Annotated in this window: 41 protein-coding genes and 1 pseudogene (2 of these 42 running past the window's edge); 29 read left to right on the forward strand and 13 right to left on the reverse strand. The window is 64.7% G+C overall.

Going from position 1 to position 57671, the window contains the following annotated elements; all coding sequences use genetic code 11:
- The 3 genes in view from ACZ1JV_RS05815 to ACZ1JV_RS05825 are tightly spaced (at most 8 nt apart) and all read right to left on the reverse strand, a layout consistent with a single transcriptional unit that may run on beyond the window.
- A protein-coding gene (locus tag ACZ1JV_RS05815; protein WP_465148740.1) for a GumC family protein crosses the window boundary here: on the reverse strand, positions 1-1027 show its 5' portion. Its footprint begins 542 nt before the window's first position; only the first 1027 of its 1569 coding nucleotides appear in the window; it begins with the start codon at positions 1025-1027; its stop codon lies off the left edge, out of view.
- An 8-nt stretch (positions 1028-1035) separates the two neighbouring features.
- The gene (locus ACZ1JV_RS05820; protein WP_465148741.1) at positions 1036-2283 is read right to left on the reverse strand and encodes a hypothetical protein; all 1248 of its coding nucleotides are present in this window, start codon (positions 2281-2283) and stop codon (positions 1036-1038) included.
- The gene (locus ACZ1JV_RS05825; RefSeq protein WP_465148742.1) at positions 2264-2854 is read right to left on the reverse strand and encodes a polysaccharide biosynthesis/export family protein; all 591 of its coding nucleotides are present in this window, start codon (positions 2852-2854) and stop codon (positions 2264-2266) included. Before ACZ1JV_RS05825 ends, ACZ1JV_RS05820 begins: the two co-directional genes overlap by 20 nt.
- A 474-nt stretch (positions 2855-3328) precedes the next feature.
- Here ACZ1JV_RS05825 and ACZ1JV_RS05830 point away from each other — a divergent pair, with 474 nt between their 5' ends.
- From ACZ1JV_RS05830 to ACZ1JV_RS05840, 3 genes are all read left to right on the forward strand, one after another.
- A complete protein-coding gene (locus ACZ1JV_RS05830; RefSeq protein ID WP_465148743.1) occupies positions 3329-4252 on the forward strand; it encodes a WecB/TagA/CpsF family glycosyltransferase in 924 nt (307 codons plus the stop codon).
- A 149-nt stretch (positions 4253-4401) separates the two neighbouring features.
- Positions 4402-5805, forward strand: coding sequence for a hypothetical protein (locus ACZ1JV_RS05835; protein ID WP_465148744.1), 1404 nt, complete (start codon positions 4402-4404; stop codon positions 5803-5805).
- 2 nt (positions 5806-5807) lie between these two features.
- A complete protein-coding gene (locus tag ACZ1JV_RS05840; protein ID WP_465148745.1) occupies positions 5808-7427 on the forward strand; it encodes an O-antigen ligase family protein in 1620 nt (539 codons plus the stop codon).
- Positions 7428-7455: 28 nt separating this feature from the next.
- Here the strand turns inward: ACZ1JV_RS05840 and ACZ1JV_RS05845 are convergent, their stop codons facing one another.
- Complete coding sequence (locus ACZ1JV_RS05845) at positions 7456-8832, reverse strand: oligosaccharide flippase family protein (protein WP_465148746.1); 1377 nt, start codon at positions 8830-8832, stop codon at positions 7456-7458.
- Positions 8833-9114: 282 nt separating this feature from the next.
- Here ACZ1JV_RS05845 and ACZ1JV_RS05850 point away from each other — a divergent pair, with 282 nt between their 5' ends.
- The 6 genes from ACZ1JV_RS05850 (at position 9115) to ACZ1JV_RS05875 (ending at position 24477) form a co-directional block, all read left to right on the forward strand.
- On the forward strand, positions 9115-10290 hold the full coding sequence (locus tag ACZ1JV_RS05850; RefSeq protein WP_465148747.1) for a glycosyltransferase family 2 protein: 1176 nt from the start codon (positions 9115-9117) through the stop codon (positions 10288-10290).
- Positions 10287-11219 (forward strand): glycosyltransferase family 2 protein, encoded by a 933-nt coding sequence (locus ACZ1JV_RS05855; RefSeq protein WP_465148748.1) that lies wholly within the window; start codon positions 10287-10289, stop codon positions 11217-11219. Before ACZ1JV_RS05850 ends, ACZ1JV_RS05855 begins: the two co-directional genes overlap by 4 nt.
- 192 nt (positions 11220-11411) lie before the next feature.
- Positions 11412-16163 carry a MupA/Atu3671 family FMN-dependent luciferase-like monooxygenase gene (locus ACZ1JV_RS05860; protein ID WP_465148749.1) on the forward strand — a complete coding sequence of 1584 codons (4752 nt, stop codon included), beginning with the start codon at positions 11412-11414 and terminating at the stop codon, positions 16161-16163.
- A gap of 4 nt (positions 16164-16167) precedes the next feature.
- Entirely contained in the window at positions 16168-22671 is a 6504-nt protein-coding gene (locus ACZ1JV_RS05865; protein WP_465148750.1) for an SDR family NAD(P)-dependent oxidoreductase, read from the forward strand.
- 92 nt (positions 22672-22763) lie between these two features.
- Positions 22764-23741, forward strand: coding sequence for a glycosyltransferase family 2 protein (locus tag ACZ1JV_RS05870; protein ID WP_465148751.1), 978 nt, complete (start codon positions 22764-22766; stop codon positions 23739-23741).
- A gap of 118 nt (positions 23742-23859) precedes the next feature.
- A complete protein-coding gene (locus ACZ1JV_RS05875; protein WP_465139776.1) occupies positions 23860-24477 on the forward strand; it encodes a 4'-phosphopantetheinyl transferase family protein in 618 nt (205 codons plus the stop codon).
- Between the two features lie 31 nt (positions 24478-24508).
- Here the strand turns inward: ACZ1JV_RS05875 and ACZ1JV_RS05880 are convergent, their stop codons facing one another.
- Together ACZ1JV_RS05880 and ACZ1JV_RS05885 are read right to left on the reverse strand one after the other, a co-directional pair.
- Positions 24509-24769: a response regulator transcription factor gene (locus ACZ1JV_RS05880; RefSeq protein ID WP_465139775.1), complete on the reverse strand. Its 261-nt coding sequence runs from the start codon at positions 24767-24769 to the stop codon at positions 24509-24511.
- Positions 24770-25031: 262 nt separating this feature from the next.
- Positions 25032-25898: a LuxR C-terminal-related transcriptional regulator gene (locus ACZ1JV_RS05885; protein ID WP_465148752.1), complete on the reverse strand. Its 867-nt coding sequence runs from the start codon at positions 25896-25898 to the stop codon at positions 25032-25034.
- Between the two features lie 442 nt (positions 25899-26340).
- Here ACZ1JV_RS05885 and rfbA point away from each other — a divergent pair.
- Positions 26341-27293 (forward strand): annotated as a pseudogene (gene rfbA / locus ACZ1JV_RS05890) (glucose-1-phosphate thymidylyltransferase RfbA).
- Positions 27294-27305: 12 nt separating this feature from the next.
- Here rfbA and ACZ1JV_RS05895 read toward each other — a convergent pair.
- Positions 27306-27860, reverse strand: a complete 555-nt coding sequence (locus tag ACZ1JV_RS05895; protein ID WP_465148753.1) for a CHAP domain-containing protein — start codon at positions 27858-27860, stop codon at positions 27306-27308.
- Positions 27861-28375: 515 nt separating this feature from the next.
- On the opposite strand from ACZ1JV_RS05895, the gene ACZ1JV_RS05900 reads away from it, so the two are divergent.
- From ACZ1JV_RS05900 to ACZ1JV_RS05910, 3 genes are all read left to right on the forward strand, one after another.
- Positions 28376-28552 (forward strand): hypothetical protein, encoded by a 177-nt coding sequence (locus tag ACZ1JV_RS05900; protein WP_465139771.1) that lies wholly within the window; start codon positions 28376-28378, stop codon positions 28550-28552.
- Positions 28553-28637: 85 nt separating this feature from the next.
- Positions 28638-30041: an aldehyde dehydrogenase family protein gene (locus tag ACZ1JV_RS05905; RefSeq protein ID WP_465148754.1), complete on the forward strand. Its 1404-nt coding sequence runs from the start codon at positions 28638-28640 to the stop codon at positions 30039-30041.
- Complete coding sequence (locus tag ACZ1JV_RS05910; RefSeq protein WP_465148755.1) at positions 30038-30394, forward strand: gamma-glutamylcyclotransferase family protein; 357 nt, start codon at positions 30038-30040, stop codon at positions 30392-30394. The genes ACZ1JV_RS05905 and ACZ1JV_RS05910 overlap by 4 nt, the downstream gene beginning before the upstream one ends.
- A gap of 242 nt (positions 30395-30636) precedes the next feature.
- Here ACZ1JV_RS05910 and ACZ1JV_RS05915 read toward each other — a convergent pair whose 3' ends face one another.
- Both ACZ1JV_RS05915 and ACZ1JV_RS05920 read right to left on the reverse strand, forming a co-directional pair.
- Positions 30637-35118: an autotransporter outer membrane beta-barrel domain-containing protein gene (locus ACZ1JV_RS05915; protein ID WP_465148756.1), complete on the reverse strand. Its 4482-nt coding sequence runs from the start codon at positions 35116-35118 to the stop codon at positions 30637-30639.
- Between the two features lie 96 nt (positions 35119-35214).
- A complete protein-coding gene (locus tag ACZ1JV_RS05920; RefSeq protein WP_465148757.1) occupies positions 35215-36015 on the reverse strand; it encodes an SDR family NAD(P)-dependent oxidoreductase in 801 nt (266 codons plus the stop codon).
- Positions 36016-36098: 83 nt separating this feature from the next.
- Here ACZ1JV_RS05920 and ACZ1JV_RS05925 point away from each other — a divergent pair, with 83 nt between their 5' ends.
- The 4 genes from ACZ1JV_RS05925 (at position 36099) to ACZ1JV_RS05940 (ending at position 42994) form a co-directional block, all read left to right on the forward strand.
- Positions 36099-37049, forward strand: a complete 951-nt coding sequence (locus tag ACZ1JV_RS05925; protein WP_465148758.1) for a LysR family transcriptional regulator — start codon at positions 36099-36101, stop codon at positions 37047-37049.
- A gap of 246 nt (positions 37050-37295) precedes the next feature.
- Entirely contained in the window at positions 37296-39038 is a 1743-nt protein-coding gene (locus tag ACZ1JV_RS05930; protein WP_465148759.1) for a CocE/NonD family hydrolase, read from the forward strand.
- Between the two features lie 39 nt (positions 39039-39077).
- Positions 39078-39977 carry an alpha/beta hydrolase gene (locus ACZ1JV_RS05935; protein WP_465148760.1) on the forward strand — a complete coding sequence of 300 codons (900 nt, stop codon included), beginning with the start codon at positions 39078-39080 and terminating at the stop codon, positions 39975-39977.
- 302 nt (positions 39978-40279) lie between these two features.
- Positions 40280-42994, forward strand: coding sequence for a DUF5695 domain-containing protein (locus tag ACZ1JV_RS05940; RefSeq protein ID WP_465148761.1), 2715 nt, complete (start codon positions 40280-40282; stop codon positions 42992-42994).
- Between the two features lie 606 nt (positions 42995-43600).
- Here the strand turns inward: ACZ1JV_RS05940 and ACZ1JV_RS05945 are convergent.
- Complete coding sequence (locus ACZ1JV_RS05945; protein ID WP_465148762.1) at positions 43601-43945, reverse strand: SDR family oxidoreductase; 345 nt, start codon at positions 43943-43945, stop codon at positions 43601-43603.
- A 241-nt stretch (positions 43946-44186) separates the two neighbouring features.
- Here ACZ1JV_RS05945 and ACZ1JV_RS05950 point away from each other — a divergent pair, with 241 nt between their 5' ends.
- Entirely contained in the window at positions 44187-44681 is a 495-nt protein-coding gene (locus ACZ1JV_RS05950) for a response regulator transcription factor (RefSeq protein WP_465148763.1), read from the forward strand.
- Positions 44682-44727: 46 nt separating this feature from the next.
- On the opposite strand, the gene ACZ1JV_RS05955 is transcribed toward ACZ1JV_RS05950, so the two are convergent.
- Both ACZ1JV_RS05955 and ACZ1JV_RS05960 read right to left on the reverse strand, forming a co-directional pair.
- A complete protein-coding gene (locus ACZ1JV_RS05955) occupies positions 44728-45789 on the reverse strand; it encodes an alpha/beta fold hydrolase (RefSeq protein ID WP_465148764.1) in 1062 nt (353 codons plus the stop codon).
- Positions 45750-46346 (reverse strand): AfsR/SARP family transcriptional regulator, encoded by a 597-nt coding sequence (locus ACZ1JV_RS05960; RefSeq protein ID WP_465148765.1) that lies wholly within the window; start codon positions 46344-46346, stop codon positions 45750-45752. The genes ACZ1JV_RS05955 and ACZ1JV_RS05960 overlap by 40 nt, the downstream gene beginning before the upstream one ends.
- 169 nt (positions 46347-46515) lie before the next feature.
- Between ACZ1JV_RS05960 and ACZ1JV_RS05965 the strand changes: the two genes are divergently transcribed.
- The 5 genes from ACZ1JV_RS05965 (at position 46516) to ACZ1JV_RS05985 (ending at position 49841) form a co-directional block, all read left to right on the forward strand.
- Entirely contained in the window at positions 46516-46638 is a 123-nt protein-coding gene (locus ACZ1JV_RS05965) for a hypothetical protein (RefSeq protein ID WP_465139642.1), read from the forward strand.
- Between the two features lie 32 nt (positions 46639-46670).
- Positions 46671-47576, forward strand: coding sequence for a hypothetical protein (locus ACZ1JV_RS05970; protein ID WP_465148766.1), 906 nt, complete (start codon positions 46671-46673; stop codon positions 47574-47576).
- Between the two features lie 29 nt (positions 47577-47605).
- Positions 47606-48193, forward strand: a complete 588-nt coding sequence (locus ACZ1JV_RS05975; protein WP_465148767.1) for an OsmC family protein — start codon at positions 47606-47608, stop codon at positions 48191-48193.
- A 328-nt stretch (positions 48194-48521) separates the two neighbouring features.
- A complete protein-coding gene (locus tag ACZ1JV_RS05980) occupies positions 48522-48812 on the forward strand; it encodes a hypothetical protein (RefSeq protein WP_465148768.1) in 291 nt (96 codons plus the stop codon).
- A gap of 150 nt (positions 48813-48962) precedes the next feature.
- Complete coding sequence (locus ACZ1JV_RS05985) at positions 48963-49841, forward strand: M1 family aminopeptidase (protein ID WP_465148769.1); 879 nt, start codon at positions 48963-48965, stop codon at positions 49839-49841.
- Positions 49842-50097: 256 nt separating this feature from the next.
- Here the strand turns inward: ACZ1JV_RS05985 and ACZ1JV_RS05990 are convergent, their stop codons facing one another.
- Positions 50098-51630, reverse strand: coding sequence for an alpha/beta hydrolase (locus ACZ1JV_RS05990; RefSeq protein WP_465148770.1), 1533 nt, complete (start codon positions 51628-51630; stop codon positions 50098-50100).
- A gap of 265 nt (positions 51631-51895) precedes the next feature.
- Here ACZ1JV_RS05990 and ACZ1JV_RS05995 point away from each other — a divergent pair, with 265 nt between their 5' ends.
- From ACZ1JV_RS05995 to ACZ1JV_RS06020, 6 genes are all read left to right on the forward strand, one after another.
- A complete protein-coding gene (locus tag ACZ1JV_RS05995) occupies positions 51896-52402 on the forward strand; it encodes a sigma-70 family RNA polymerase sigma factor (RefSeq protein ID WP_465148771.1) in 507 nt (168 codons plus the stop codon).
- 138 nt (positions 52403-52540) lie between these two features.
- Positions 52541-53563 (forward strand): FecR family protein, encoded by a 1023-nt coding sequence (locus ACZ1JV_RS06000; RefSeq protein WP_465148772.1) that lies wholly within the window; start codon positions 52541-52543, stop codon positions 53561-53563.
- Between the two features lie 235 nt (positions 53564-53798).
- A complete protein-coding gene (locus ACZ1JV_RS06005) occupies positions 53799-56216 on the forward strand; it encodes a TonB-dependent siderophore receptor (protein ID WP_465148773.1) in 2418 nt (805 codons plus the stop codon).
- Between the two features lie 7 nt (positions 56217-56223).
- Positions 56224-57276, forward strand: a complete 1053-nt coding sequence (locus ACZ1JV_RS06010; RefSeq protein WP_465148774.1) for a PepSY-associated TM helix domain-containing protein — start codon at positions 56224-56226, stop codon at positions 57274-57276.
- Entirely contained in the window at positions 57273-57506 is a 234-nt protein-coding gene (locus ACZ1JV_RS06015) for a hypothetical protein (protein ID WP_465148775.1), read from the forward strand. The genes ACZ1JV_RS06010 and ACZ1JV_RS06015 overlap by 4 nt, the downstream gene beginning before the upstream one ends.
- Positions 57496-57671, forward strand: the 5' portion of a protein-coding gene (locus ACZ1JV_RS06020) for an energy transducer TonB family protein (protein ID WP_465148776.1). It continues 535 nt past the right edge of the window; only the first 176 of its 711 coding nucleotides appear in the window; its start codon is at positions 57496-57498; its stop codon lies beyond the right edge, outside the window. The genes ACZ1JV_RS06015 and ACZ1JV_RS06020 overlap by 11 nt, the downstream gene beginning before the upstream one ends.

Raw genomic sequence — 57671 nt, forward strand, 5'->3', positions numbered from 1 at the left:
CGGCCATCGTGCGCACCAGTTCGGATCGGCGGCTGGCCAAGACGTCGATACGGTTGCGACCGGAGGCAATCTCGGTCTGCACCAAGGTGGATTGCGGGATCGGATTGGCGTTGACCAGCGCTCTTTGGCGTTCGACTTCGGCCTTGGCGGCGATCACGTCCGGAAAGGTGTCCGAATGGGTGGACTGAAGCTGCGCCAGCCGGATTTCGGCGGTGCGCAGGCCTTCGGTGCCCGGGGGCGGGCCTTGCGCCAGATCCTGCTGCCGCGACGCCAGCATCCCGTTCTGCTGAATGATGCCCTGCGTTTCTGAATCGGTGCGCGAGATTTCCGCCCGCAGCGCCGAACTGGATTGCGAACTGAGCGCCACGTCGCTGGGCAGCGCCCCGGCATAGCGCGCCTCCACATCGCGGCGCTTGTCTTCCAGCGCGCTCAACTGGCGGCGCAGCTCTTCCGAGCGATGCTCAAGGAAAGAGGCGGTGCCGGTCGCCTGCTCGGTGCGGAAACGCTTGTCTTCCACCAGGAACATCCGCGTCAATTGCTCGGTCACGGCCTGCGCCTTGTGCGGATCGGGGTACTTGTAGGACAGGGTGAAGGCGATCGTGCTGCCGCCGTTGTGCCCCTGGTTGGCGGCGACAAGGTCCACACCGATATTGGCGCGCATGATCTCCATCAGCGTCGGTGCATCCACTTTCGCGCGTTCGGCGGGATAGAGGTCGTTGGCGCGGATCAGCCCGGCCAGGCTGTCGCGGCTGACGATCTGCTGCCGGATCTTGGCAATCCGCTCGTCCGCGATGTCGGTCAGTGGGGACGCGACCAGCGACGTGGGAATCTGCGGGGAATCGATCAGCAGCGTGGCTGCCGACTGATAGACCGGCTTGCGCATCGCGATGGCCACGCATGCCGCCAGCAGTCCCAGTATCAGTGGCGCGATCAGCCAGCGCCATCGGCGCTGCAGCATGGCCAGAATCTCGCGGGGGTAGATGCCGAGCCCGTCGGGATCGGTCTTGGGCAGGACTGGAGGCTTCATCGACAGCGTCATTGGCGCGGCACCCCGATTGCAATGCCGATCTGGAACTGGGCGGAATCCACCGCCCGACCGGTCAGGTCCGTTCGGCGGTAATATTCGGGCCCGGCGAACAGCGAGACTTGCCCGTTGAGCCGGTAATCGTAGCGCAAGGCCAGCCGCATCGTGTCGATGTCGTTGCTGGGCGCGGGCTGGGGCGATCGCCGGTAGTCGGCGCTGCCGGTCAGCGTGCCGCGTTCGCTCGTCCGCCAGTTCAGCGTGGCGCCCACGGCCGTTTCTCTTTGGATGCCGCCATAGGAACTGATCACCGGCTGGATCGAGGCCGTAACGCATACCGAGACACGCCCCGGGTCATGGCAGAGCAGGGCATCGCCCGCGAACTGCACGCCGCCGCTCCGCCGCTCGCCAAGATCGTTGAGTTGCGAGGTGCGGGTGATGCCCAGTCCGACCCGCGCGCGCCAGCCATGGCCCATCCGCCGTTCCGCGGTAAGCTGGGCGGTCCAGGCATGAGGGTCGCCGCCCGCGCTTGAGCCGGAACCGGAACCGGAACCGGAACGCGACCATGTCATCGTGGCAACCGCGCCCAGCGTGGTAACCGGATCGATCTGCCGCTGTGCATTCAGCGTCAGAGCAAGGGCAGAAGTCGATTGAAGCAAGGTAGAGCCGCGCGGGTCCAGCCGGGTCCAGCCCAGCGTGCCGCTGACTGTCGAAAGCGCGTCGCTGTGCCAGGTGACTGTCTGCGCCAACTGGTAATTGTCCTGGAGGCTGAGCGGATCCACGGCGGAATCGATGCTGCTTTCCTGCGCGGTGGTCGGCAGCACGCGCTCGTAGGATGCCTCGCTCAGGAACGTCAGATATTCGTTATGCCGGTGATTCAGGGCCATGGCGGCGCGCCCGGTCAGGAAGTTGCCGTATCTGCTACTGTACTGCCGAAATGCCACCCCGCCATCTGCGTCGAGGTCGGTGCCGGGCGCCAGTTGCCAGTCCGCATGTCCCTTCGCGGCAAGGGCGATGGCCGCGGTAACGGCATCGTCATCGTCATCGTCCACCAGGAACGGATTTCGGGCGGCCAGCGCGGTCACATCCACCTCGAAAGGCGCTTGATAGGATGGGAGCGGCGCCGGCTGGGACTGGGCGGCGGCGGAACCGGGGAGGAGCACCGCGACGGCCAGCGCGAGGGCGGGAATGGCGATGGCGGCATCTGCGGCAGAGCCCTGGATCGGTTCATGCTTGCGCCCCTCACGGAATGACGAGGACATCGCCGCTCGAGAGTGTCGGCAGGGGCTTGTCGAGACCACCGGCCTCCAGCGCGCGCTTCCCCTTGAGAAGCTTGTTGAGCGCAACCGGCTCGACCACTTCGCCATGCGGGGTCTGACGCAGGATCACCGCGTTCTTCACGTCGGCAAAGTCCGACGTGCCGCCAGCCATGCTGAGGGCCTGCAAGATGTTCGGAGAGGTGCCGCTGGTGAAGCTGCCGGGGGAGCGGACTTTGCCGACCACATAGAAACGCATCCCCGTCGCCTCCCTCACCGAAACGGTGACGTCGGGCACGGTGCCGCGATAATTGAGGGAAATGCGCTCGCGAATTTCGCTGGAGATGTCGGATACGTTGCGGCCGCTGGCACGGATGGTTCCGGCCAGCGGGAAAGCGAATGTGCCGTCCGGCTGGACCAGCACCGCGCGTTGCATGCGATCCTCGCCCCAGACGAAAACGTCCAGTTCGTCGCCCGCGTTCACGGTGTAGCGCGGACCGGCCAGTCCGGTGAGCGGCGGGGGGACGGCGGCGCCCATCGCGGCCGCATCGGCCACTGTGCCTGCCTGCTGGGCCATGATGGGGGGGGCAATGCACGAGGCTGCAAGGAACGGTACGATCAACGCGATCCGGGCCGTTCTTCCCGATCTCTGGCCCAGCCGGTGCCGAACAGGCTGCCGGTACGGAAACGGGTCGCTTGCATCGCGCACTTGAGCCTCCCTGATGCAGAACCGGTTCAAGAGCCGCGAAAGCCTGTCCCCGATCCTGCCGGAAAGCATAACGATTTGGGAAAAACGGTGAAATCGTTCGAAGAAGGTGCCGTCTTCCCCCCTCGGAGAAATCGCAAGGAGCCTGCGATATACCTGCCGTCCGGATGGAAAAGCGGCGTGTGGATGGGAGCGGCGGCGGTCCCCGATCCACGGATTTGGTCCCGATTTTTGTGGAGGACTTCTCCGAAGCAATTTCCTGTAGGCGCTATGCGGTGCGCAGTTGGGCGAGCAGATCGTGCGGCGCGCGCGCGGCATAGTGCGCGTGGGAGGTCGAGCGCGACCATGTACAGCATGCAGCAGGACTTCGAGGCACCCGTCATTCCAGCGTTGGGGCCAGCGTTGGGGCCGGTATTGGGCCCGAAGTTGGGCCCGAAGCTCAGCATTACCCCGCTACCGGCACCGACTGCACGCGATGCGGTGGAATTCCTCGAACTGGCCTTCACTCCGATCGACATGGAAACCGCGCTGGATGCGATTGTGCGGCGGGCGCCCTCGGCACCCTTCACGTATGTGGTGACGCCCAATGTCGATCATGTCGTGCGCCTGCAATATCGGCGTTCCGACTTGTGGCCCGCCTATCGCGGCGCGTGGATGACGCTGTGCGACAGCCGCATCCTGGCGCGGCTGGCGCGTACGGTGGGCCGGGACCTTCCGGTCGTGCCGGGCAGCGACCTGACCGCCGCCCTGTTCGAACGCGGGATCGCGGCGGATGGGTCGGTGGCGATCCTGGGCGGCAGCAGCGCCAAAGTGGAGGAAATCACGCGGCGCTTCGGCCTGACGGACGTGCGCCATTACAATCCGCCGATGGGTTTCGTGCGCGATCCGCGCGAACTGGCGCGGGCGGTCCGCTTCCTGGTGGAAGCCAAGGCCCGGTACAGCTTTTTGGCCGTGGGATCGCCCCAGCAGGAGATCGTCGCGCGGCGCGTCGCCAAGGCCCGGGGCGCAAGCGGCATCGGATTCTGCGTGGGGGCCAGCCTTGAATTCCTGACCGGCGAACAACAACGCGCGCCCGTGGTGATCCAGCACATGGCGCTCGAATGGCTCTATCGGCTCTGTTCCGATCCCCACCGGCTGTGGCGGCGCTATCTGGTGGAAGGGCCGCAGATCTTCAGCATCCATCGGGCATGGCGCCGCAACGCCTCCCCGATGGCGGCCAGCGTCATGCAGATGCCGGTCAAGGGCATCGCCGGAGGAAACCCGTCCTGAAACGTCGGATCCTGTTTTCATCGGCGCTTGTGGTTGCCGTCGCCGGGGCCGCGCTGTCGATGCACCTCTGCGCGGCAGAGCGCGAAACTGTCCGGGCTAGCGCACCCGCTGCGGCGCCGGAGCCGGCGCCGCAGCGGGGAAGGCGGCCGATGGTGCTGGGCGTCAATCTCTATGGCCTGCAGACGTTCATTCGCCAGCCGGTCTTCGCCAATCTGCTGGCACAGGCCGAATGGATGTCCTCGCGCGGGTCAAGCTGGACCCTGTTGCCCGCAGAACAGATCGACGCATCGGGATGGGTGCGTTTCCTCCGGCCCGACGAGACGGCGCCGCATATGTTGATGCTGCCGGCCGCTCCTTTCCGCCCGATCACGGTGCGCTGCAGCTTTGCGGGCAAGGGCGAACTGGGTGCGGGCGGGGCGGCCAGAATTACCGCGCGCGACGCGCAGGGCATGACCATGGCGCTTGCCCCCACGGGCAATGAGGAAGAGGTGGCGTGGATCGAATTGCTCCGCACCGATCCGGACGATCCCATCCGCAACATTGACTGTCGCAAGGAGGGTGTGTCCCCGAAGGCCAGGTTCGATCCGGAATTCCTCTCGTTCCTTTCCGGTTTCAAGGTCATCCGTTTTCTGGACTGGCAGCCTGTCAACGGCAACCCGGAAGTCGACTGGGCGACACGGCCCAAACCGTCGTCCGCATCGCAGGCGGGACCGGCAGGCGCTTCCATCGAGGATATGGTGGACCTGGCCAATCGGGTCGGGGCCGACCCATGGTTCGTGATGCCTTACAATGCCGATGCTGAATACTTGCGCAATTTCGCGCGGCTGGTGCATGGCCGGCTCGATCCCGGCCGCACCGTCTACGTGGAATTCGGTAATGAGGTGTGGAACGGCATGTTCGAGGCCACCCACCAGGCGGAGCGGGAGGGGATGGCGCTGGGCCTTGGCCAGGGCAATCCGTTCGCCGCGCGGGCCGAGCGTTATTCCGAACGCATGGTGGAAACGATGAAGATCTGGTCGGCCGTCTATGCCGACCGGCCGCAGGCGTTGGTACGCGTCTGTTCGGCCCAGAACGGCAATCCGGACATGGTGCGCATCGAGCTGAGCCATCGCGACGCCGCCCGATGGGTCGATGCGGTGGCCGCGGCGCCCTACATCGGTTTCGATCTTGCCGGGTTCGCCGCTACCCCGCAGGATGTAGACCGGATCTTCGCGGGCCTGCCCAATGCGATCGACCATGCTTACGCACTGGCTGACGCCAATCGGGCAGTCGCCGCGCAATTCGGCAAGCGCTTCGTGACATACGAAGGCGGTCAGCACCTCGTGACCGACGATCTGGCGCTGGCCCGCGCCGTCCAGCGCGATCCGCGCATGCGCGCGATCTATGCCCGCTACATCGAAGGCTGGCAGCAGCGCTTCGGGGACACCTTGATGCTCTATGCCGCCACCGCGCCGATTGCCGGCTTCGGTTCGTGGGGGCTGCGCGAATATGCCGGGCAGCCGGTGGCCGATGCGCCGAAACTGGCGGCCGTGCGCCGCTTTTTGCGAGAATAGAGATGATCGAAGCGCGATCCGGCCCCGCCAGGCCGGGCGAACTGAACCTCCGGCCATTGCTGGCCTGCGTGGCAGCGCTGGCGGTACCGGGGCTTGTCGCGGGCGTCTGGGTTTCCAGCCACATGGCCGTCTATGCGGCGCTGGTCGGCATGTCCGGCGTCGCCCTTTTCGTATGCTCGCTGCGACGTGAGTTTCGGCAGGACATGATGATCCGTGCGATGCTCGGCGCCCTGCTGGCGCCGATCGTCGCCTGGACCCTGCCGAACCTTTTGTTGCTGTTTTTCGTCATGTGCTTCTGGGTTCCGGTGATGGCGGGCCGGCGGGACCGGATCGCCGGCGTCTACCTGTTCTGCCTCCTGCTGCTACCGGGGCTGGACGTTCCCATCGAGATCGGTCAGCTGAAACTGATCCCCTTCGGCGTGCAGGATGCGTTGGCGCTGGGCAGCGTCATTGCGATCGCCCGCAATCCGGTTCGCCACCCCGGAAGGTTCGTGGCAGACCGCTGGGTGCTGGCGCTGATCGTGTTGTTCACGCTGGCTTTCGGACGCGATACGAGCGCCACCAACATGCTGCGCACCGGCTGCAGCGTGGTGCTGCACCTGGGCTTTCCGTACTACGTACTGAGCCGGGGCATTGCGAACGCGGCGGAGCTTCGCACGACGATCCGCTGGTTCGCCTGCGGCGGGATGGCGCTGGCCTCTTTCATGATTTTCGAAGCGGCGCGGGCCTGGAGCCTCTACAACGAACTTTACGAGCATTACGGCGTGCCGAGCATGTTCTACCTGAAGGTGCGCGGCGGCATCGTGCGCGCGGCGGGGCCATTCATGGAATCGACCTCGGCCGCGCTGGTGCTGGCGGTGTGCATGGCAGGGCTGTGGTTGCTCCGGGACGATTTCCGATCGCGCCTGCGGCATTACCTGCTTCTGGCCATACTGTTCCTGGGCACGTCGGTGCCGCGATCGCGCGGGGCCTGGATGGGCGTAGTGATCGGCTGGCTGTTGATCGACATCTATCGCCGCGATTACGCCTCGTTGACAAGGCGGTGCATGGTGATTGCGGTGCTGGCCGCGATTGTTCTGGTACTGGCCGGCCTTTCATCGACCTTTGCGAATGCGGTGGGGTTTTCCGCCGGATCGGCGGACACTGCCGAATATCGCAAGATGCTGTTCCAACGCGGCACGGCGCAGATCATGCTGCGTCCCTTCACGGGATACTCGATGGGCCAGCTGGACATCGTCCTGGGGGACTTGCGCCAGGGAGAGGGGATTATCGACTACGTGAACAGCTTTATCTGGGTGGCGCTGGTATCGGGCATCGGCGGGCTGGCGCTGTTCGTCGGCAGTTTCGCGGCCCCGATGTTCCAAGCCTGGACACGTTGCCGGAACTGGACCGTGGGGCAGGGGCGCGATGCCGGCGCGTTCGTGTTCGCCTCGCTGGCGATGCTGATCGTGATGTTCGCCTTCACTTCGTTCGGTGCGCGCCCGGCCAGCATCACTTTCGCCCTTTTTGGTTTCGGCTGCGCGCTGCGCGGTATCGAGATACGCAGCCGGACGGCGCGTGAAATCGAACCGCTGCGCGCATCCCTCGCGCATGTCGCGCCGGAAGCCGTTCTCGCGCGTTGAAGGTTTTCAAAATGCCGAGGGCGGCGCATCAGCCCAGCAGGCGGATGACGACCACGTCGACCAGCAGCCCTGCCGCCATGCCCAGCGGGGCGACCATCAGGATCAAAAGTTCCTGCCGAAGATCCAGCAGATCGAATGTGCTCAGCCGTTGCCAGCGCAGCAGCAGCGCGGGCACTTCCATCAGGCCCACCGCCACGATCAGCCCGAACGCGCCATAAGTCAGAAAGCCGATGCCGCCGGCGACGACCAGCCAGACCAGCTTGGCCGTATTCGCCTCAAGAAACGCGCGCGCGTTGCCCACGGCAGTAAGCGTTTCGTGCGCCGCATAGGACGATAGAGCCAGCAGCGAGGATATGCCCAGGATCTGCAGGTAGACGGCCGCCTCCGCATAGCGCGCGGTGTACAGGAACCGCACGATGGCGGGCGCGGCGCCGATGATGCCGCCGCTGGCGAAGACGTAGAGCAAGGCAGGCAGTCGCCGCCGGGCATAGAACCGGGCCTTCAGATCCGCCTGCCCTTCGCGCCACATTTGCGCATAGGCCGGATAGAGCACGCGCGTGTTATAGGCGGCCGCGAAGCCAAGCGGTGCGGAGGCGAGGTTGCCGGCCAGCACGTAGAAGCCGAAATCGTCCAGCGGCATGATCTTGGCCAGAACCAGTTTGTCGCATTGCGAGATGATCAGGAAGATGATGCTGGAACCCGTGACGTAACGGGCAAAGGACCACAGTTCGCGCAGGGTTTCACCGTCCAGGCGCAACTTGCGGAAGGCATTGTCGAACGCGGCATAGCTCAGGACCATCCTGAACGCGCCGTTCGTCAGCATTCCGACCAGGATCGCCCAGTAACTGCGCCAGAAATAGGCGAGCACGGCGCTCACCGCGATCTGCACCACTTGTGCGGCAATATCGATGATCGACAGCTTGAGCACCATACGCTGGCGCAGCGCGGTCAGCAGGGAGGTGGACGAAAGTCCGTCGAACAGGAACGTCAGGCTGGAGGCGGCGATTACCGGCGTCAGTTCCGGCTTTTCCAATAGCATCGCCAGAGGCTGGGCCAAGGCGACCAGTGTCAGCCCCAGGAAGATCGATCGCACCAGGGCGGCCGTCCACACGGTATCCAGGAAGCGCGGATCATCCCCGTCCTTGTGGCGCACCACGAAGGGCTGAAACCCCAGGTCCGTTGCCAGCGTGACGGTGAACTGGATCGATCCGATGATCCCGGAAATGCCGAAAACCTCCGGCACCAGCAGCCTTGTCAGGATCATCCCGCTGACGGCGCGCAGCAGGTTGTTCAGAATGACGGATACGACCACCACATTGGTATCGCGCAGGACCAGCGTCCGGACGCGCGATATCAGCGATGGCTTTGGCGGCGAGCCGGCTTCCGCAGTATTGGGAAACGGCATCAGGCGGCGACCCGGGGGCACTCTTCGCCTGGTGAGCCTGCTTCGAAGGGCACGCGCAACTCTCCGTCCGAACCTCGTGCGAAAACTCTATGGGTCGCCATGGCGGCTGTCGATCATGAGAACTTCCAAGGGAGTTTCAGGTCTGCCGCGGCCCATTCATTGCGATCTATTCTGAAGCATACGGTGCTGCGCGGGGGGTGCCCCGTGCGCAGGCCGTGGCGGCAAGCTGGGAGGCGGTGCGACGATGGCTGTTGCGGAAATGGGCTGGATCCTTCTGAAGCGATGATCCTTGCGCTTGCCTGGATACTTGCCGTTCCGGTGGCCTTGCCGGCCCTGGTGCTTGCGCTGGAATGCGCGGTAGGTGCGGGGCGCTCCGCGCAGGGCCACCGGTCGGAGGAAGCGGATAGCCGCCCTTGCATCGTGCTCATGCCCGCGCATGACGAGGCGAGCGGGATCGCCGCCGTGGTTGCAGAGGTGCTGGCGCAACTGCGCACGCAGGACGAACTGGTGGTGGTGGCGGACAATTGCACCGACGATAGCGCCGCCATTGCCCGCTCGCTGGGGGCGACGGTTATCGAGCGGGTGGATCCGGCGCGGCGCGGCAAGGGACATGCGCTGGAATTCGGCCGCGCTTTCATCGATAGCCAGCGGGCAGGGCATGCATTCGCGACCGTCATCGTCATCGACGCCGATTGTCTGCCGCTACCGGGCGCTATTCCCGCGCTGGCGGCAGCATCGGTGCACCGCAATGCGGTTGTGCAGGGTGCGTATCTGATGACGCCGCCGGCCGATGCGGAAGCGGTAGTGCGCGTGTCCTGCCTTGCCTTCCTGATCAAGAATCTGGTCCGCCAACTGGCGCTGGATCGATTGGCCGGCGCGGCCCTGTTGCAGGGATCCGGTATGGCCTTCCCGCGCGCGGTCTTTGCCGGGATGCGCTGGTCCGCCGCCTCGCTGGTGGAAGACCTGGACATGGGCATGGACTTGTTGCTTGCCGGCCGGCACGTGCGGTTCGCAGGCTCGGCCGGATTTGTCAGCGCCGCCAGCTCCGCAAGAGGCACCGCCGGGCAGCGCCGCCGCTGGGAACATGGCATGCTCCAGAGCGCCATCCGTTTCGCACCGCGCCTGATCGTGGCGGGGCTTTCCGGGCGTCCCCGCCTTGCCTTCGTCGCGCTGGATCTGCTGGTGCCGCCCACCGTGCTGCTGGTCGCGGTACTTGGCGGCGCTGTAGGGCTTTCGCTGGCGGCTGTGGGCCTTGCCGGCCCGACCCTGCTGCTGCTGAGTGCCGCACTGGCGCTGACCATCGCCCTTGCGGCCGCTTGGTGGCGGCATGGCCGCGCGGTTCTGCCGGCCGCCAGCCTGGCCCGGATACCGGGCTACATTCTGTGGAAGCTGCCGCTGCTGGTGCAATTCGTAACCCGGCGTGAGCGCAACTGGATAAGGACGGAGCGGGGGCCATGATCGGTGGGACGCACGACGAGGTCGGTTTCGTCATTATCGGCCGTAATGAGGGGGACCGGCTGGCACTGGCCATCGCCAGCGTGCAGCGCCAGGCCACCCGCGCGGTCTATGTCGATTCCGGATCGGTCGACGGCAGCGTGAGGCGGGCCGCAGGCCAAGGCTTGCCGGTAGTGGAACTTGATCCCGCAACTCCCTTCACGGCTGCCCGCGCGCGCAATGCCGGGCTGGACTGGCTGGTACGCCGATATCCGGACCTGGAGTTCGTTCACTTCATCGATGGCGATTGCGAACTGGTACCCGGGTGGCTGGACCATGCGCTGGCCGCGCTGCGCGGCGATGGCGATCTTGCCGCCGTATGCGGCCGCAGGCGGGAACGCGATCCCCACGCCAGCCCCTACAACCAGCTTTGCGACAATGAGTGGAACACGCCGGTCGGGCTCGTATCGACGTGCGGCGGAGATGCGCTGTTCCGCGTTGCGCCGCTGCGTGCGGTGGGCGGATATCGGGAGGATCTGATCGCCGGGGAGGAGCCCGAACTGTGCTGCCGCATCCGCCGCAACGGGTGGAAGATCAGGCGGCTCGATGCCGAAATGACGATCCACGACGCGGCGATGATGCGCTTTTCGCAGTGGTGGCAGCGCAATCGCCGCAGCGGCTATGCGATGGCGGAAGGGTTGGTGCTGCGGGGCGCATACGATCCCCGGTTGCGGCACAAAGTGATCAGCAATCTGATCTGGGCCCTGCCGCCCATGTGGCTTCTCTGGCCGGTGTTGTGGACGCGGGTGTGCCTGCGCAGCGGCCCGCTGGACGCCAGCTTCATCACCCTGGGCAAGCTGCCGCACCTTCAGGGTCAGTCCGATTATTGGTGGCGCCGCCGCCGCGCCAAGGCAGAGCGGCCCCGCACCACGGGGTTGATCGAATACAAGTGACCGTGCCTTGCCGGTCCAATCGCTAACGGCGCCAATCGTCAACCTGGCGGCGGATTCCGCGCCCATTTCATCTTGGCCGATGCCGCCGCCAATTTGGCCTGCGGGTACCCCCACCATGAAATTCCGGACTGAGTTGATGAAATGGCCGTTCCGTGACGGAGCCGATAGGCTGTTTGGACAAGGAGGAAGTCCATGGGTGGGACGACTGACGTGACTATCGATCCTCTTGTTGCAGCTTCCAGTATCGAACCCGGCAGTAGTGATCGCGCGCAAATGCGCACGATACTTGTCGGCAACGAGACGCTTCTTGCCGAATGCGGGGAATTGCTGCGCGCGAACGGCCATGCGATCGTTGCAGTGCTGGCATCGCCTTCCTCTCCGGCGGCGGCTTGGGCGCGGCGCGCCGGGATCCCGCTGTTCTCTCGCCAACGCGACTTGCTGGCAGGCGGGACCGGCTCGGTCGACTGGCTGTTCAGCATTTCCAACCTTTCGGTGCTTCCCGGCGAAGTTCTGGCGCTGGCGGCGCGCGGCGCGGTCAATTTCCATGATGGTCCTCTGCCGGATCGGGCCGGCCTGAACACGCCGGTCTGGGCGCTGCTGGATAATGCAGCGGCTCATGGCGTGACCTGGCACCTGATGACGCGCGAGGTCGATCGCGGCGCGGTGCTGGCGGCGGAAACTTTCTCGATTGCTGAGGGGGAAACCGCGCTTTCGCTAAATACCCGTTGTTTCGAGGCCGGCTTGCGCAGCTTTGCAACGATCGTGGCCGATCTGCAGGGCGCGGTGGCCACTGCCGTTCCGCAGGAGCAACCGCCCCTGCGGATGTTCGGCCGCGCAGACCGCCCGGCTGCCGCCGCAACGATCGACTGGACGCGCCCGGCTGCAGAAATCGCGCGGCTGGTGGGGGCGCTGGACTATGGCGCTTATGCCAACCCGATGGGCGCCCCGAAGGCGCTGCTGGGCGACCGGCTGGTACTGGTGAAGGGCGTGACCGTTCTCGACAGTCATTCGGGGGGGCATTCGGGGGGGCATTCGGGCGCGCTGCCGGGCACGATCCTGCATTCCGGCCCCGCACCCATCGTTGCGACGGGTCATGGCGATATTCGGATCGAGGGGCTGGCCGATCTCGACGGCGCGCCGCTGGATGTGCTGGAAGGCGGCGTGTTCGACACCCTTGATGTCGACCAGCGCGCCAGCCTTGAGACGCTGGATGCGGCCGCCGGTCGGTTCGAGGCGTGGTGGCGCCGCCGTCTGGCCCAGCGCGAAAGCCTGCAACTGCCCGCTTTTCGCCCGCCTTCGCCAGAGAGCGGACCGGTCTGGACCTCGCTCGACATGCCGTTGCCCGAAGGGTGCGGGGCGATGGCGGCATTGACCGCGATGATCGCCTGCCTTGCCCGCTGCGCAGACCGGGACAGCGTGGAAATCGGCTATGGCGACGAAGTGGGGCGCTCGCGGCTGGAGGATGTCGCCCCGTGGTTTGCCGGGGAAGTGCCGTTCAAGGTCGGGGTGGATTTCGATGCGCCGCTGGCGGTTCTGCGCGAGACGGTGGAACGCGAAATCGCCGACCTGCATCGCCATGTCGCCGTGGCCCGCGATCTGATCGCGCGCAGCCCGGAACTGCGGGGCGGTGCGGGTTTCGCTCATCCCGTCAGCGTGGATCTGGTCGACAGCCTTGCCGATGCGGAACCGTCCAAGGGCACTGTGCTGGCCATCGCGATCTGCGCAGCATCCGCAACATGGCGCTGGACTTTCGATGCCACCCGCGTCCTGCCGGACGAGGTGGACGATCTGCGCGGCGCTTTCGAAGCGATGCAGTCCGCCGCTGCCGTTTCGCCCGAACTGCCGGTGGGCCGTCTGCCGCTGCTGACCGAAGCCGAACGCGATCGCGTGATCGTGCAATGGAATGCGACCGAGGCGCCCCCACTGCCCCTGGCGACGTGGTATGAGGGCTTCGCCGCGCAGGCCGCCCGCACGCCCGAGCGGACGGCGGTGACCGCGTGCGGCACTGCGCTTTCCTATGCGGCGCTGGACGCGCTTTCCAACCGCATCGCCCATGCCCTGATCGCGCGCGGTGTCGGGCCGGATGTGCTGGTGGGCCTGCACCTTTCCCGCTCGGTGGAGATGCTGGCCTGCCTGATCGGCATTCACAAGGCGGGCGGTGCCTACGTTCCGCTCGATCCTGCCTATCCGCGCGACCGGCTTGCCCACATGGTCGCGGATTCGGGCATGAGGCTGATCCTTACCGAAGCGGCGCTGGTGGGCGATCTGGCCACCGGCGATGCCAAGGTGGTGCGGATCGAAGACCTGCGCGCCGGGCTTGCCGCGTTTCCGGACAGCCCGGTCGAGCGCCGGTCTGGCGGCGATCACCTTGCCTACATGATCTACACCTCGGGCTCTACCGGGTTGCCGAAGGGCGTGATGGTGGAGCATCGCAACCTGCTGAACTTCTTCGCAGGCATGGATGCCAAGCTGGAGCACGAGGGCACCTGGCTGGCCGTCACCAGCCTCAGCTTCGACATCTCGGTTCTGGAGCTGCTCTGGCCGCTGATGCACGGTTATCACGTCGTCATCGCCAATGAGCGCGAAGTGCGCGGCGATATCAGGCCGGCGGCTGCGCAGCGCCATGTGGGTTTCAGCCTGTTCTACTTCGCCAGCTCCAGCGCGGGCAGCGCGGCGGAGCAGTACCGCCTGTTACTGGAAGGCGCGCGTTTTGCCGACGCCCATGGGTTCGAGGCGGTGTGGACGCCGGAAAGGCACTTCCACGCTTTCGGCGGGCCCTATCCCAATCCCTCGGTGGCCGCCGCCGCCATCGCCGCCAGCACCACGCGGGTGCAGATCCGCGCGGGCAGCGTGGTGGGCACGCTGCACCACCCGCTGCGCATTGCCGAGGAATGGGCACTGGTGGACAACCTTTCGGGCGGCCGCGTGGGCATCGCCTTCGCCTCTGGCTGGCAGCCTGACGACTTCGTGTTCAACCCGGCCGCCTTCGCGGACAAGGCAGGCACCTTGCGCCGCTGCATGGACGACGTGCGCGGGCTCTGGCGCGGGGAGGCGCGGTCCTACCCCGGCCCGCTGGGCAACGATGTGGAAATCCGGACCTATCCGCGCCCCGTTCAGCCCGAACTGCCGGTATGGATCACCTCGGCCGGCAATGTCGCGACCTTCATCGAGGCCGGCCGCGTGGGTGCCAATGTGCTGACCCACCTGCTGGGTCAGTCGATCGAGGACGTGGCCGAAAAGCTGGCCGCCTATCGCGCCGCGTGGCGTGAGGCAGGGCATCCCGGCGATGGCCATGCCACGCTGATGCTGCACACATTCCTGGGCGAGGACGAGGCCACCGTGCGCCAGATCGTGCGGGAGCCGCTGATGGAATACCTGCGCACGGCCACCAACCTGCTGCACCAGTATGCCTGGTCCTTCCCGGCCTTCAAACGGCCGGGCGGCGAAGTGGAGGCGATCAGCCTGGACACGCTGAGCGCGGAAGAGACCGACGCGCTGCTGGAACATGCGTTCGAACGCTATTTCGAAACCAGCGGCCTGTTCGGCACGCCGGAGGACAATCTGGAACTTATCGCCCGGCTCTCCGCAGTTGGCGTGAATGAAGTGGGCTGCCTGATCGATTTCGGCGTGGCGGTGGATACCGTGATCGGCCACCTGCCGGTGCTGGACCGGCTGCGCGCGCGTGTGCAGGCGGGGCAGGGCGGCCAGGATGCGGCGGACACCTCGCTGCACGAACTCATGGCGCGCCACGGGGTTACGCATCTCCAGTGCACGCCCTCGCTGCTGCAGGTGCTGGCCGGCGATCCCGCCGCACGCCCGGCGCTGGCCGCACTGCGCCGGCTGATGGTGGGCGGAGAGGCATTCCCGCCGCAACTGGCGCAGGACATGGCCGGGCTGGTCCACGGCCGCGTCATGAACATGTACGGGCCGACGGAGACGACGGTGTGGTCCGCCGTCCACGTTCTGGATCCGGGCGAAGCCGCCCCGCCGCTCGGGCGGCCGCTGGCCAACCAGCAGATCTACATTCTCGACCGCCGGCAGCAGCCGGTTCGGCCCGGAACGCCCGGCGAACTGGTGATCGGCGGCGCCGGCGTCGTGCGCGGATACCATGCGCGGCCCGAGCTGACCGCAGAGCGCTTCGTCTCGCACCCCTTTACGGCCGGAGAGCGGGCCTACCGCACCGGCGACCTTGCCCGCCAGCGCGCCGACGGCACGTTGGAGTTCCTTGGCCGGTTGGACCATCAGGTAAAGATACGCGGCTATCGCATCGAACTGGGCGAGATCGAGACGGCGCTGACCGCGCATCCCGCCGTCGCCGAGGCGGTCGTCGCGGCCCGGCGGGACGGCGCGGCGACTCGGCTGGTGGGCTATCTCTCGTTCCGCGATGCCCCCGTGCAGGTGGACGTGCTGCGCGAACATCTGCGCGCCGGCCTGCCTGAATTCATGGTGCCCGGCACGCTCGTGGTGCTGGACGCACTGCCCCGCACGCCGAACGGCAAGATCGACCGCCACGCGCTGCCGGATTCGGCAACGGTGGCCCCCGCCGCCCCGCAGACCGACACCGCCGCGGAGGCAAGCGCTGCGGAAACGACGCCGCTGACCGAGATCGAGGCGCAGATCACCGCCGTCTGGTGCGATCTGCTGAAAGTGCCGCATGTCGGCCGCGGAGAGAACTTCTTCGATATCGGCGGCCATTCGCTGCTGGCCATTCAGGCGCATCGCCGCCTTGCCGCCATCGCGCCGCGTCCGCTGGCGCTGACCGACGTATTTCGTTTTCCCACCATCGCCGCGCTGGGCGCGCACCTTTCCGCCGGAGAGGCAAGCGATCCATCCGCGCCGCGCGAGATGAACGAGCGCGCGCTGGCCCGCCGTTCCGCACTGATGCGGCGCGGCGCGGTGCGGGCAGGTCCGCGCGTGGGCACGCCAATCGGATCGGGGTTCTGAGATCATGCACCAGTCGTTCGGCTCCTTCGACGATGGCACGCTTGCCGCTGCCGGTTCGTCCATCGCCATCGTCGGCATGTCCTGCCGCTTCGCCGGCGCGCGCGATCCCGACGAATTCTGGGCCCTGCTGCGGGACGGGCGAGAGGGGATAGAGACGCTGGCCGAGGCGGACCTGCTGGCCGCCGGCGTTTCTGCAGCGCTGCTGCGCAACCCGGACTATGTGCGCCGCGCCGCCCCACTGGCCGATATGGAATGCTTCGATGCCGCGCTGTTCGGCCTGAGCCAGCGCGATGCGGCGATCATGGACCCGCAGCACCGCCATTTCCTGGAATGCTCGTGGGAGGCGCTGGAAGATGCCGGCCACACCCCGCAAGGTTTCGCTGCCGATACCGGCGCGGGAGCGGGGGGCACCATCGGCGTCTTCGCCGGATCGGGCCACAATGCCTACATGCCCTTCAACCTGCTGACCAACGGCAAGTTGGTAAAGGACGTGGGCCTGTTCCTGCTGCGCCATACCAGCAACGACAAGGATTTCCTGACCACCCGCGTCTCCTACCTGCTGGACCTCAAGGGCCCGAGCATCAATGTGCAGACCGCCTGCTCCACGTCGCTGGTGGCGATCCACATGGCGATGCAGAGCCTGCTTTCGGGCGAGTGCGACATGGCGCTTGCGGGCGGCGCCTCCATCGAACTGCCGCACCGTCAGGGCTATCTCTACGAGGAAGGGGAAGTCCTTTCGCCGGATGGGATGTGCCGCCCGTTCGATGCGGCATCGAAGGGCACCGTGTTCGGCAGCGGTGTCGCCGTGCTGGCGCTGCGCCGGCTGGAGGATGCCATTGCCAGCGGCGACCACATCCACGCGGTGCTGCGCGGTTCCGCCATCAACAACGATGGCAGCGGCAAGGTGGGCTATCTCGCGCCCAGCGTTGACGGGCAGGCTGCGGTCATTGCCGAGGCGCTGGCGGTTTCCGACGTGGATCCTGCCGAAATCGATTATGTGGAGGCCCATGGCACCGGCACGCCGATCGGCGATCCGATCGAAGTGGCCGCGCTCACCCAGGTCTTCGCCCCGTCGTTCGCGGGCGGCGCGGATCCTGCGAAGCGCTGTGCGCTCGGCTCGGTAAAGGCGAATATCGGCCATACCGATACCGCTGCGGGCGCCGCCGGCGTGATCAAGGTGGCGCTGGCCATGCGCCATGGGGAGATCCCGGCGGTTCCGCATTTCACCAAGGCAAATCCCGATTGTGCGCTCGATGCCAGCCCCTTCACGGTGCCGGCCTCGAACGTGCACTGGCCCCGGCGTGCTCACGCCCCCCGACGCGCCGGGGTCAGCTCCTTGGGTGTGGGCGGCACCAATGCCCACGTGGTGATGGAGGAAGCCCCCCTTCGCGCACCCGGCAGCACCAGCCGCCGGTGCCAGCTGCTGTTGGCATCGGGGCAGGGGGTGGATGCCGCCCGCGCCAATCTTGCGGTATTGGGCGGCCATTTCGCGCGGCATCCCGAAACCTCGCTGGCCGATGCCGCCTTCACGCTGATCGCCGGGCGCCGCCATCTGCCGGCGCGGCGCTTTGCCGTCGCGACCGACGCTGAGGCCGCCGTAACCGCGCTGGAATCGGCGGCGCTGGACATGGCGGTCCGGCCACCCTGTGTTCCCGGTCGTCCGGTCGCATTCCTGTTCTGCGGCGGCGGTCCCCAGCATGTGGACATGGCGCGCGATCTTTACGAGACCGAGGCGGTGTTCCGGGCCGAGGTCGATCGGGGGCTGGCGCTGGCGGCAGGGATCGGCGTGCCGGACTTGCGGCGCTGGCTGTTCCCGCAAGAAGCGGACCGCGCCCGCGCCGTGGAGGAACTTGAGCGGCCCTCCATGGCGCTGCCCGCCTTGTTCATCGTGCAGACCGCGCTGGCGCGGCTGTGGATGTCGATTGGGATCGCGCCCACGGCGATGATCGGGCATAGCTGCGGCGAATATGCGGCGGCGCACATTTCCGGCGTGGTCGATCTGGAAACAGGGCTGCGCATCGTTCATGCCCGTGGCCGCCTGTTCGAAACCACCGGCGAAGGGGCGATGCTGGGCGTGCCGCTATCCGAAGCGGAACTGGCGGCGATCCTGCCAGCGGACTTGTCCATCGCCACGATCAACGCGCCGCGCCTTTGCGTCGTGTCGGGCGCTGCGGGGGCGATCGCCCGGTTTCAGGAAGAACTGGCCGCGCAGGAGATAGAGACCCAGCCGATCCCGATCACCGTGGCTGCGCATTCGCCGATGCTCGATCCCATCCTGCCCGAATTCCGCAGCCTGCTGCAGGGCATGGTCTTGCGGGCGCCGACGATCCCGTTCGCGTCCAACCTGACCGGCGACTGGGTTCGCACCGAAGAGGCGCGTGATCCCGAATACTGGGTTCGCCATTTGCGGGAACCGGTGCGCTTCACCGATGGCTTGCAGCGCCTGTTGGACGATCCCGAACGCCTGCTTCTGGAAGTGGGCCCCGGCCGCACGATGGCCAGCCTTGCCCGCCATCATCCCGGACGCCCGGCGACGCAGCCGGTCGTGAGTTCGATGCGCCACCGCGATCAGGCGGTGGCGGACGATGCCTGCTGGATGCAGGCGCTGGGCGAGCTTTGGGCCGCCGGCGTCGATGTGGACTGGAAGGCATGGTGGGGAAGCGAAAGGCGGCTGCGCATTCCGCTGCCGACTTACCGTTTCCAGCGGCAGCGCCACTGGATCGAGCCGGGCCAGAGCCTGATGAGCGCGGCGGCCGATGCGGCAGACGATACCCGGCTGGACCTGGCCGACTGGGCGAACGAGCCGGTCTGGTCGCGCTGCGACTTTCCGGCGGGAGAGCCGATGGAAGGCCCGGCGCTGGTGCTTTGCGATGAAGCCGGCTTCGGCGATCGTCTGGCGGCACGTCTGCGCGCAAAAGGCGTCTGCGTCGCCACGGTGCGGGCCGGCAAGCGCTGCCTGGAAACGGCGGAAGGCGCCTATGTCGTGCGGCCGGGACAGCGGATGGATTGGGGCTGGCTGCTCGGCCGGCTCGCGGAACGGGATCTGCTGCCGCGCCAGGTGCATCATTGCTGGCTGGTATCGGGCGACGCCGGCCCTGGCCACTCGATTGTCCGTCAATCCACGGAGCAGTGCCTTGAGCGCGGGCTCTACAGCCTTGCGGCGCTGGCCCCCGAACTGGCCGATGCCTGCGATGGTCGGGACGTAGCCGTGGCGCTGGTCACCAATCACGCGCAAGGCATCGGCGGCGAAGCCGTCAGCGCGCCGCTAAAGGCAACTGCCATTGGCGCCGCGCGCACGGTATCGGCCGAGTATCCGGGGCTGCGCCTGCGCGCCATCGACATCGATCATGTCGCAGGCGCCCACCCCAAGGCGGTTTCCGCGCTTGCCGACTGGGTGATCGCCGCCATCGCCGAGCCGGATGGCCGCGATCTGGCAGTGCGCGGCGGGGAGGGCTGGACGCTCGATCATCGCATGGTCGCAGGCGCGCTTCCGGCAGAGCGACCGGGCTGGCTGCGCAAGGGTGGCACTTACGCGATCACCGGCGGCCTTGGCGGCATCGGCCTGACCATCGCGCGCGATCTGGCAAGCCGGTTCGGTGCGCGGATCGTGCTGATCGGCCGGACCCCGCTGCCCCCGCGCGATCGCTGGGCCACGCTGCTGGCTCGTGGAGAATTGCCGCTCGCGAGCGAGGAACGTGTCCGCAAGCTGCTGGCGCTGGAGGCGGCGGGCGCGGAAGTCGAACTGGTCACGGCCGATGTGACCGATGTCCGCGCTTTGCGGCGGGGCCTGCGCCGCGCAGAGGCGCGGTTCGGGCCGATCACCGGCGTCTTCCACGCCGCCGGCACGCTGGACGATGGCCTGATCGAAACGCGAACCCATGCCGACATGCAATCGGTGTTGCGGCCCAAGGTGGACGGCACGCTGGCGCTGGAACAGGCATTGCAGGGCCGCGAGCCCGAATTCATCGCGCTGTTCTCCTCGATCAGCGCCTTTGCCGGCATTCCCGGCCAGATCGATTACGCCGCCGCCAATGCGTTCCTGGACGCCTATGCCCGCGCGCGCCGGCACGATCCGGTTACGCGCGTGCTGTCGATCGGGTGGAGCCAATGGGCCGAAGTCGGCATGGCCGCCGCGCTCAACCGGCAGGACAGCGCAGTCGGCGAGATGCCGGCGAACCTTGGGCCGGCCGAGGCGATCAGCCATCCTTTCCTGGATGCGATCCACCGGATCTCCAGCCAGGAATTCGTTGTCACCGGCACCCTGTCTCCCCAGCGGGACTGGGTGCTTGACGAGCATCGGGTCGCCGATGCGGGGGCGCTGCTGCCCGGGACCGGTTATCTCGAACTGGCCCGGGCGGCGGTCGCCCTGACAATGCCCGGACCGCTGGAGTTTTCGGATTTCTCGTTCCTGCGCCCGTTCCGCGTCGCCGATGGGGAGGCGCGTGCGCTGCGCATCCACGCCCGGCGCCGGGCCGAAGGGGGATGGCGCGTGGCCATCCTTGGCCGACCCGAAACGGGTGGCGACTGGGTGGAACATGCGCGCGGACTGGTGCGCAGCCACGCCGCCGCGCCGCTGAACGCCGCGCTCGATCTGGACGCGATTGCGGAGCGTTGCCGGCCGGGCAGCGGCGGCAGCGCCGATCAGCCGAAAATGCAGTTCGGCCCGCGCTGGCAAAACCTCTCCCGCACGCTGCTGGGCAGAGGTGAGGCGCTGTTGCAGTTGGAATTGCCCGAGCGGTTTCGCGGCGATCTTCAAGAGATCGCCCTTCACCCTGCCTTGCTCGATTTCGCGACTGCGGGCGCGCAGGCATTGATCCCCGGCCGCGATCCGCTGCAGGATTTCCACGCCCCATTCACCTATCGCAGGTTCCTGCTCCACGCCCCGCTGCCGGCGGAGATCGTCAGCCACGTGCGGCTGCGCGGTGGAGAGGACGGTGGGCACACGGCCGTGTTCAACGTCACGATCACCGATCCGGACGGCATGGTGCTGGCCGAAGTCTGCGAATTCACGATGATGCGGGTTGCCGATACCGGGCAATTGGGCCGTGACGGCGCCCCCCCGCAAGGCGTCGCCGTCGGCACGCCCTCTCACGGGACTCTGGCGGAAGCGATCCTGCCGGAAGAGGGCGTGCAGGTGGTGCACCGCCTGCTGTCTGGGCCAGGGCGTTCGCATACGGTGATCTCTCCCTATCCGCTGGCCGGCGTGTTGGCCCGTCTGCGCAAACCGACCCGGCGCGCCCCGGCAAGCGGCAGCGGCGCCGATCCTGCCGACCTTCCCGCGACCGAGGCGGAGAGGACCATCGCCGATCTCTGGTGCGACCTGCTGGGCATGGAATCGGTTGGCCGGCACGACAATTTCTTCGATCTTGGCGGCCATTCGCTACTGGCCGTGCAGTTCACCAACCGCTTGCGCCGCAAGACCGGGCAGACGCTGCCGCTGGCGGCGATGCTGGGGCAGCCGACCGTGGCCAATCTGGCGGCGATCATCGATCCGGACAGCCGGGCCATTGGCAATGTCGGCGATGCTGCCGCTGTCGATACGGCCGAAGACGGCATTATCACCATCCGCAAGGGAGGGGCCGGCACGCCGCTGTTCCTCATCCATGACGGGCTGGGCGAAACGCTGCTCTATCGCGGGCTCGCGCTTCGTCTGGATACCTCGCGCCCGGTGCTGGGGCTGGAGCCGCTGCGCAAGGCGGACGGCAACTATGCCCATACCCGGATAGACGAGATGGCGACCCATTTCGTCAGTCGGATTCGGCAGGCGCAGGCCACCGGCCCTTATCTGCTGGGCGGGCTTTGCGCTGGCGGCGTGATCGCCTTCGAGGTTGCGCGGCAGTTGCAGGATCTGGGCGAGCAGGTGGCCTTCGTGGGCATCATCGATGCCGCCGATGTAGAGGCGCGCAAGCTGCGCTTCCGCAATTCACGCCTGCGCCTGGCGCGTGTGCGTGCACGGGTGGCCGGGCTCGGCACCAAGCAGGTGCTGTCCGAACTGGCGCGGCGGGGATGGAACATGGCGCGTTGGGAAGTGGGATCGCGCGTTAGGCTGATCCGCGATCGCCGCGAGGTCCAGTCGCTGCGCGCCGGAAGCGGTCCCGCACCGGCCGGCCCGGCGCCACGGCCCGCCATGTCGTTTCTCAAGCTTTACGAAGTGGCGCACCGCGAACACCGGCCGCAGGGGATTTTCGAAGGCGGCATGGTGGCCCTGTTCAAGGCCAGCCACCTGACGGACCTGCCGGACGATCTGCCGTACCGCATGACCTATCGCGATTATGCGCTGGGCTGGGGCAAGCGGGTGCGTGACGAGATCGTGATCGTGGACGTGCCGGGCGGGCATGGCAGCAACCTGCAGGAGCCCCATGTCGATACGCTGGCCCCCCTGTTCCAGGAGGCGCTGGATAGCGCGCTGGCCGAAACCGCCTTGCGATCCGCCGATGCGCGGCGCGAACCCATCGGAGTGCCCGCAGACATCATTCCCGTCGAAATGCTGGGAGTTGCCGCGGAATGACGGCGGTTCCCGTGGCAGACGCGGCCGCCCCGAAAGCCAGCTCAACATCGGGGCCAAAATCAGGGCCAACATCGTGCGTCGACGTCGTCCTTGTGAATTATCGAACCGGGCCGCTGGTGGTCGCCTGCTTGGAAAGCCTTGCCGCCGAGCGCGCGCCCGATCTGCAATTGCGGGCTTTCGTGGTGGACAATGCATCGCCCGACGATTCCGCCGCCGTGATCGAGAAGGCCATAGAACGCCGCGGCTGGAACTGGGCGCGGCTGATCCGCTCGCCCGTGAATGGCGGTTTCGGCGCGGGCAACAACATGGGCTTTGCAGAGCTGCTGGCACAGGAGGACCCGGCCGAAACGGTCTGGCTGCTCAATCCCGACACCCGCGTGATGCCGGGCGCGACACGGACCCTCACACGTTTCATGGCGCGCGCGCCGGCCGCAGGCATAGTCGGAACCGGGCTGCTGGAAGGTGACGGGCAGCCCTGGCCCTACGCCTTCCGCTTTCCCAGCATCCTGGGCGAGTTGGAGGGGGGGCTGCGCTGGAGTGTGGCTTCGCGCGTGCTGGCGGACAGCGCCGTCCTGCGCCCCATGGGCAGCGCCCCCATGCCGGTAGACTGGGTAAGCGGCGCAAGCATGGCCATCCGCCGGGAGGTGCTGGAGGCCGGCCTGCGTTTCGATGAGGACTTTTTCCTCTACTACGAAGAAACCGACTTCTGCCGAATGGCTCGCGCCGAAGGCTGGCAATCGTGGTATCTGCCGAACGCGCTGGTGCTGCACATTGCTGGACAGAGCACAGGGGTGAAGGAGGGGGATTCCGGCCGGCGGCGCATGCCGGAATACTGGTTCGATTCGCGCCGTCACTATTTCGTGAAGAACCATGGGCGCGCCTACGCAATGGTGGCCGACATGGCCTGGATGGTTGCGCGCGGGGTGTTCGAGGTCAAGCGGCGGCTTTCGCGGCAGCGGCAAACGGATCCCTACCGGTTTATGCGCGATTTTGCCCGCCACAGTGCACTGGTGCCGCCATGGGCGCGCGATCGAAAGCGAGAGCAGGGGCGCGGATTCGGCCGTGCATAGCGCTTCGCCTGCATGGATGGGGGACGGGGCAGGAGCGTGGCGTGCGGGCAGCGCGCTGAAACGAGCCGGCCTTGCGGGGACGCGGATAGCGGCGCCATTCCCGTTGTGGCTGGTGACAGTGCCCGACGCGCTCGACAGCGATCTCGTCGCCTGTCTGGACCATGCGGAAAGCGCCCGGGCCGGACGTTTCATCAATGGCTTTCTGTCCCGCCGCTATCTGGCCGCGCATTGCGCCTTGCGGGTGCTGGGCGAATACTATTTCGGGGTGCCGGCAGCGCGCCAGCGCTACGTGCCGAACGCATTCGGAAAGCCCTGTCTGTCCGGTGCCGGCGGGGCGCAGTGCAGCATCAGCTACAGCCGCGAAGCGATATTGATCGCATGGTCGGCCGATTGCGAAATCGGCGTGGATGTGGAAACGGTGCGTCCCATCGCGGATGCCGCGGACCTGGTGGCGCTCCACTGCACGTCGGCCGAGCGGGCGGCTCTGGAAGCGGCTGGTCCGCTCACCGATCTCGCCTTCCTGGGCGTGTGGGTCAGGAAGGAGGCCTGCATGAAGGCATTGGGCAAGGGGTTCGCATGTCCGCCGTCATCGTTCGACTGCGGTATCGGGCACGGCCTTACGTCCTGTTTCGGAACTTGCGCCGTGGAAGTCGAAGGACACCACATCGATTGCGGTAATTACGACCTGAAGGGCGACCTTGCGGTCGCTTGGGCCCGGCGGCGCCTGGTGGGCTGACCGGGACCATCGGCATGAACTGCCTGTTGGCTTATTGCTGGGGCTGAAGCAGGCCTTCGCGAATGACATGCGCGATCATGTGGGCCCGATTGCGCGTCCTGGTCTTCAGGCGCACATTTTCCACGTGGCGTTCAACCGTGCAGGGCGCAATATTCAATTCGATGGCCGTTTCTTTTGCCGAACGACCCATCGCAACATAACGCAGAACGTCCAATTCCCGTGCAGTCAGTTGCACGGCATCATCATTGCCAAATCTATGCATGAAATTCCCCCATTTAATTGATGAGGTCAACTTGGCCTCCTCTGTAGTGTTACCTAGTGACCGGGGCGAGTCACGCTATATTTTGGGCAACGGGACTTCCGGATGGATTTGCACGAAGGTATCTTTGGCATCGCATGAGCCTGGGCAATTCATACTAAATCGCCGGGTGAGCGTAGGTCCTGCTCCGTGAGAGTTATGTTGACGTTTGCACACAAGGAAAGCTCACCGTCGCCGAGACAGGGATGAAAATCGACGAGCGTGTTGGGATAATGGCGCAAAAATGCGGCAGCTGTTAGCTAACAAAATCGCCGCGATGGAAGGGCTTGCGCCTTGGGGCGATCCGTTCTGCCGCGGCGGCGAATCGAGCCTGGTGATGCATCCCGCTGCTGCCATGCGCTGTGATGCCGGCTGTCGCCTCGCGCTGTCGCCGCAAAGGTTCTGCCAGCGCCAGTTCACCCGCCATCACCGCTGCCTGGGTGCGGTTGCGCACGCCCAGCTTCTTCAGGATCGACTTCACGGTCGCCTTCATGGCGGATTCGCTGACCCCCAGATCACGGGCGATCGCCTTGTTGGGTAGTCCCTGCCCCAGATGGGCAAGCACGCGCCGTTCCCGTTCGTTCAGGTTGTAGATGTCGACCTGGGGGCGCTGGGGCGGGCAACTCGTAACCAGTAAGATATTGTCCAGCAGATCGACCAGTTCGGGTGGCGCCACCTTCTGGCCAACGGCCACCATCTGCATCATCGCCACCAGCGATTGATAGGGGACATGGTCCAGAAAGTAGGCATAGGCGCCCGCGGCATAGATCGCGACCATCTGCGAAAAGTCGAAGCTATCGACCAGGGTGACGATGCGCGTGCCGGGAAAGCGGTCCCGCAGGGCGGACACGGTACCGGCGCCGTCGATGCCCAGCAGCGATCGGTCGATCACCAGGATATGGGGATTGCCGGTGGGCGGCGGCGCGCTTGGGTTCAGGGAAGCGGGCGGGGAAAGCACCTGACCCTGCCCCAGAACTTGGCCTGGAACTTGCCCGCTTGCCGGGCCAAGTTCTGCCAGATCGTCCACGGTCTCGACGATCTCGAACCAGGAATCCGAAAGAATACGGCGCACGCCCTCTCGGACGAGTGCATTGCGTATTGCTAGGGAGACTGCGGTAGCCATAGGGATCGATCGCCTCTGTTCTCCAATGCGCCAAGGATTGCAGCGCCTCAGACGAGGTGGCCGTATGTGCTGCTCCGCCAAGCAGAAATATTCGGGCAATGGTATTACAGATCTAATTTCGCCTCATCCTATAGTTATTAACGGTTCGTCGCAATCGGCACATGCTTTGGCGTTTGTCCAAATCGGAGCCGGCGTCTTTCGGTGGCGGATCGATTTTCGGCGGAAAGAGCCATGTCGACTGATCTGGCAGGCGGACGTATGCCTGCCATTCCCTTGGTGATTTCAGGGTGGTGAAAATCGGGATGGGGTATGGTGGTCCCTAGCGTGGGTATGGGCAACTGGCCCGCTTTTTGGCTTTAATCGCCGGGAATAGTGCGAAATCGGTGTTGCCATGCACGGTGTAACCGTGTCCGGTACGGTTCGCTCACTGTCGGGAGTTCGCATGAAGGGCATTATCCTCGCCGGCGGAAGCGGCACCAGGCTCTACCCCATGACGCTGGCCGCTTCGAAGCAGCTCATGCCGGTCTATGACAAGCCGATGATCTACTATCCGCTCAGCACCTTGATGCTGGCGGGGATCCGGCAGGTGCTGGTGATCTCCACGCCGCGAGACCTGCCGGCGTTCCAGGGCTTGCTGGGTGACGGCAGCCAGTGGGGCATGGAAATCGAATATGCCGAACAGCCCCGCCCCGAAGGGCTGGCGCAGGCCTATGTGATCGGGGCCGACTTCGTGGCCGGCGGCCCATCGGCGCTGATCCTGGGGGACAATATCTTCCATGGGCACGGGTTGCCGGAACTGCTGGCGCGTGCTGGAGGACAGGCCAACGGGCAGGCCAACGTGCAAGGCCGCGCGGGAGCGAGTGTCTTCGCCTATCACGTGCAGGATCCGGAACGATACGGCGTGGTGGAATTCGACGCCGAGATGAATGCCGTCTCCATCGAGGAAAAGCCGGAACTACCCCGCTCGAACTGGGCGGTGACCGGGCTGTACTTCTATGATGCGCAAGTGGTGGACATCGCCGCGGACTTGCGCCCCTCGGCGCGGGGCGAGTTGGAGATCACCGACGTCAACCGGATCTATCTGGAGCGCGGGGCGCTGTCGGTGGAACTGATGGGGCGGGGCTATGCCTGGATACCGGCACGCCGGAAAGCCTGATGGACGCCGCCGAATTCGTGCGCATTCTGGAAAAGCGCCAGAGCATGAAGATCGCCTGCCCGGAAGAAATCGCGTTCCGCCGCGGCTTCATTGACGATCGCGAACTGGAACGGTCGATCGTCCGGCTCGGCAAATCGGACTATGCGCGGTACCTGCAAGGGGTGCTGGCGCAGGGGCGCCTTGCGGATGGCGTTGTGGAAGAGGAAGCCGCGCCGGTCAGGCTGGTAGGCTCCCGCTAGAGCCTTTCAAAATCAGCCGGCGTCGCTTTCGTCATCGCCGGCGGCGGCGATAACGGTGCTGGTCGTGCCGTTCGCGTCGGTGCTGGTTTCGGCATAGATGAAGCCGAAAACCGGATTGCTGCGCGAACCCAGGCCGCCGGAGGGGGCGTACCACACGCGCACTTCGCTCCAGTCACCGGCGGCGGACACGTCTTCCGCCAGGGCGCCGCGCTCGATCCGGCCGGGCGACGACCAGTTGGCGTGGTCCAGCAGGATGTGGCGCGAATCCACGATCTTCTCCACGACGGCGACATGGCCCAGCGGCATTGCCTGCGAAGGCGCCATCGCCAGCACCGCGCCGATCTTCGGCGCATTGCCGCGGGCGTAGACGCCGCGCGCCTTGTCCCACCAGGTCCAGGCATTGCCGTGGATCTCGATCCCGGAATGGTCGCGGGCATAAGGCACGCACTGCAGCGGCGAAGCGAGGGCCTGCGAGGAAAAACCGCCTGCAAGACCCAGGGTGGCGGCCAGCGCCAGCAGCGCGCGCAGCCCGAACGAGCGCGCCGAAGTATTGATCGTGTTGTTCATGCTACCCGAAGATGCTTTGACAAGAGAGACCCACTCGCCGTGTTACCGGCGCCACCCGCAATTCTTTCAAGATGCCCTCCCGGCGACCCGCTGACGATGTCGCGATGACATCACGGACAGGAAGGCGTTTCCGAACGGTCTGCCCTGTTCCGATCGCGATTGATCGAAGAAGCCGATTCGTCCGGTGGACTTGGAAAAGCAGCCGGCCGAACAATTGGCCATCGCCATGCCTTGGATAGAGACACAGGCGCGGCGAATGGAGTGGCTTGGCGGGAACCAATGTGCGGTTAGGTGCCGTTCAGGTGCGCAACAGGTATTGGCCTTAGAGACCGTTTGAAATTCGCGAAATGCGAATTTTGCGGCACCGGCCCGCTCCCCCACCCTACCACCCATCGGTAGTATCCTGCGGGTGGTAGGGTGGGGGAGCGGGCCGGTGCCGCCTCAAAAATGCCCCTGCGGGCATTTTTGAGGCGGACTCTTAGAGGCGCGGCGTCGCGCTCAACGAAGGGAAGCTCGTGGTCGCCATCGGATGCCTGTCGCTTGTCGTCCTGCCGCTGTTGGGCCTTGTGATCGGCGGATTTCTTGGCGGCGCGGCAGGAGCACGGTGGGGAGCGGGGATCGGATTCGTCCTTGCGGCAACGCTTTGCGGAATCAGCAGCTATGCATTGGTGAAGGCCGCCCGGCGCAACTGAGGCTTCGCCGCGCGCACTTGCCTTGCGGGGGCTGCGGGCTCATGTCGTCATTCCCCCCAAACCAAGGCCTTAGGACGCATCGCGCATGGAACACGCACTACTTATCGACGGCAAGCTCGTGCCGGGCGCTTCCACGATGGAAGTCGTCAACCCGGCAACCGGTAGCCGCCTGGCGCTGGCCCCGCGTGCCGACGAAGCGCAAGCAGAGGCCGCGATTGTCGCCGCAGAACGGGCTTTTCCCGCTTGGGCAGCGCTTGGTTACGCGGATCGTCGCAGCTATCTTGAGCGGCTCGCGGCGGCGATGACCGCGCGAGCAGAGGATTTCGCCCGCCTGCTGACGCAGGAACAGGGCAAGCCGATCGATCAGGCGCGCGGCGAAGTGGGCGCTTCCATCGCGGCCATTGCCTATTATGCCGAGCAGGAACTGACGCCGCGCACCTTGCGCGAAACCGACGATGTGCGGATCGTGGAGCAGCGCTATCCGCTGGGAGTGGTGGCCGCGATTACGCCATGGAACTATCCGCTTTTGCTGCTGGTCGTGAAAATGGCGCCCGCGCTGATCACCGGCAACACCGTGATCGCCAAGCCCGCGCCGACGACTCCGTTGACCACGCTGCTGCTGGGCGAGGTTGCCGCAGAAATCCTGCCCGCAGGCGTGTTCCAGACGCTGGCCGACCAGAACGATCTGGGCGCCTTACTGAGCAGTCACCCCAAAGTTGCCCACGTCAGCTTCACCGGTTCGACGCCGACCGGCAAGAAAGTGCTGGCCAGCGCCGCCGACACGCTGAAGCGCTTCACGCTGGAACTGGGCGGCAACGATGCGGCGCTGGTGCTGGACGACGCCGACGTGGCCCGCGTTGCTCCACGCATCTTCGCCGGCGCGACAACCAATTCCGGCCAGATCTGCTTGGCGATCAAGCGAGTCTATGCGCCGCGCGACATGGTGGATGCGCTCTGCGACGCGCTGGCGCAGCAGGCGGGCGCCGCGGTCGTCGGCGATGGACTTGAACAGGGCACCACCATGGGGCCGATCCAGAACCGCGCCCAGTACGAAAAGGTGCTGGGCTTCATCGAGGAAGCCAAGGGGCAGGGCACGCTGGTGGCCGGCGGCGAGGCGATCCAAAGCGACGGTTATTTCATTGCCCCGACCATCGTGCGCGATCTGCCCGACGATGCCCGCCTAGTGCGGGAAGAGCAGTTCGGTCCGGTTCTGCCGGTGCTGGCCTATGACGATCTGGACGATGCGATTTCGCGCGTGAACGACAGCGACTACGGCCTTGGCGCGACGGTGTGGACCTCCGATGTGGAGCGCGGCATGGCCGTGGCATCGCGTATCGAAAGCGGCACCGTCTGGGTCAACCGCCATCTTGACCTGCCCTTCGACGTGCCGTTCGGCGGCGCCAAGCAGTCCGGAATCGGCCGTCAGCAGGGGATCGAAGGGATGGAGGATTTCACCCAGCCGCGCATCGTCAACGTGGCGCTCTCGTGAGCGGGATTGGCGAGGAGACCATCCTGCTGTTCTCCTATGGCACCTTGCGTGATCCGGCCGTGCAGCAAGCGCTGTTCGGCCGGCTGATTGATGGCGAGGCGGACGCCATTCCGGGCTGGCGGCAGCGTATGATCGAAATTACCGATCCCGAAGTCATCGCCAAGAGCGGCACGCGCTGGCACCCGATGGTGGAGCGCAGCGACAAGCCGGACGACGCGGTGGAAGGCACGCTGTTCAAGCTTTCGCCGGCCGATATCGCCAGCGCCGATGCCTACGAGGTAGACTACGAGCGCCGCGAGGTGCGTTTGCGCTCCGGCACGGTGGCGTTCATCTACGGCGATCCCGCCGAATAGTCGTCCGCGCCAAGCCGGGCCTTTGGGAAGTTGCCTTCGCGGTTCGCGGCTCGATCCTGCCGCGGATAGCAGGACGGTTGGTGTCCATCGCGGCGGTCTGCATCCTGGCCGTTAAGAGACCGTTCGCTTGAGATGAGTGATCCCTAAAAGCTGCCGCTAGCTCAACAGCAAGGGAAGTCGATACCTCTGGGCAGTGGAGAGGACGAAAGGGCGCCTTCCGCCGGGAGGTGCCCCTTCCATTATCAGAATTCCAGACGGAGGCCGGCATCGGCCTTCAGGCCGTAACTGTGGCCGATGTCGCGCATCGCCGTCTTGCCGGAGGCTTCGCCGAAGAGGCTGACGCCATGGCCGAGCATGACCGTGCCGCCCAGCCCGAACTCACCCCACAAACGATAGGTCTGGCGGGCAATCGCGGCACCGGAGACCTCCGCCACGGTTCCGTCGAGCCATTCGTAGCTGAGATTGGCGACGGCGTAGAGATGGCTCTGCGCGTCCTGCCGGTCGAGCGAGAAGCCCCAACGGGTCTTCAGGCTGTCTCCCAGCTTGGAGGAGACGCTGGCGCCATAGGGATCGACGAAACGGTTGAAGCTGGCCGTCGAATAGACCATCTGCACTTGCGGCGTAATCGACAGCTTGCCGCCCAGCGACGACTGCTTGCCCACTTCGACACTATAGGCCTCACCGCGCCCATCGTTGCTATCCACCAGCTTGCCCAGCGTCGCCGACTTCAGCGTGCTGTCGAACCAGGTGACTTGCGCGCGGCTGTCGACGTAGAAGCCCTGCGGCCCGAACCAGCTCAGCGTCGCGCCCAGGCTGTAGCCCTTGGTCTTGATGCTGCCATCGCCGAAGACGGACGAGATCTTGGCGCTTGCCTGACCGTAGCCCGCGACCACACCCAGGACCAGAGCCGCACCGTCGCTGCGCTGGCTGAGGACGTGATCGGCGCCGAGTTCCATCTTCCACGTATCGATGTTCACATCGCTGAGGCTGGTGGAGCTGACCGCGTTGGGGCGCGAACGCTGGCCCTCCATGCGGCCCCACACGCCGGACGGCTGGCCATCGGCATTCGCCATCCACTGCCGGTCGCCGGTGCGCTGGCGCATCGTGCCGATGTCGTTCAGCGCCAGCAGCGTCTGGCCGTAGGCCTCGTAGACCGGAACGCCCGGCTGGTAGAGCGGGGTTTCGGGGGTTTCCGGCGTGGTGCCGCCCGTGTCGAGCAGGCTGGAGCGCAAGTACCAGTCGCCGTCTGTCGGCGTGTCGACGCCGTTCTGGACAAGGCGATAGCCATAGGCGCCGGCAATGACGGCCTGATCGCCTTCGAACGTGTAGTCCCCTGCAAGGGCGAAGGTTCCGTTCGATACACCCGCCACGTCGACGACCTTGATGCCGTTCACCGTGGCGGCGCCAAGGCCGCCGCGATTGACGACCGTCACCGTCGTTGTGCCGGCCGTCGCGCCCGTTACAGAGAGCAGGTCGGTCTGGGAATTGTCGCCGCCGAGCTGCGCCTCGATCACCAGCTTGCCGTTGGATCCGGTGTAATCGCCGTCGATCGTCAGCGTGCCGAAGCCGTCACGGCCCGGTGCCAGCGTGCCGGCATTGGTCACGCTGCCGACATGCCCGGTGCCTTCCAGGCGAGCCTCGGCACCAATCGCCAGCATGCCGCCAAGTCGCCCGTCGACCGCCAGCGTACCGGCCGAAACCGTTGCCGCGCCCGAATAGGCGGCGCTGTTGCCGCTCAGCACCAGCGTGCCAAGGCCGGTCTTGGTGAGGGCAGCGGCACCGGTGATGGATCCTTCCAGCGTGAAGGTGGTGGCATTGGCCGCGGCGATCGCACCCGCGCCGGCCAGATCGAAGTCGCGGGCGCTGGTCACATTCGCGCTGGTTGCAAGGGTGCCACCATCCAGCGTTACCCCGCCGGTCGCCGCGCCAAGGTTGGCGTCCGCCGCGATCTGCACGGTGCCGCCGTTGATCAATGTTCCGCCGGTATAGCTGTTGGCACCGGAGAGCACGAGCGTGCCCGCATCCGTCTTGACCAGCTGCGTATCGCCGGTGAGCGCGGAGGCGATCGTGGCGGTGAAGCCGGCCCCGGCCGTGCTGCCGTCTCCGACGCGGACCGTCGTGGTCGGGCCGGTCAGCGCCAGCGCATCGCCGGTCACGGTGTAACCGTCGGCAGCGAACTGCATGCCTGAGGCGCTGACGGCGCCCAGGCTGTTATCGACCGTGACGGTGCCGCCGGTGCCGCCGAACACGGCGAAGCTGCCGTTCGAATAGCCCGCGTTCACATTGCCGCTGGCCTCGGTCCAGTTATCGTTACCGCCGCTGACCTGCCAGAGGCCGGAGCCACCGTTGATCGCCCCGTTGTTCTTGGGCCCGGCCGCGCCGTCCCAGAAATTGAGCGTGAGGCCGGAACTGTTCACCAGATTGACCTGTCCGGCGATCGCGGTTTGCACCGCAATATCGCTACCGGCCGGCGAAGTGCCGAGGCTCAGGCCGTTGTCGGTCAGCGTGCCGTCGTAGTTGAACAGGCGATAGACGCCGACATCGAAGGTGCCGCCTGCCGTGATCGACACGTCGACCGTGCCATCCAGCGTCAGATCGCCGCCCACGTTCACCAGATCGTTGAGCCCGCCGCCGGCAACGTTCGCCTCGCCGAAGGAGAACGCCAGCTTGCTGCCCGAGGATAGCGAGAGGTCACCCGCGATGGTGAGCGTGCCCGCCCCGCCGGCGCCCGGCGAGAGAGTGGCGCCATCGGCTACCGCAACATCGCCGCCGATGGTGCCGGTGCCGCCCAGCGTGGCGCCGGAAAGCACGGAGGTGAGCCCGGTCGCGGCGCTCTGATCGCCATTGACGAGCAGGGTGCCCGCCGTGATCGAGGTGCCGCCGGTATAGGCATTGTCGCCAGTAAGGATCAGGGTGCCGAGATCGGACTTCACCACTTGCGCCGAACCCGTCAGCACGCTGTCGATCGTCGCGGCGAAGCCCGCGCCGGCGGTGGTGCCGTCGCCCACGCGGATCAGCGACTGCGTGCCGGTCAACGTGATCACGTCTCCGGTCAGCACGTACCCGTCGCTGGCGAACTGCAGGCCCGATGCGGTGACGGCGCCCAGGCTGTCATCGACCGTGACGGTGCCCGGTGCGGCCATGAACACGGCGAAGGAATCGTTGGTATAGCCGGTGTTGAAGGTGCCGGTGATGTCGGTCCAGTTGTCGTTGCCGCTGGTGGCCTGCCATACGCCGTTGCCGCCGTCGACCGCGCCGTTCAGCTTCGGTCCGGCTGCGCCGTCCCAGAAATCGACGTTGGCGCCGGCCGAGTTGACGAGGTTCACTTGCCCCGCAACCGAGGTCTGCACCGAAACCGCACTGCCCGCCGGCATGGTGCCGATAGCGAGGCCGTTGTCGGTCAAAGTGCCGTCATAGCTGACCACGCGGTAGACGCCGGTGTTGAACTCGCCGCCCGTGGTGACGGTCGCGTTGATGGTACCGTCGAGAGTGAGGTTACCCTTCACCTGCGTAAGGTCGTTGAGGGGGCCGCCGACCACGTTCGACTGGCCGAACTCGTAATCGAGCAGGGAACCGTCGTTGAGCGTCAGGTTGCCGTTGATGGTGAGCGTGCCCGGACTGTTGCCCGGCGCGATCGTGCCGCCATCGGCCACCACCACATCGCCGCCGATGATGCCGCTGCCGCCCAGCGTACCGCCATTGAGCACGCTGGTGAGGCCGGTAGCGCCCGACTGGTCGCCATTGATGCGCAAGGTGCCGCCGGAGATCGTGGTCGCGCCGGTGTAGGTGTTGTTCGCGGTAAGGACCGTGGTGCCGGATACCTGGTTCACCGTGCCAGCACCGCTGATCAGCGCGCCGAAAGTATAGAGCGGATCGGTGTGGTTGAAATTGATCCGGCTGGATGCGCTGGTGGTCACGAAATCGGCATCGAGCGTGCCTGCGCCGGTCGCCACCGCGCTTTCGGCGCCGCCGATGTTGAGCGCGGCATTGCCCATGCCCATGTCGAATGTTCCGCCGCCGACGGTTACGGTGCCGCCATCGGCGATCGTCAGCGTGGGGCTGTTGGCGTTTGCGGTGGTGTTGATGAGCGACAGCGCGCCAGTGGTGACGAGGCGCGAATTCTGGCCGGTCACCAGCACGTCAACGGTCGGATTGGAGGCGCTACTTCCGGTGGCATAGCCGAGTACCGCGCTGGCAGCGCTCAGCACACCGCCATTGGCCACGGTTATCGTGCCGCGCCGCTGGGTCAGGGCGCCGCCTATGCTCCACTGCGCATCCGCGCCGGAAACGGTGACGTCCGCCCTCATGGCCGTCGCGGTCGCAAGGGTTCCATTCCCCAGCGTGACCGCGCCCGTGCTGGTCATCTGGGCACCGTCCAGGACATTGAGCGTCAGCGCGCCGAACGATGCGCCAGTGACCGTGCCGGTGTTGGTCAAGGTGGACCCGGCACCGATCACGTTCACGGTGCTGGCCGAACCCAAGCCGGTAGCCAGCGTCATGTTGCCGACCGAGGCATCGCCGCCGTTCTGCACGATCAGCGTGTTCCCGGAACCGGTGGCCATCGAAAGACCGGCAACAGATTTCAGCAGTGCGGTTGCACCATCGACGATGATCGATCCGCCGGCCGAGATCGTTATCGAGGATGTGCCGTTGATCTGGCCGCCCGACAGCAGGATCTTGCCGCTCACCGCGGTGGATCCCGTATAGGTGTTGGCGCCTGTCATCGTGACCGTTCCCGTGCCACTCTTGGTGAAATTGCCTGCGCCGGAAATCTTGCCCGTATAGGCCCAGTGGGTATGGCTCTACATGGCCTGACGCTGCTAAAACGCCGACTTCACAGTCCCACCGTCGACCCGGATTGTTGCACCATTGACGTAGTCGGCCAATCCACTCGACAGATAGACAACTGCACCGGCAATTTCCTCCGGTCGACCAAGTCGGCCAACGTCGTTCGGAACAATGTCGGCGACGCAGCCGCGTTCGATCTCTTCCCAGGTCTCGCCCCACCCCTGCTGCGGCGCCATGTTTTCCAGAAAGGTCTTCACCGCTGGCACAAGGATGGCCCCCGGCGCGACGACGTTCGATGTAACCCCAGTGCCCTTCAGCCTGCGTGCCAGCGATACCGCCAGATTGTGGCGTGCGGCCAGCGAAGCCTGGTAATGCGGGAGCATCGCCGTGGGCTGCTCGGCCAGCCCGCCGCCGATCTGGATCACCCGGCCCCAACCGCGCGAAACCATGACCGGGACGATCCGCTGGATCATGCGGACGCCGGAAAGGACATTCACTGCATATGCCTCGCTCCATTTGTCGGGCGTGGCGGTGTGCCAGTCATGGTGATGATAGGAACCAGCATTGTTGACGAGGATGTCCACGTCGCCGCCGGCAAGCGCCTGAGCGAGAACCAGATCGGCCCCTTCATCCGTGGCAAGGTCGCCGATCGCGACATCCGCCCGGCCGCCCGCTGCCCTGATCCCTTCGGCGACACTGTGTGTGCGGACTTCGTCCCGGCCATGGACGACAACGGCTGCGCCTTCCTCGGCGAGCATACGGGCGATCGCTTCGCCAAGGCCGGATGATGCTCCGGTTACGAGGGCACGGCGGGAATTCAGATTGGTGTTCATGGAGATGCATCCTGCCTCTTGCTGAGAACAGGAAAATGGAAGCAGAAGACTGTCTTGATTAGGCTGCTTAATCGGGATGCATCATGCGCAATAACAGGATAATCGGCCGAAACAGCCTGGGCGAGATCCAGGCCGCGCTTGAAGTCGCAGGCAGGAGCAGTTTCAGGGCAGCTGCAGAGGCGCTGGGAACTTCGCCCACGGCACTCAGCAGCACCATACGATCGCTGGAGGATCGGCTCGGCGTCAGGCTGTTCAATCGCACCACGCGCAGTGTGGCGCTGACACCGGCGGGAAAGGCATTTCTGGCGCGGGTTTCCCCGGCTCTGGCGGAGATTGAGCGCGCTGCCGAAGAGGCAAGCAATCAGGGCGCCGAACCATCCGGCGTGCTGCGGATCAACAGTTCGGTGACGGGCACCTATCAGATCCTCTCGTCGATCATGGGTCCGTTTTTGAAGCGATATCCGAAGATCGCCATCGAACTGACAACGGAAACGCGCCTGATCGATATCGTGAACGGGCAATGCGATGCGGGGATAAGGATCGCGGATTCGGTGCCGGCGGACATGGTTTCGGTGGCGTTGCCGTTTGGCCTCGATTTCTGTGTGGTGGCGGCGCCGGACTACCTGGCCATGCACCCCGGGCTCACGCAGCCGGCGGATCTGATGCACCATCATTGTCTCCGGGCCATGATGCCCGGCGGGGCGATTTACCGTTGGGAGTTCGAGCGTGGAGGAGAAGCCATGGCTCTCGATGCGCCCGGATCGCTGGTGCTGGACGATCAACTGCTGCTTCTCGAAGCTGCTCGCAGGGGGCTGGGTATAGCCTATCTGGCCCGGTCGGTGTGCGAAGAGGCGCTGGCGGCCGGTCGTCTGCGAAGCCTGTTGGACGACTGGATGCCACGGACACCGCCTCTCTCCCTCTACTACCCCCATAACCGCAACACCTCCTCAGCTTTGCGGGCTCTGGTCGATGTGATCCGCAACATGACCCGGGCGGTGGATGCGGAGGCGTTCGCAGTTTCTAACAGAGCATAACGCGCGTTTTTGCCCATCCTTTGCCAAGTCGGAGGGCCACAGCCACCACAGCAGCAAAGGCAATCCATGTCCCGGCGCTATCAAGCCAAAATCCGGCTCGTTCTCGGATTGGGTGCAGCCCTTTTGGCCGCCGCGACCGGCCTGATGCCCATAGGGCAGGGGAAAGCGTCCGCCTCCGACATTCCCGCGGCCTTCGTTCCGCCAGCGATTGAGCGCGACTATCAGCGCCGCACTTATGAGATCCCGATGCGTGACGGCATCCGGTTGCACACGGTTGTCGTCATCCCGAAAGGGCTGACGTCGGCGCCGATGCTGCTCGATCGCACGCCCTATGGCGCCGATGCGATGACGAAGCAGCAAGACGGCCCCAAACTGGGTGATATCCTGTTCCCCAGCTATGCCGACCTTGCGCGGCACGGTTACATCATCGTGGCGCAGGACGTGCGCGGCAAGTTCGCGTCCGGCGGCGACTATGTCGTCAACCGGCCCTTGCGCGGCCCGTTGAACCCGACCCGCACCGACCATTCGACCGATGCCTGGGACACGATGGACTGGCTGGTCCGGCATATTTCCGAAAGCAACGGGCGGGTCGCCACGATCGGCGGCAGCTACGATGGTTTCACCGCGCTGATGAGCCTTGTCGATCCGCATCCGGCACTCAAGGCTTCGGTGGCGATGAACCCGATGGTCGATACCTGGAAAGGCGACGACTGGTTCCACAACGGCGCCTTCCGTCAGGAGATGCTGAGCTACATCTACAACCAGACGGCAGACAAGCACTCTGCCGTGCGGTGGCCCGTCACCGCGCAGGACGATTATGAGACGTTCCTGCACTTCGGTTCGGCCGGGGCCTTGGCAGGTGCCATGGGCATGGACCAACTGGCGTTCTGGAACCGTCTGGTGGCGCATCCAGATTACGACGCCTATTGGCAGGATCAGGCGCTCGACCGCATTCTGGCACGCAAGCCACTGACGGTGCCGACCATGCTCGTGGACGGTCTCTGGGATCAGGAGGACAATTACGGCGCACCGGCGGTCTATCAGGCGGTGAAGGCCAATGCCCGCGAAGTGCATCTGGTACTGGGGCCGTGGTATCACGGGCAGCAGAACGGTTCGGGCGCCAGACTTGGCCCGCTCGACTGGGGCCAGCGCACTGCCGAATGGTTTCGTGCGCATGTGCTGATCCCTTTCCTCGACGAACATCTCAAGGACGGTGCGCCGCAAGCCGGTATCGCGCGGGTCGTGGCCTTCGCCAGCGGAGACAACCGTTGGGAGAACCTGCCGGACTGGCCTGCACCGGGAGGCAGCGCGCTTCCGCTTTACCTCGATACCGATGGCAGATTGTCCATCGGCGGTCAGGATATATCCTCCGGCTACGACGAATACGTCAGCGATCCGGCCAAGCCCGTGCCCTATCGCCCGCAGCCGGACCTTTCCATCTACGGCCCGGATTCAAGCTGGGATACATGGCTGGTGGATGACCAGCGCTTTGCCGCATCGCGCCCCGATGTCCTGACCTACACATCGCCCGTACTCACGGCACCGCAGCATATTGCCGGGCAGCCGATCGCCCATCTCTATGCCTCGACCACCGGGAGCGACGCGGACTGGGTCGTCAAGCTGATCGACGTTTATCCGGCCGCCGTGCCAGAGCAGCCCGCCATGGGCGGCTACCAGTTGCCGATCTCCATGAACATCTTGCGCGGACGGTATCGCAAGAACCCGGAGCATCCTGAACCTATCATCCCCGGCCGGGTCGAGCGCTACGATATCGTCCTGCCCGATGCGGACCACGTTTTCCTGACGGGTCACCGGATCATGGTGCAGATCCAGTCGAGTTGGTTCCCCCTCTACGACCGTAACCCGCAGAGCTACGTCACCAATGTATTCCGCGCCGCACCCGGGGATTACGTCAAGGCCACGCAGCGCCTGTTCCATGCACCCGATGCGCGCAGCGAGGTTCTGCTACCGCTCGCGGCGCGTTCGTGATGCCGTTCCATCCATCCCCCTCTGAAAGACGACCATCTCATGAAACAGGATATTGCATTCACGAGCGCCGGCATGACGATTGCGGGGTGTCTTTACACACCGGACCTGCCGAACGGGCGCGCGCTCATCGTCGGACATCCCGGCAGCTCCACGAAGGAACAATCGCCCGCGCTCTATGCCAGCAAACTTTGCGAGCAGGGCTTTCATGTGCTGACGTTCGATGCCGCTCATCAGGGTGCCAGCGGTGGAGAGCCGCGCGGACTGGAAGATCCCGCCCAGCGTGTGGAGGATTTCAAGGCGGCCTTGTCATGGCTACGAACCCTGCCTGATCTGGCGCCGGAACGGATTGGCATCCTCGGCATTTGCGCGTCGGGCGGGTATGTCATTCAGGCCGCAGCCGGAGATCGGCGCATCGGCGCGGTGGCGACAGTCGCGGCAGTGGACGTTGGCCGGCAAATTCGCGCCGGTGCCGACGGGCAGCAGGATCCCGCCGTCCTCGACGCATTGCTCGCCAGCGCCGCCGAGGCCCGTTCCCAGGCGGCGATGCGCGGCGAAATCGGCGCATTCCCGATCTTCCCTGCGGACGAACCCGCGGCGCGCGCCAGCGGAGAGCATGTCTTCGAAGGCTGGCACTATTACTGTACGCCGCGCGGCGATCACCCGCGTGCGGCCAAGGCGCTCACTTGGGACAGTATCGACAGGATGGCGACATTCGACGCCTTCCGCTTCATTGGCATGATCGCGCCGCGTCCGGTCCTGATGATTACCGCAGAGAAGGCAGTGACGGCATGGATGACACACGAAGCCTTCGATCAGGCGGAGGAACCCAAATGCCTCCACACGATCGAAGGTGCCACGCACGTCGATCTCTATGACCAGAAGCGCCCGGTGGAAGAGGCTGCTGCCGTGATTTCGGACTTCTTCATGCGATGGCTCTGACTGACCAAACACCATGCTGACGCAAAATTGCCGGTTGAACCCGCAAAGCAGGTCAGAATGTCCGCTATCGAGGCTTGCGGCCGATCCCTCGTCTGCAACAGACCGGCGATGAGGCGGTTCAGACAGTTTGGCCATCGTTTGATATTACGGCAATCATCATCGTTGCCTGAGTTAAAATATACGATATACCTTTGTGTCTTTGGCGGGGGTGAGCCTTGGACAGCGCTGACGATAACGCACTCGACATACCGTTCAGAAGCCGCAGTACCCCTAAGCGCCAGGTGCGCAGCAAGCCTGCGGGTATGCATGATCGACGTACTTTGATCCGTGCGGGGCTCGCGGGCCTGTTCCTGCCCGCGTTTGAAGCGCCGCTGCTGGCCGCGGCGTCGCCTCCGCCAGTTTCGCGGACGGTCAGTTCCATCCTCGGCGGACCCGGCAAACCGTTCAAGCTGGGCTTCGACCGCGGGCGCGTGACGAGCCTCTCTGCCGCATCGCAGAGTGTTCCGGGAGATTTCATCCACGCTGGCGCCGGTTTGGGAAATGCTGCGGGAACCTACCGCATCGCAAATGGCCCGTGGCAGCGTTTCGACACGCGCAAGCTGGAGCCCGAGCGTGTCAGGACGACGGAAGATGGGTTGCAGGCACGCTATTTCCTTGCGCCGGGAATCTCCGTCACTTGCTGCCTTGTCCTCGGGGGCGATGGGCTACGCCTGACCATCACGCCTTCCAACGACACAGCTTTGCCGATCGAGTTCGGTGATCTTGCACTTCCGCTGCCGATAAACATGATTCACGCGGCAAAAGAGGATCCTAACGCGGTTCTCAAGCATAGCTTCATTTCCGGCCGCAGTTCGCACATCTTCTGGCAGCGCAGGGACAGTCTCACCCCTTGGCTTGCCATGCTCCCCGAAGCTGGAGCCGCGCTTGAGTACTGGGATGCCCCCAAGGATTCGCCGGACCTCTATCGGGTGTTTTTCCACGCTGCCGCGGAAGTCGCAGCCGTGCAGGGGGCGGGTTCGCGCTGGCGTCTGCCGGCAACAAGCCTCGCACTGGCACCGGGAGAATCCGTTGAAAGAGGCGTTCGTTTCCTGCTCGTGGACGGCTACGCCGCGATGCGCAGGACCATCGCCCGGCACGGGTTGATCGACGTAGAGGTCATTCCCGGCATGACCGTACCGACGGATCTGGAAGTGACGCTTTCGCTGGACTCAAGTGTACCGGTCGTCCGGCTGGAGCCCGAACACTCCGCGCACACCGAATTGACCCCACTGGGTGAACGGGCCGGGCGAAAGCTATTCCGCCTTCGCTTCGCTCGTCTTGGCGAAAACCACGTCACGCTGCATCAGGCGGACGGGGGGCGGACCACGCTGGAATTCTTCGTAACCGAACCGATCGAAACGATGATTGCCAAGCGCGGGGCCTTCATCGCCGCACACCGTCATCGCGATCCGACGAAATGGTACGATGGTCTGCTCGCCGAGTGGAACATGGAGAGCGAAACCCTCCTCGGCCCGGACAATTACGATCGGATCAAAGGCTGGCGTATCTACGAGGTGACTTGCGACGATCCGGGCCTCTCCAAGCCCGCCTTCCTTGCCGCCAAGAACGCGGAATATCCGGTGCAGGCCGAAATCGACGCCTTGGATGACTATGTCGAGCACTTCGTCTGGGGCGGGCTCCAGCGCACGACCGAAGAGCCATGGCCTTACGCACTGTACGGAATTCCGGACTGGAAGCACAACCGCGACAGTGCCGATCCGGGTGACAAGGGCCGCAAGCACTTTTGGCGCCCTTACGACTATCCGCACATCGCGCTGATGTACTTCGCGCTCTATCGCATAGCACGCGACCGGCACGGCTTCCACACCCGCCTCACCGCAACCGACTATCTCGAGCGTGCTTTCGGCACTGCGCGGGCCATGTTCACCATCCCCAAGGAAATCGTTGGCTGGGAAGCGGATTCCACCGGCTTCTATAACGAACTGGTGATTCCGGACGTGATCGACGCGCTGCGGCGGGAAGGGCTCACGGCGCAGGCTGACGAACTGGCCGGGCACTGGGAGCGCAAAGTCGCTCACTTCGTGAACGAGGTCGACGATCTCTTCGCCTCGGAATACGCTTTCGATTCCACTGGCTTTGAATCGACGCAGGCGATTGCCCGCTATGCGCTCGACCGGCCGGAGCGCTTCCCGCCCGAACGTGCGCACGCTTTCGCGAAACGTCAGATGGATGCCAACCTGTTCTGCCGGGGGTGGTTGCAGCCCTCGTACTATACCCTTGGCAGCGATTACCGCGCGCAGGCGGGCGATGCCTATACCTTGAGCTACATGGCGCAGATGGGCGGCTGGGCCATCCTCGATCATGCCCTCCACGATGCGTCCGATTACCGTCCGTTGCTGCGCCTCGGCCATGCCTCGGCGCTGAGCAGCTGGGCACTGCTGAACAGCGGCACGCCGGAGAGCGACTACGGTTACTGGTACCCCGGCAAGGCCAACGACGGCGGCGCCGGGGGTGGCTTCGAGCCCGCTGCTCTTAGCGAGACATGGCTGAACCAGCCCAATCGGCATGGGTCATGGTACTATTCCTGCGAAATCGACCTCGGCTTCTGCGGAGCCCTGCGTGCGGCAGCAACCACGCTGGTGGACGACGCGCTGTTCGGCCGCATTGCCCTTTCCGGTGTGCTGGAAGAGCGCAATGATCAGCTTTTGATCTATCCCCGCGACGGTGTGCGCCGTCGCTTTCACGCGCGGCTCGCAGAGCACTCGCTCGATATTCACTTGCTTGACGACGGGCGCTTTGCGCCTGACGCGCCCATCCAGGTCAGCCCTCCGCTTGATCAATGTGCGTTCGAGATCGAACACTCGGCCGGGCCGGCCCGCACCTTGCGTCTTCTGATTTCGGGCGACAATGGCATGCGTTGGAAAATAGCAGGAGCGACCCGCCTGCGTCCGGGGGAATATGCGATCAGAGTAAAAGAAGGCGCGCTGCGAACCAGCCTAAACGCTCGAGCCGGTTAAACCGGGTAGGTCAGTTTGCGCAGTGCGCCGACGGCGGTTACGGCATGAGCGGCCATTACGTCCTGCGCGCCTGACGACGGGGCCAGATCGGCAGGCGACATCTGCCGTGGTGACGGGGGGAAGGGCGTCTATCCTGAGGCACTTTCCTGCAACATGCCGGTCTTTTGCGGGGCAAAAATAGCCGGATCGCGTTCAAACCGAAGGTAGTATTATTGAGATCGATGACTTGGGCAGAGACGCTACCGGCTCGAGGCTGAATCGGCCCGGTTTCTGGGCAGCATGGCGGCTGGAAAATTGGGCAAGATAGGCACCGCTGACCTGAGCACGCTTTCGGATGGAGTGAATTGATGGAACAGAATGGTTCGAGTCCGGAGCAAGAGCGCAACGCGGCGATCTATGTTGCCGTAATGGATGGGGCGACCTTCGGGCAGCTTGCCGAGAAGTATGGTATCAGCAGGGTCCGTGTGCAGAAGGCTTACGCACGGGAGCGAGAAAACGCATGGGAAGCGCGGAGGCGCGGTGAAAGCAGCTACCGTGATCGACCGTTTCCTCCGGACGTTTGAAACCGACACATTCGCTCGGGCATGACCATGGCCTTCTTTCTGATCAAGCGGCGAAGCCGCCATCAATCGTGTAGAGGCCGGCGGTCACGAATTCGGCTTCTGCGCTGGCCAGCCAGGTGACGAGGTTGGCAATTTCCTCGGGCTTGCCGTGGCGAGGCAACGCCATGAAGCCGTGCAGCGCTTCTGCCATCGCACCCTCGGCGGGGTTCATTTCGGTGTCGATAGGGCCAGGCTGAACGACGTTGACGGTTATCCGTCGTGCCCCGAAATCGCGGGCCAGACCGCGCGCCCCGGAAGCTCGTCGGTCAAGGCAACGGCGCGGGAGGCCACCTTGGCGACTAGTACTTCCGCAGGCGGGAGGTGTCGCTCCGCTGGTTGCTGCTGGCACCCGGCGACGACAACCGCCAGTACGCTCCCGGCGAGCGTCGCCGGTGCCTTCCAGATTCGCCCGCGCATGTATCGAAACTCCAGTTCAGTAAGTTGGAGCGGGCTCTCGCGCAGTCAGGTTGGGCTTGCGTTGAGGTTTCATGGAGGTTTTGTGGAGAAGGCTGGAACCATCTTCCTGCGGGGCTATCGTGCGGTTGGAGCCGATACCTGCGGAAGATGCCGAATGAATGCCCTGATCCTGATTGCGGAAGACGAAAGCGAGATCGGAGATCATCCGCGCCTATCTCGAGCCCGAGGGCTTCAGGACAGTCCATGCCGCGAGCGGGCAGACGGCGCTTGAATTCCATCGGGCATTGCGGCCCGATCCGGTCCTGCTCGACGTGTCGATGCCACGGGTCGATGGGTGGGACGTTCTCGCTAAAATTCGCCGCCGCGGCCAAACCCCGGTCATCATGGTGACTGCGCTAGAGCAGGATCTCGACAAGCTTCAGGCCCTGCGCATCGGCGCCGACGACCATGTCGTGAAATCGTTAAACCCGGTGGAAGTGGTTGCACGGGTCAAGGCCGTGCTGAGGCGTTCCGGCATTGCCGAGAATGCTGCGATTATCCGCTCGGCCCCTTGGAAATTGATATCGCAGGCCACTGCGCAAGGGTCATTCGGGCCGCGCCTTGATGAGCAATCGAGCTGGACCTTCCCTAGTAACGCCGAACGTCGGCTTTCGGGATCGTCGGAATGACTGCCAAGCGACCGTTTTCGGGCGGTCGCTGTCGACCAGCGCCTTGCTACTTGAATTGGCTTTCCGCTTCCAGGAATGCCCGGATAGCGCCTGCGGCTCGCGGCCAGGCGGGCTCTTCCTCAAGCACCAGATGATTTAGGCTGTCGAGCTGGACGAACTGCGAATTGGGAATGGTGGCGGCCAGCCCTCTGCCCGATGAGAACGGAATAACCGCATCCTTGTCCGCATGAAGTACCAGAGTAGGCGTCATGACCTGAGGTACCAAGTCTCGCACATCGATTTTCCCGAAGGCCTCCTGAAGCCGCACCGCGTTTTCGGGCGACGCCGAAACCTTCTGGAGCTCATTGAACCAGTCCGCAGCCTGAGGCGGCATGTCGGGGAAGAAGAGGGAGGTGAACATCTGCCGGAACGCAGGATTGTTCCTGCCCCAACCTGTGCCCGTCAGCGTGACCATCGCCCTACGCATCGCGACTTCGTCCGGCGTGTCGCGCAGTTCCCAGCCAAGTGCATAACCGCCGTAGAGCACCAGCTTGCGCACCCTGTCCGGATTGCGCACTGCATAGGCAATCGCCACGCTGCACCCTTGCGAGACGCCGAACAGATCGAAGGTCTCCAACCCGGCGGCATCGACGACGCTGGAAAGATCGTCGACGAAAGCCTCGAACCCGATGTCGCGAACGTTCCAGTCCGACAGCCCATTGCCCCGCTCGTCATAGCGGAACAGGGTCCGGTACTGGGCCAGATTGCGTATCCAGTGCTGCCAGACGGGGCTGTCGAAATCGTGTTCTAGATGGTTGAGCCAATTCGCGGTCTTCACAAGCGGCGGACCGCTGCCGACGCTCGAATAGGCCAGCCCGGTTCCGTCCCTTGCCGTGCAGAAGCGCACTTGCTGGTGCAGGGCCTGCTCGACAACGACCTCGACGTCTGCCGGGGTGCTGCCGCCAGCCGGCCCGATCTTCGCGCGCAACTGACCCGGCACACGCAATTCTGCCGCGTCGAGCGCGCGAATGGCTGCGCCGCGCTGTTGCTCCGCCTCCTGCACCCGCCCGCTTGACCGCAAAAGGTCGATCATCGTGGTGCGCGCGATCGCATCGTAGGGGTCGAGCACCGACCAACGCCGCGCCATGCAAGGGCCTGATCGCGCCTCTCCTCCTGTTCGGCAAATCGGCCAACCAGTTCGCGCAGGATCGTCAATTGCCAGCGGCGCGTATCCTCCCGCATCGCCACCAGCCAGCCCTGGAAGGTATCGCAGGCCCGCAATTCTGCGCCTTCCAGAAACTCTCCTTCCGGCGCGATGGCGGCTTCGAGGATTTCGGAATTGACCTTGCGCACATCGCCGCCGGCAACCTCGCGCAGCTTGCGCCAGTCCACGCTGATGTCCGAACAATCGAGCGAGACGGTCTCCCCTTCGGCGACCAGCCGGGCGCGACCCGCCTCATCAACCAGGGGGCGGATCTTGGAAAGGCTCCAGCGCAACGCGCCCCTGGGATCGTCCGGCAGGTCCCACAACAGGCCGCACAAGTGCTCCCGCCGCGCCGGGCGGTCGGTGGCGGCCAGATAGGCGAGAAGCGCCCGCGTCTTGCGGGAGGAAGGGAGTGAAACGCCTTCACCCTCGTGACGCAGCGCCATGGGACCGACAAGATCAAGGGCAATCCGCACCTGCATCCACCCTTCCTTGCTGCCCCCCAGCAGCCATCCGCGCGTGGTAAATTAGCAGATCGGGCTTCAAACGCCAATTTCCACGCCGCTTCCCACGCCGACTCTCACGGCCTCCCCGCACAACATTCCTACCGGCCCAATCAGGGGCCAGGGATTAAAGCGAAAGGCCCATTCCATGAACACTGCCCTTCAAGCATTCGCCCGCTGCGCCGCGCTCAGCCTGCTGGCTGCGCTGACCTCCAGCTTCGCCGTCAGCACCGCCGTCGGCCCCCTGGCGGGCGCCTTCACGCTGGCCTGACGGCAATATCGTCCTCAGCGGAGAAAACGCCCATGTACGCACCCTTTTCCTACGGCGATGTGCTCGCATCGTCGCAGAAGGCCGCCTGGCAGCTCGATGATGTGCTGCCAGGCGATGCCGAACTGGATTTCACCCGCCCGTTCCTGCCGGAAGCTCTGGCGCGAACGGGTGGCTCCGGCCTTCCGGACCGCGATCGCCTGCTCCTCAACCAGATCAGGGCGCACGAATACCTGGCCCTGTTCGGGCTGGTCGAGGAGTTCATCCTGCCCTTCGTGCTCGATCACGCCCGGCCGCTGTTGAACGGCGACGACCTGCGCGTGCGCGCGCTTCTGCAATTCGCAGGAGAGGAGGCCAAGCACATTCACCTCTTCCGCCGCTTCGCCGATACCTTTTCACGCGGTTTCGGTGAACGGTGCCCGGTGATCGGCCCGGCGGAGGCCATCGGGCGCGCCGTCATGGCGCACGCTCCGCTCTCGGTCGCCTTGGCCATTCTTCATATCGAATGGATGACACAGGCCCATTACCTAGAATCCGTGCGCGGCGATCGCCAGATCGAAGCGCGCTTCAAGAGCCTGTTGCGCCATCACTGGATGGAGGAAGCGCAGCACGCACGGATAGACACCCTGATGGTGGAGGCACTGGTCGAAGGCCTTGATGCCACGGATATCGAGGCTGGATTTCGCGGCTACCTCGCCATCGTGGACTTTCTGGACGGCGGGCTGGCCCAGCAGGCGGCCATGAACGTCACCGTGTTGGAGAGCCGGATCGGCACGCTGGGACCGGGCGTAAGAGAGCGGCTGGTGAAGCAGCAGCATCAGGCATCGCGCTGGACTTTTCTGGGCTCGGGCATGGCCCACCCCCGCTTCCGCCAGACGCTTGCCTGGCTCTCGCCCGATTTCATTGTTCGGCTGGACGCCATCGCCCCCGCCTACGCCTGACCATTCAATCGTTAAGAAAGGAAATCACCATGGAACATGCAGTATCGAATATCGTCAACGGGATCGATCTTGCGGCCCTGTCCGAAGTCGTCGCCGCCATCCAGTCCGATCCGGCCACCGCCCGCGTCCGCTTCCGCGTCACCACGCATTGGTCAGGGCGGACGCGCAGCGAGTCTGTTGTCGAGGCCTTTGAGCTGGCTGGCGAGAGGATCGAAAGGCGCTTCAAGGTCGTGGCGGACGAACCCGAAGAACTTCTGGGAACGAACAGCGCGCCAAACCCACAGGAACTGCTGATGTCGGCTCTCAATGCCTGCATGATCGTGGGCTATGTCGCGCAGGCCGCAGTGCGCGGGGTCGAACTGGAACGGCTGGAGATCGAGACGACAGGCCAACTCGATCTGCGGGGTTTCCTGGGGCTCGATGACGGTGTCCCGCCCGGTTACCGCCAGCTGGACTATACCGTGCGCATCGGCGGCAACGGCAGCGTCGAACAGTTCCGCGACATCCATGAGGCGGTGATGAAGACGTCTCCGAACTTCTTCAATCTTGCCCAGCCGATTTTCATGAACGGCCGTGTCGAAGTCGTGAATGTCGATAGCGGAGCTATCACTGCGTGATGCCAACCCGGTCATGCCTTGTCACTGGAAGGCATGGCCGGGTTCGTCTTTGGTACCGAAGTTTCTTCCGCCTTGGCGACGTCGTCCCAATCGAAACGGAAAGAAGCATGCTCTGCCATATGAATTGATAGCTCGCCGCGCGTCCGCTTCCTAACAAGCAACAGGCAAGCAATAGCCGGCCTCTTCACGTTTTTCTCGATCGCCCATTGCTGCGGGTCTGCTCCACGCTACGCTATCGTTCGCCCATCGAAGTAGGAGATTTCAGTTGCCGTGTTTTCGGCTTGTTGCTTCCACGCTCCTGTTTGGAATCGGAAACGCTGGATCAGCCTTGCTCGCGAACCCCGCCCTTGCTGATCCGACACGCGGCGCGGGCTTCGACGTTGAAAGCTACGATCTGGCGCTTACGCCAGATATGCGGAACGAGACGGTTGCTGGCCGCGAAACGATCCGCTTCCTTGCGATCGACGACGGGCTACAGCAGCTCAGTTTTTCGGCGAATGCGCTCACCATCGACAGCGCGACGCTCAATGGCGTGCCCGTCTCCCCAGCCTTGAAGGGGGACAGTCTCACGTTCGACCTGCCCACACCGGTTGCGCGCGGGCGCTCGATGACACTTTAACTCGCCTATCATGGACGCCCTGCGCGCGGCTTCTCACGATCGGCAACGTCCCTCTACACAAGCTATTTTGCCTGTGACTGGATGATCTGTCGCCAAAACGATTTTGGAGACAAGGCAGCATTCTCGCTTGCGCTTCGCGTGCCGGCGGGAATGGACACGATCTCGATCGGTCGGCTGGTGTCGAAACGGGCGGGGCCAGACGGCAGTGAGATCCAAACGTGGAAGGCGGCCCGGCCATATTCGGCCTATCTCTATGGGTTCGCCGTCGGGCAGTTCGCCACCGTCAGCAAACAGGTCGGATCGGCCAAGCTCATTTATCTCAGTGACGTGGCCGATGTGAACGAATTAGAGCAGCGGTTTGCTCCAACGCCTGAAATGGTTCGCTTCCTTTCGGAAAAGGCAGGTGTACCGCTTCCCGTTGCCGAATACCGCCAGCTCTTGATCAAGGGTGACGAAGCGCAAGAGGCCGCGACTTATTCCGTCATCGGGATGGACGAGTTGCCGGCAAGTAGTGACCTCCCTGATCAGGATTGGGTGATCATCCATGAGCTTGCGCATCAATGGTGGGGCAATCTCGTCACCTGTGCGAGCCTCGAGGATTTTTGGCTGAACGAGGGGATCACGACGTTCTTGACAGCCGCTTGGAAGGAACATCGTTACGGCCACTCTGCTTATGAGTCCGAACTCGACATTGCTAGGGGGCGACTGGATAAGGTGAGGGCCAAGGGCTATGACAAGCCACTTGCTTGGGGCGGTCATTATCCCACGCTTGGAACGCGCCGCGCCATCCAATACAGCAAGGGTGCCCTGTTCATGGACCATCTACGCACCACGCTGGGGGATGCGGCTTTCTGGTCCGGGCTAAGCCGCTTCACCCGCGCCCATGCTGGGGGTGTCGTCACTAGCATTGACCTTGAACGCGCGATGGAAGCTGCGAGCGGCCGAAATTTGCGCCAGATTTTCGCCGATTGGGTCTTTGGTGATCCGTCAGAAGCGGAAGGGCCTGCTTTTCCAAGCTCCGCCCACTAGGAAGCGATCTTCAATCCACTCGAGCGCGACGATGCGATAAACGCGGGTATCATCTCCCATCCCGCAAGCCGTGCCGTTAGAACCGGCCAGGTAATCCGCCATTTGCGCCATTCGCATGGACGCCATCCAGCGAGGCGGACGGCCGGCTTTCGGGATCACCGGAGTGGTCGCCGTATGTCTGAATTGAGGGCGGAAGCAGTCATGATGCCCTGAAGATGGCTGACGCGCCTTTGCATCGGGAGCGCTATTAAATTCCTTAACGACGTCTGGGCGGATGCAATTGGGCAACGAGCCAGTCGCTAACGAGCCCGAGAACTTCTCGTGCGGGGGCGGGGCCGGAATTGGGAAGCTCCTCGAGGCTGGTGGATGCCACATGATGGAAGTTGTGGTCCATGTCCGCGATCTCGATCACTTGCGCTTTTGGATTGGCTGCCAATGCCTTCTTTGCGGCGGGAAGATTATCGGCGGCCGGGACGATCAAATCGCGTGAACCATAGAGCGCCAAAACCGGTACGCGCAGCTTGACGAGTTGTTGCTGGAAGTCGGCCGTATACACCTCAAGAATAATCGAGCGCACGACCTGTAACGCCGCTTCGGCCTGCTCTCGGCTGAAGTGGCACGCGATAAATGCCTCAATCACAGTTTGCTGCAGAGGCATGATCTCGCTCGTCGGTGAGTTCCGGAGTTCCGCTTCAAACAACCGCTCCACCCTTGCAGTTACATTTTTTACTGCCGCCGGATCGGCGCCGCCTTTGAGGAGCGCGTTCTCCATGAGCACGAGGTTCAACTCATGACCTGGCCCAGGAAGCGCGGGCACCGCTGCAGGCCCTGCGAACATCACAACGGCGGCAATCGAGGGATCCTGGGCCGCAAGAGCCGGCCCCACCGCGCCGCCTTGGCTATGACCGGCGAGGGCGATGCGCGCAGCGTCGATGTCGCGCCGGTCGCGCAGGAAGCGCACGGCGGCAGCGCCATCAGTCTCCATATTCTTGAGCGTGTCGATGAACTGGCCGGTCGATTGCCCAACACCGCGCTTGTCATAGGTGAGCACGGCAAAGCCATCGTCCAGCAGCTGTTGTTCCAGGCGTGGGAACCCGCCGCGCTGGCCAGGCCCACTACCCGACAGCAGCAGGACCGCAGGAAATGGCCCTGTCCCATTGCGGGCGGGTATTCGCAGCCTACCGGCAAGAGTCACGCCAGGTTCCGATATAATCGAGACGTCTTCGGAGATGGCGCGAGGCCGAAAATCTGGAAAGGCATTCGCAATCTGCGTGGCGCTCGGATGCCCTGTGGTGAAAAGCACTGGGCCCAATCCCACTTTCCCTTGCATCTCGCCCATGGCGAGCGAGAGAAATTGCGACCCAGGTGGTATCCGGGAAGTTGCGACGCCTCGCACGGTAAAGAGTTTCCAGTGCGGGGTGAGCGTGACGCTGGCACTCGCCAGGCTCTTTTCTTCAGGGGTTGCTCCGTGGATGGTGACCGTCACACGCAGTGGCTGCTCCGCGCGTGCCCAGAACATGCCGCTCAAATGTTCACCAACATACAGTTCGAAGGGCACTGTAGTTCCCGAGCCAATCGACCAAGCATCTGCCGCCGGAATGTGCGGTTCCACCCACACTATTGCGGCGCCGGGAACCTCATTGTCTCGCGCAAACCGCGTGGCGGTTCCGTAAATATTGAGATCGTCGACGCCGACGATCTGGGACCGTTCGCTCCCCCATGCCGAATTCGCGTGCAAACCGAACGCGCAGGCAAGCAAAATAAGCAGAGACCGAATGGGAGAAACCATCGTCGAGCCAGGGCCTTGAGTTATCATCTGTCAGCTACGCTACCTGCGACACCGTCGTGAGGAAAGGGCGTCAGGTGACAGTGCAACGCCTGCCGAGAGATGCAACATGACGGGCGCTTTCAGAAAGACCGATATGGGCGCGTTGCCGACCGGCTGCTAACGCGAGAATAGTGGATTGCAGCAGGGGCCTCGCTTGGTTACATGCGAATCATTCGCAAATTTGAGCGGGCATTGTGGTGCGACTTTGAAGCTGGAAGAGAAGCAGATGTCGCAGCGCAAGGTCATAACCGACGTCGTTATCGAGCATCGCGACGAGCTGATGAAGTATGCCGGCGCGGTCAGCGGAGATGCGGACGGGGCGGAAGACCTTGTGCAGGAGGCATGGCTGCGGCTGGACCACACGGCGCAACTGCAGGAGGTGGAGAAGCCCGTCCACCTTCTCTGGCGGGTGCTGCGCAATCTCTCGATCGATCGCAGCCGTAGGATCGCCCGCGAAGGGCGCGTGGCAGCGGCTGCAGACGACCGCGGCCTTGTCGACGTGCCGGACGATCAGCCGTGGGTGGAAGACGCGCTGATCGCACGCGACGAATTGGTCAGAATTCAGCACGTTCTTGATGGGTTGGACAGCCGGACGCGCGCCGCTTTCGAAATGCATCGCTTCGAAGGCGCGAAGCTGCGTGAAATTGCCGCTCGGCTCGGTATTTCAGTGACCGTGGCGCACGGCCTGGTAGCCTCCGCCCTGCGACAGATACGCGCCGCGATTCAGCCCTGATTCCGATCGATGGGTGTCTTGCGCGAAAAACACCTCCCTTCGTGCGTCTGTTGGGTAAGAGGATGGAGATTGCCCGCTTGAATGGGCATGACGATCGTCGAAGGCCGATGGACAATGGAAAGGGGCGATAGAGCAGGAATGACGGGCACTATCCCCGACGATGCCGCGCGGCAGGCCGATGATGAGGCGGTGGAGTGGGTCATCCTGCTGCGTGAGGGGGGCGATGACCCCGAAACGCGCGCACGTTTCGAGCATTGGCTGGGGGCCTCCACGCTCCATGCTGAGGCTTGGGCAGCCACGGCCCATGCCTATGACCGGGCGGGCGATGCACGGCCTGCTTATGCACCTCCCGTCCGCGCCGCCGAGCCACGCCCGGTGCTTCCGAGGGGGCCTTTCTCCTTTCGGCGACGAGGCCGCCGGATCCAAGCGCGCCGTCGATGGAAGCTTCGTGCCCCGCATGTCGCTATGGCTGCTGCGGCGGCTTGCCTTATGCTGGCGGTGGCGCCGTCTATCATGCTTCGCATCCGGGCCGATTATCACACCGGAACGGCTGAACTGGCGCATGCGCGGTTGGCCGACGGGAGCATGGCGCATCTCGCGCCGGGCAGTGCGATTGCGGTATCCTTCAGCGGCAATCGCCGGGAAATCCGGCTGCTGAAAGGAGAGGCGTGGTTCGAAGTACGGCACGATCCCGCGCGCCCCTTCTACGTTGACGCGAACGGGGTAACGACTACGGACATCGGCACTGCGTTCGATGTGCGGCTGGATGCCCTTGGCACGACAACGCAGGTATCCAACGGCCGGGTTCGCGTGGCCTATGCGGCGCGGCCGCCGGTATCGGAACACCTGGCTGCGGGCGATACCGTGCGAGTGGGCTTCGATGGCACCGTCGCGCGCAGCACGATGCCGCCGGCGCAGATAGCCGCCTGGCGCAATCGCCAGATCATCGTCCGCGACCGCCCGGCGACCGACGTGATCGACGCACTGCGGCCTTGGTTTGCAGGCATCATCATTGCGCGCGGTGACGGGTTCACGCGCCAGCGTGTGACGGGCGTTTACAACGCGGCCGATCCGGTGGAGGCGCTGCGGGGGCTGACACAGGCCTACGGCGGTTCCGTGCAGATGATCTCACCGTGGCTGATCGTCGTCTCACCCGACTGAACATGCCAGCTTACCTTCGAAAATAGGCCGGAAAATCGATTTTATCGATCCTTCCCGAAAAATCTCGTTCGGCTGCGTCTATTCGAATGAGAGGCGTTATTGCGACGCATGAGCGAAATGCCTCCGATCAAAGATCGTTACGAAGGAGGCATTTTTGGTGGTTCAGGGTGGGTTCGCCGGACGGAGTGGGTCGCGGAAGGACAAATCGCGCAGGGTCGCACTGGCTGCGCTGTTGATGACGGCAGGATCGGTGGTCATTGCCACGGCGGCTTCGGCACAGGCTCAGGACGATGTGCGCAGCTTCGATATTCCGGCGCAGCCGCTTGGAGATGCCCTGACGGCGTTCGGTCAGCAATCCGGGCTTCAGGTCAGCGCGCAGGCCCCCTTGCTGGCAGGGCGGACATCGCAGGCAGTAAAGGGATCGCTTTCGCGGATGCAGGCGCTGAGCCGGTTGCTCGTCGGCACGGGGCTGACGTTCCGGATGGTGGGGACGACGGTCTCGCTGGAAGCCGTGCCGCAGGCTGCCGACGGGACGGTACAACTCGGCCCGGTACGGGTGGAGGAAACGGGCGGAACGCAGAGCGCCGCCAATGCCGACGCCACCGACCCGCAACGCCCGACCGGTCCCGGCGACGGCTACGTGGCGACACGCAGCCTGACTGCGACCAAGACCGACACGCCGATTGTGCGCACGCCGCAGGCCATTTCGGTCGTCACCAGTGCCCAGATCGCCGCACAGGCAGCACAGAGCGTGCCGCAGGCGCTGCGTTACACCTCCGGCGTTCAGGCCGAGCAACGCGGCGTCAACACCGATGGCGAGGAGTACGTTTTCGGTCGCGGCTTTCGGTTGGAGGAGTATCTCGACGGTCTGATCCTGCCTGACGTTTCCTACAACATCGCTTCCTATGAGCCCTACAATCTTGAGCGCGTGGAAGTGCTGCATGGCCCCGCCTCGGTGCTGTTCGGGCAGGCCTATCCAGGCGGCATCGTCAATCTGGTGAGCAAGCGCCCCACCGCCGATCCGCTGCATGAAGTGCAGATTTCGGCCGGGAGCTGGAACCGATTCCAGGGTGCGTTCGATCTTGGCGGACCGCTGGATGCCGGGGGAGACGTGCTCTATCGCCTGACCGGTCTGGCCCGTCACAGCGACTCCCAGGTCGATCATGTCGAGACTGAGCGCTATTCGTTGGCGCCCGCCGTCACCGTCCACATCGACAAGGACACCGACCTTACCGTGCTGGGCAACGTGCAGTACGATCCCAAGGCCGGCTATTACAATTTCGTGCCGTCGCAGGGCACGGTCACTGCCAATCCCAACGGCAAGGTCTCTACCAGCCTCGACATCGGTGATCCGTCGTTCGACCGGCACAGTCGCACGCAGTGGGGGCTGGGCTATATGCTGGAGCATCGCATTGGCGAGACGTGGACGCTGCGCCAGAACCTGCGTTACACGCATATCCGCGACAAACTGGACAATGTCTTCACCTACGGCTTCCAGTCCGACTTGCGCACGCTGAACCGCTATACCTTCACCCACCACGAAAGCCTGGGGCAGGTCGCCGTGGACAATCAGGCCCAGGCGAAGTTTTCGACTGGCGCGCTGGAGCACACGCTGCTTGTCGGGCTCGATTATCGCCGGATCGACTACGAAGAGCGCTATGGCTCGGACTTCGTCGGGCAGCCGACGCTCGACGCTTTCGCGCCAGTCTACGGCCAGACATTCACGATGCCGGCCTACTCGGGCGACGAGAACGTGGGGCAAGACCAGCTCGGCCTCTATGCGCAGGACCAGATCCACGTCGGAAACCTCGATGTGCTGGCCGGTTTGCGACAGGATTGGGCGGGCTCCACGGATCACGAGCGGATCGGCGGCCAAATCACCAAGCAGAACGACAGCAAGCTGACCGGACGGATCGGTGCGGTCTACAGCTTCGCGGCCGGCATTTCGCCCTATGTGAGCTACGCCACTTCGTTCCAGCCGACCGTTGGTACGACCTATGACGATTCGGCATTCCGTCCGACCACCGGCGAGCAGTACGAGGCGGGCCTGAAGTACCAGCCTGCCGGCCTGAATGCATTCGCCACCGTTTCTGTCTTCCATCTCACGCAGCAGAACGTGACGACGCCGGATCCCGATCCGACGCACACCGGATTCAGCGTACAGACTGGCGAAATCCGTTCGCGCGGCGTGGAATTCGAATTGCATGCCCATCCGGTGCCGCAACTCGGCCTGATCGCCAGCTACACCTACCTCGACAACAAAGTGACCAAGAGCAACGACACCGACAATGCCTTCGGCAACAATCTGGGCAAGCGGCCGTTCGGCGTGCCGCGCCATCAGGCATCCGGCTGGGCCGACTATACGTTCGACGGGGGGCGGTTCTCCGGTCTGACCTTGGGCACCGGCGTGCGCTATGTCGGATCGACCTATGGAGACAGCCTAAACACCTTCAAGGTGAAAGCCAGCACGCTTGTCGATGCCATGGCCAGCATTGACCTGTCGGGCATGGGAGAAGCCCTTGAGGGCTGGAAACTGAGCGTCAACGCCAGCAACCTTCTGGACAAGCGCTACGTCGCCTATTGCCAGAACGCCTCGCTTTGCGCTTTCGGCCTGCGGCGCACGGTACTGGGTTCGCTGGCCTACCGCTGGTGACGGCCTGGTGAGGTTCCGTAGACTACAGGCCTGGTCGATCGTTCACCGATGGTCGGGCCTGGCCTGCACGGCGTTCCTGTTGATGCTCTGCCTGACCGGCCTGCCGCTGATCTTCCACGACGAGATCGACGCGGCAAGTGGCAGGTTGGTCGTGCCTCCTGCAGGAGAACATGGGCCGGCGGCTTCGCTGGACCGGATCACGGGCAGTGCCGATGGCGCGGTGCAGGCGATCTACTGGAAGGACGAGGAGCCCGGCGTCGTTCACCTCGTTACCGCGAAGGCGGGCGATACGGCGTTCGACGCGCGAACCGCGCTGCCGCTTCGCGCGCCGTCGGCCGGGCCGGATGTGATGGGCGCCGTGCTCATGCTGCACAGCCGCCTCTTCGCGGGGCTCGTCGGATACTTCGTTCTTGGTGCTTCGGGGCTGCTGGCTTTGCTGGCGATCGTCTCCGGCGTGGTGCTCTACGGACCGTTCACGCGTCATTTGCGGTTCGGAGAGATCAGGCACACCCGGCCTCTGCGGGTAAGGATGCTGGATCATCACAACCTGCTGGGCGTGGCCACGGCGGCATGGCTGGCAGTGGTGGCGGTGACCGGCACGATCAACACATTGGAAGAACCGCTCTTTGCGGTCTGGCGGGCTGCTCGCATGACGGATGGGGGTGTCCCGGTGCAAGCGGGCGGCGGGGTCTCGGCGGAACAAGCGCTCGTCGCTGCCCGCCGCGCAGCGCCTGACCTCATCCCCAACAGCATGGTCCTGCCGGGATCACCGGTCGGAAGTCCCGGCTACGTGACCGTGTGGATGCATGGCGGTTCCCCGCTGACCGGGCGGCTCTACCGGCCGGTCATGGTCGATGTCCTCTCCGGACACGCCCGATTGGATCGTGATTTTCCGTGGTATCTGAATGCCCTAAACATCGCACGTCCGTTGCATTTCGGTGACTATGGCGGGTTGCCACTCAAAATTCTCTGGGCACTGTTCGATCTGGTGACGATCGCGGTGCTGGTTACGGGGCTTTACCTCTGGTTCGGCAAGCAGAAGGCGGGAAGGCCGGGATGAAAGTGCAGGATGCATCCAGGTATCGGCAGTGGTACTGGCCGGTCGCCTTGGCCGGATTGACCCTGTTCGGGCTGCTGGCGGCGCTTTTTGGCGGCGATGGAGAGGGAGGAAACGTGTGGCGGGCGCTGTCATGGATCGCTCTTGCGGTTCCGCTCTCGGTGAGTGCGCGACACATGATGCCACCCACGATGCATCGGCGGGCGAGCAGGGGCGACAACGATGGCTTCTGATGCGCCGATCGAACGAGGGGGATATCGCCCCGCTGCAATGGGCCGCTTCTATGGACTGATCGGAACCGTCGTAATCTATGCGCTCGTCGCGGCGGGTTTCCTGATCGCGGTCTCCGTGGTCACGGCGAGGCCTCCCGCTACTTCGGCCCTGGCAGTGGTGAACCT

The sequence above is a fragment of the Novosphingobium sp. BL-S-19 genome (assembly GCF_055521675.1).

What these genes read in the sequence shown, in the direction of transcription:
- ACZ1JV_RS05820 (WP_465148741.1), bottom strand. Translation starts at nt 2,283, where the DNA reads ATGTCCTCGTCATTCCGTGAGGGGCGCAAGCATGAACCGATCCAGGGC.
- ACZ1JV_RS05825 (WP_465148742.1), bottom strand. Translation starts at nt 2,854, where the DNA reads ATGGCCCAGCAGGCAGGCACAGTGGCCGATGCGGCCGCGATGGGCGCC.
- ACZ1JV_RS05830 (WP_465148743.1), top strand. Translation starts at nt 3,329, where the DNA reads ATGTACAGCATGCAGCAGGACTTCGAGGCACCCGTCATTCCAGCGTTG.
- ACZ1JV_RS05835 (WP_465148744.1), top strand. Translation starts at nt 4,402, where the DNA reads ATGGTGCTGGGCGTCAATCTCTATGGCCTGCAGACGTTCATTCGCCAG.
- ACZ1JV_RS05840 (WP_465148745.1), top strand. Translation starts at nt 5,808, where the DNA reads ATGATCGAAGCGCGATCCGGCCCCGCCAGGCCGGGCGAACTGAACCTC.
- ACZ1JV_RS05845 (WP_465148746.1), bottom strand. Translation starts at nt 8,832, where the DNA reads ATGCCGTTTCCCAATACTGCGGAAGCCGGCTCGCCGCCAAAGCCATCG.
- ACZ1JV_RS05850 (WP_465148747.1), top strand. Translation starts at nt 9,115, where the DNA reads ATGATCCTTGCGCTTGCCTGGATACTTGCCGTTCCGGTGGCCTTGCCG.
- ACZ1JV_RS05855 (WP_465148748.1), top strand. Translation starts at nt 10,287, where the DNA reads ATGATCGGTGGGACGCACGACGAGGTCGGTTTCGTCATTATCGGCCGT.
- ACZ1JV_RS05860 (WP_465148749.1), top strand. Translation starts at nt 11,412, where the DNA reads ATGGGTGGGACGACTGACGTGACTATCGATCCTCTTGTTGCAGCTTCC.
- ACZ1JV_RS05865 (WP_465148750.1), top strand. Translation starts at nt 16,168, where the DNA reads ATGCACCAGTCGTTCGGCTCCTTCGACGATGGCACGCTTGCCGCTGCC.
- ACZ1JV_RS05885 (WP_465148752.1), bottom strand. Translation starts at nt 25,898, where the DNA reads ATGGCTACCGCAGTCTCCCTAGCAATACGCAATGCACTCGTCCGAGAG.
- ACZ1JV_RS05895 (WP_465148753.1), bottom strand. Translation starts at nt 27,860, where the DNA reads ATGAACAACACGATCAATACTTCGGCGCGCTCGTTCGGGCTGCGCGCG.
- ACZ1JV_RS05905 (WP_465148754.1), top strand. Translation starts at nt 28,638, where the DNA reads ATGGAACACGCACTACTTATCGACGGCAAGCTCGTGCCGGGCGCTTCC.
- ACZ1JV_RS05915 (WP_465148756.1), bottom strand. Translation starts at nt 35,118, where the DNA reads ATGACAGGCGCCAACACCTATACGGGATCCACCGCGGTGAGCGGCAAG.
- ACZ1JV_RS05920 (WP_465148757.1), bottom strand. Translation starts at nt 36,015, where the DNA reads ATGAACACCAATCTGAATTCCCGCCGTGCCCTCGTAACCGGAGCATCA.
- ACZ1JV_RS05925 (WP_465148758.1), top strand. Translation starts at nt 36,099, where the DNA reads ATGCGCAATAACAGGATAATCGGCCGAAACAGCCTGGGCGAGATCCAG.
- ACZ1JV_RS05930 (WP_465148759.1), top strand. Translation starts at nt 37,296, where the DNA reads ATGCGTGACGGCATCCGGTTGCACACGGTTGTCGTCATCCCGAAAGGG.
- ACZ1JV_RS05935 (WP_465148760.1), top strand. Translation starts at nt 39,078, where the DNA reads ATGAAACAGGATATTGCATTCACGAGCGCCGGCATGACGATTGCGGGG.
- ACZ1JV_RS05940 (WP_465148761.1), top strand. Translation starts at nt 40,280, where the DNA reads ATGCATGATCGACGTACTTTGATCCGTGCGGGGCTCGCGGGCCTGTTC.
- ACZ1JV_RS05960 (WP_465148765.1), bottom strand. Translation starts at nt 46,346, where the DNA reads ATGCAGGTGCGGATTGCCCTTGATCTTGTCGGTCCCATGGCGCTGCGT.
- ACZ1JV_RS05965 (WP_465139642.1), top strand. Translation starts at nt 46,516, where the DNA reads ATGAACACTGCCCTTCAAGCATTCGCCCGCTGCGCCGCGCTCAGCCTG.
- ACZ1JV_RS05970 (WP_465148766.1), top strand. Translation starts at nt 46,671, where the DNA reads ATGTACGCACCCTTTTCCTACGGCGATGTGCTCGCATCGTCGCAGAAG.
- ACZ1JV_RS05975 (WP_465148767.1), top strand. Translation starts at nt 47,606, where the DNA reads ATGGAACATGCAGTATCGAATATCGTCAACGGGATCGATCTTGCGGCC.
- ACZ1JV_RS05985 (WP_465148769.1), top strand. Translation starts at nt 48,963, where the DNA reads ATGGACACGATCTCGATCGGTCGGCTGGTGTCGAAACGGGCGGGGCCA.
- ACZ1JV_RS05990 (WP_465148770.1), bottom strand. Translation starts at nt 51,630, where the DNA reads ATGGTTTCTCCCATTCGGTCTCTGCTTATTTTGCTTGCCTGCGCGTTC.
- ACZ1JV_RS05995 (WP_465148771.1), top strand. Translation starts at nt 51,896, where the DNA reads ATGTCGCAGCGCAAGGTCATAACCGACGTCGTTATCGAGCATCGCGAC.
- ACZ1JV_RS06000 (WP_465148772.1), top strand. Translation starts at nt 52,541, where the DNA reads ATGACGGGCACTATCCCCGACGATGCCGCGCGGCAGGCCGATGATGAG.
- ACZ1JV_RS06005 (WP_465148773.1), top strand. Translation starts at nt 53,799, where the DNA reads ATGACGGCAGGATCGGTGGTCATTGCCACGGCGGCTTCGGCACAGGCT.
- ACZ1JV_RS06015 (WP_465148775.1), top strand. Translation starts at nt 57,273, where the DNA reads ATGAAAGTGCAGGATGCATCCAGGTATCGGCAGTGGTACTGGCCGGTC.